Origin of the sequence: Pseudomonas sp. PS01270 (assembly GCF_029959775.1) — a bacterium.
Lineage (GTDB): Bacteria > Pseudomonadota > Gammaproteobacteria > Pseudomonadales > Pseudomonadaceae > Aquipseudomonas > Aquipseudomonas atacamensis.
Genome location: NZ_JASCPT010000002.1, coordinates 1 through 57,070, shown reverse-complemented (window position 1 = coordinate 57,070; position 57,070 = coordinate 1). Strand labels below are relative to the sequence as shown.

Sequence of the window (57,070 nt, the reverse complement as noted above, 5' to 3'; positions counted from 1 at the left end):
GCGCTTTATAAGCAGCTTCTATCAGTCTTAGAGAAACAGGGGTTTCATGCAGCCTATGCCGGCATTGCCCTACCCAACGCAGGAAGCATAGGTATTCATGAAGCGCTCGGGTTCACCCACATCGGCACTTACCCGGAGGTTGGGTTCAAGCGAGGCCAATGGCACAGCGTGGGTTATTGGCGTAAACCGCTTTGTGCTGTGATGCCCCCAATAGAGATCATCCCGTTCAATGAGATAAGGGGGAGCAGAGGGACAATAGTATGAGATGACTTGACTACTATTCGTCGCAATCAGTACCAGGCTGTTAGCTGAGAGCTATGCTTAGGAATGATTTAGGTTCGAGTCGGTTTACCGACCGGCGGGAGGAATGAATGAATTTGGCGGCGTTTACCTCGCTGCTTTCCGCAGGCGAGAACATAAACGGGTGCCCACTCACTGGCTCAGACGCAGTGGCACTCGCAAATCGGCATTTTCCTTCCCGTCCATACTGCCTTGTTGCTGATTGGGTAATCTTGGACCTAGAAGTTACTACACGTCAGCGAACAGCCATCACCGATAGAGGGCTTATCCCGGCCTTGGTTTACGCATTGACCGTTATTCAAGATAGCAAAGGTCGTTTTGCACCGGGTGATTGGGTTAGATCGACGCTGGAGGTTTCCTTCTCCCAAAACTGTTTATTTGAGACGAAAAACACGGTTTATGTGCTTATGAGAGCCGGCCGAAGGTTGCGCACAAATTTAGACATCGCACTGAGCTTGTGCTGAGACCACAGCTCATGTGCCAATTTTTCCTGGCTGCTTACTCAAGCTGTTCGTGTCAAACTATGTTGTGAACAATTGGACGCTGCATTTGGAGCACAGCCCATTTGGGTCAATCTATGTTGCTGTTGTTGTTATCCCGGATCATCCTACAGGCCCCGATTTACGCGAGGGTCTGTGTCAAACTATGTTGTTGGTAACCAGCTCTCCCACAATCGCAGCCTCGGCTGCGATTGTCGTATCCGCCGCCGAGGAATCCCATGGACCGCTTTCAGGAAATGCAGATCTTCGTTGTTGTCGCCCAGGAGCAAGGCTTTTCGGCGGCTTCGCGGCGTCTGGGCCTGTCGGCGGCGAGTGTCACCCGGGCGGTGGCGGCGCTGGAGCAGCATATCGGTACGCAGCTGCTGGTGCGCACCACGCGCACCGTGCATCTCACCGAAGCCGGGCAGCGTTATTTCGATGACTGCCGGCGGATTCTTGCTGAGGTGCAGGAGGCCGAGGATTCGGCGGCGGGCAGCCATGCCTTGCCGCGCGGGCAGTTGACGATTACTGCGCCGGTGCTGTTTGGCGATCTGTTCGTGACGCCAGTGATGGCCGATTACCTTTGTCGTTATCCGGATGTGTCGATCAACGCGTTGTTGCTGGACCGGGTCGTCAACATGGTCGAGGAGGGCATTGATGTCGCGGTACGCATCGGTGAGCTGCCGGACAGCAATCAGCATGCGATCCGAGTTGGGGAAGTGCGGCGGGTAATCTGCGCTTCGCCGGGGTTTCTGGCTGAACATGGCCGCCCGGAGCATCCGCAGGCATTGGCCGGGCTGCCGGTGGTGGCGACGTCGGCGATCGGTCAGCAACGCAACTGGCCGTTTCTCGACGGCGGTGAAGCACTCAGTGTGCGCACCGAACCGCGCCTGACCGTCACGGCCAATCAGTCGGCGATCACCGCTGCGCGCAAAGGCCTGGGCCTGACGCGAGTGCTGTCCTATCAAGTGGCGGACAAGGTCGCAGCGGGCGAGCTGGAAATCGTCCTCGCCGAGTTTGAATTGCCGCCGTTGCCGATTCATGTGGTGTATCAGGGCGGGCGCAAGGCACCGGCGCGGATCCGCAGTTTTGTCGACTTCGCCGTGAAGGCGCTGCGCGAGCATCCGGCCTTGAGCGCAGCGGCGTTATTGCACGAGATGAAATAATCGATTGCAGCGGCTGGTTATTCTGTTGTTCCGGCAACCCATAGATGATGACTCCATCGGCGCGCTCATTCCCGTAGCGACGTCACTTTTCAGCGGAGTCGACCATGCAAGCGATCAAACTCTACAACTTCCCCCGTTCCGGCCACGCCCACCGTGTCGAGTTGATGCTGTCGCTGCTGCAACTGCCGACCGAGCTGATCTTCGTCGATCTGGCCAAGGGTGAGCACAAGCAGCCGCAGTACCTGGCGATCAACAGCTTCGGCCAAGTGCCGGCGATTGATGACAATGGCGTGGTGTTGGCTGATTCCAACGCGATTCTGGTTTATCTGGCGCAGAAATATGGCAACGGACGCTGGCTGCCGGCCGACCCGGTGGGCGCAGCGCATGTGCAGCGCTGGTTGTCGGCAGCGGCGGGACCGATTGCATTTGGCCCGGCGGCGGCACGCCTGATCACGGTGTTTGGTGCGCAACTGAATGCCGAGGAAGTCATTGGCCGTGCGCACAACCTGCTCAAGGTCATGGAACTGGAGTTGGGCAAAACTGCATATCTGGCGGGCGAAGAGCCGACCATCGCTGACGTGTCTGCCTACAGCTACATCGCACATGCGCCGGAGGGCAATGTCTCGCTGGATGACTACGCCAACGTTCGCGCCTGGCTGACACGGATCGAAGCCTTGCCGGGTTTTGTCGCTATGCCGCGCACGGTGGCCGGGTTGCAGAAAACCGCGTGACCTCCACTCAAGCGTAGGACAGAGCCTTTTCAGCCAGCAGTTCCTGATACAGCTCTGTCCACTTGCGACCCATCTCATCGGCGGTGAACAGCTGCCGATAGCGCGCTTCCGCTTTGACCCCCATCTCGGCAGCACGCTCAGGGTTTTCCCAAAGCGTACGCATGGCTTCACGAAAGGCCTGTGGATTGCTCGGTGGCACCACCAGCCCGGTTTCGTTGTGGATATTGATGAAACTGGTGCCGGTGCCAATTTCGCTGGAGATCATCGGTTTGCCGTACATCGCGCCTTCGAGCAACGAAATCCCGAAAGCCTCGGAGCGCAGGTGCGAAGGGAAGACAATCGCGTAGCTCAATTGCAGCAGCGCCACTTTATCCTCGTCACTCAGACGGCCGAGAAAGTGAATATTGCGCAGGCCCAGCGCGGCGGCCTGTGCATGCAGTTCCTGCTCCAGCGGACCGGCACCGACGATCACCACGGGATAATCGATGTCTTTGAGCGCGTCGAGCAGGATGTGCAGGCCCTTGTAATAACGCATCACCCCGACGAACAGAAAAAACTTATCCCCAAGTTGTTGGCGCCAGCGGTTCATGCGTTCGGTATCGGGCTGTGGATAACCTGCTTTATTCAGGCCGTAGGGGATAACGCGGGTTTTGTCCTGAAACTGCTGCAGGACATCGCTGGTGTGCAGATAGTTTGGCGATGCAGCAACGATGCGGTCGGCGCTGGCGAGGAAGCGATTCATCAGTGGCCGATAGAGCTTGAGCAGATGCTTCTGGCGAATGATGTCCGAGTGATAGGTGACCACGCTCGGCTTGTTCACGGCGCTGGCGAAATGCACCAGATCCATGAATGGCCACGGGAAGTGATAGTTGATCACGTCGGCTTCGGCGGCCAGCTCACGGAACTGCTTGAACACGCTCCAGGAAAAACCGGTCGAGGCGAACTGAATATCCAGCTTCGCCCGATGTACTTCGTGCTGGCCCAGTTGCACCACAGGCGGCGTCGGATTGGTGCTGAGGGTCAGCACTTGCCCATCGATGCCATGCTGGGCGCCGCTTTCGCACAACTGAAAGATGACTTGTTCGATGCCGCCGACCGAATCGGGCAGGTACGTCTTGAAGAAATGAAGAACGCGCATTCAACCTCCCATGGCCTGGCGGTAGGCACCAGCCGTAGCCTGTGCACAACGCTTCCAGGAAAAAAGCCCTGCTTGCTGCAATCCCGCTTCGCGGCAGGCCTGCCAATGCAGCGAGTCGTCAAGCAGACGGCTCATTGCATCGCGCAGGCCCTCGGCATCGTCCGCTTCAATATAGTTGCCAGCCGCACCGGCCACTTCCGGCATCGCCGAAGAACGGGTGGTCACCACCGGCGTGCCACTGGCCATGGCTTCCAGCACCGGCAAGCCAAAGCCTTCATACAATGATGGAAATACCAGCGCCCGGGCGCCGGCCAACAGTTGCGCCAATTGCTCATCGGGCAGATAGCCGAGCAGGCACACGTGGCCGCTGGCCAATGCCTGGCGTAGTGGCTCGCTGAACTGCTCGCGCTGCCAGCCGGCCATGCCCGCAATCAACAAGGGAAAGCGCTGGCGCACAGCGTCTGGCAGCAGGGCGTGGGCCTGCAACGCCAGGCTCAGGTTCTTGCGTGGCTCGAGGGTGCCGACACAGAGGAAATATTCCCGTGCCTGGACGGCGTGAGCCTTGAGCACACTGTCGATTTCCTCAAGTGGCCGAGGACGGAAGCGTTCGGCCACACCCAACGGCGCCACCACGAATCGCTGTGCAGGGAGATTGAAGTAGGCCTGCGCTTCGTCAGCGATCGCCTGCGAATCGGTCAGAATGACCCGCGCCTGCTCCACGCCGGCGGCCAGACGACGTTCGATTTCCCTCAAACGTGCTGGTGGCTGGGTTTCTGGAAAATGCAGGTGCGTCAGATCATGCAGGGTGATCACGGTCGGGCCGTCGAAGGCCAGGGGCCACAGGCTCGGCTCGTGATAAAGATCGAGCCCTTGTGCACGCCCCTGATCAAAACGTTTCTGCTCCAGCCAGCGGCGTGCCTGATAAGCCCCGGGAATTTGCCGCAGCAATGGCGTCATGCGCGAGTAGCCGGGCATGGCTGCGGCCGGCAGGGCCGAACTCCAGCCCCATCCGTGAAACAGGCTTACGTCCACATCGGGTTCGCTGTGCAAGGCGTTGACCAGTTCGGCGACGTAGTGGCCAATGCCGGTGCGCGGTGCTTGCAGGATGCGGGCGTTAAGAGCAATGCGCATGCGGCCTCGCTTGCACGCGCGGGGCCTGCTGAACATGGGCAAGGCTGCGTGTCGCCAACTGCTCACTGGCCTCGCGCCAGCCGATCCAGCGCCAGCCAGCGACGTCGCGGGCGGCGGGAAACTGTCCGCTGCGCTGATAGGTTTCGATCAGATCGGCAAGGCTTTGTGGATCCAGCAGATCGAAATACGCCATGAACTCGCCACCGATTTCGCGGAATACCGCGATGTCGCTACCCATCGCTGGCAAACCGCGCTGCATGGCTTCCACCAGCGGCAGGCCGAAGCCTTCGACGAACGAGGGGAAGACCAGCGCACTGGCGTGCGCGTATGCATATTCAAGGCTGGTGTCGCTCAGGTCATTGAACATGAACAGGCGCCGATTCAGTTCCGGATGATTGCGGATTCGCTCGAGCAGCGCGTCGCATTTCCAGCCGATACGTCCGGCGATGCACAAGCGTGCCGTCGAGCCGGCAGCCCAGGCGCGTTCGAAGGCGTCGAGCAGGTACCCATGGTTCTTGCGCGGCTCAATAGTGCTGACCATCAGGAAAACCGCTTCGGACCCGAAGAACAGATCCTTGAGGCGTGGTTCGATCGTTGCCGCGCCGTGATGCAGGTCGAGCTCGGACCCCAGATAAAAATGATCGAACCAGCGCTTTTCAGTCTGCTCGGCACCGATTCTGCGTTGCAATTCACCACGCACCTGATCACGCACCGTGGCGGAAATTGCCATGTAGCCGTCGGCCGTGTGGGTAATCCAGTCGAACCACTCATTGAAAACTTCGACCAGACGCGTGTCGTAAAACTGCGGATGCGTCAGCGGAATCAGGTCGTAGATCACCGCGATCATGCCGACGCCGTCGCGTTTGAGCTGCTCGACATGGGCGAAAAAGTCCGAGTGCCAGGATGAATCCAGCAGCACCAGCTGATCGCCCGGGTGGTGTTGAAGCGGCGAGCAACGTTTAAGCAGCTGCCTGCGATTGATCCGTCTGACCAGCCGAATCGGCAGGCCGAGCACGGCAAACTGGGTCAACCGATAGCTGACATAAAGGAGCCGCCGCGCCAGTTTCGACGTGCATAGCGCATCGCGGCGCTGATGCCACTGCCAGAAACGATGGGCGAGGCGCTCCAAGCGTTCACCGAAGGTTTCCAGGCTGTTCCAGAACGGTGTATCGAGTGGCGCCAGTTGCAGCACGCGGTAGAGCTGGCGATTGATCACCACCACCGGCATGCACTCAACGCCGTCAGCGCTGGCGGGCAGCTGCTTGATGACGTTGCGCACCACGCGCTGGATCCCCGAATTGACCTTCGGATGTCTGAATACGTGAGTGCATTCGACCAGCAGCCGGGTCATGGTGTGTGCTCGACGTGGCCGACTTCGGTATGACGGCTGATTGTGGTCTGCGCATTCAGCCATGAGCAGCCGACGAAATCTTCGCGTCGATTGTTGATGACATGAAACACCAGACCGAAATCACGCCATTCGAAGTTTCGATCCAGATGCGAGTCCAGCCTCGACAGGCTCAGCGCTACGGAATAGTTGCCTTTTCCAAGGCCCATCACAAACGCGAAGCGATAGTTGATGCGCTCACCGGCGCGCAGATTTTCCAGCGCCTGGTTCTGGCGATGGGTATTGATCCCATACATGGGCTGGCCGAGACGATCCTTGATCATGAAACCGAGCACCAGCCTCTCGATGTCCTGACGTACCTCGACGTCCACTGCCAGGACCACTGGCTGGCCGACTTCGGCGGCCTCGATCAAGCGCTCGGATTCGTCGAGCAGGCGCACCCGCACAATGCCGGCTTCACCGGTACCCGACACGGTCTGCACGTGGCCGCCACTGAGCATTTCCTGGCGCACTATCTGGCCCTCGCGCTCGGCGAGCAGAGCGTTGTAATAATCCATTACGGCTTCAGGCCTGTCGTGCATGGCCAGACGGCCACCATCAAGCAAGATCGCGGTATCGCAGATCGACTGAATCGCCGAGCGGTCGTGGGACACGATCAGCAAGGTTGTGCCAGCCTCGCGAAAGCTGCGGATGCGCTCAAAGCTCTTGTGCTGGAAATACGCATCCCCGACAGACAATGCTTCGTCGACGATCAGAATATCGGGGCGGCGTGCGGTGGCGACGCTGAACGCCAGACGCATCTGCATCCCACTGGAATATGTACGCACCGGCTTATCGATCGCCTCGCCGATTTCCGCAAAGCTCTCGATTTGCGACATCAAGGCGTTGATTTCTTCAAGTTGCATGCCGAGCAATTGCCCGGCCATCACGGCGTTTTGCCTGCCGGTAAAGTCAGGATGAAAGCCCATCCCCAGTTCCAGCAATGCGGCGACCCGGCCGGTCAGCTCAATGGTGCCGCAGGTTTGTCGGGACGTGCCGGTAATCATCTTCAGCAGCGTACTCTTGCCTGCGCCATTGACTCCGACGATGCCCACGGCCTGGCCCGCAGGTATTTCGAAGGTCAGGTCCTTCAATACCCAGTGCCGGTTGTGCCGCAATCGGGAAAAGGGAATCAGCCATTCGGCCAGACGACTCCAGCGACTGGGGTATTGTTTGTAGGCTTTGCCCAGCCCGGTAACACGGATATGTCCCATCAGAGTTCATCCACCATTTCACCGACCCGCTGGCGGAACAGGCGCAGTCCGATTGCGCAGAAGACCGCGCCGATCATGAATGCCGGCAATAGTGAACTCCAGGCTGGCCACTGGCCGTAAAGGAAGACATTCTGATAGCTTGCAATCAGGTTTGTCAGAGGGTTGAATCGCAGCAGACTCTGCAGCCACTCCGGCAAGATGGTGATCGGGTAGACGATCGGCGTCAGCCAGAACCAGAACTGCAGACAGATGCCGAACAGTTGACCGACATCGCGAAAGAACACGTTCAAAACGCCGAGGACCATGCCCAGCCCGGCGCAGAACATCATTTGCAGAGCAATCAGCGGAATCAGTGCCAGTAAAGCCATTCCCGGCCAGCGCCCGGTGATCAGCAGAAACCCGAGAAACAGGCTGATGATGATCGCGAAGTTGATCCCGGCGTTTATCAACACAATCACCGGCAGGCAAATCCTCGGGAAGCTGATTTTCTTCAGCAGGTTGGCGTTGTCGAGAAACATGTTCTGGCTGCGCAGGGTGATTTCGGAAAACAGCCCCCAGGCCAACAGGCCGGCGCACAGGTAGATGCTGTAAGCCATGCCGTCAGCTACCCCGGGCAAACGGGCGCGCATGATGTGCGAAAAAATCACCGTGTAAACGATGATCATCGACAGCGGATTGAAGATCGGCCATAGCGCGCCGAACAGCGAGTTGCGATAACGCGCTTGAAACTCGCGCTGCACGCTGCCGAGGATGAACCCACGGTAGCTGTACAGCGAGCGGTACAGGGAAAGCAGCATTCAGACCGTCCTGCCGTATTGATCTTCGAAGCGAACGATATCGTCCTCGCCCAGATATTCGCCGCTTTGCACTTCAATGATGACCAGGTCGATCACTCCGGGGTTCTCCAGGCGATGCTTGTGGCCGGCAGCAATGAACGTTGATTCATTCTTGGCGACCAGGGTCGTGCCGGAACCGTTGTTGGTGACCTTGGCCATGCCTTCGACCACTACCCAGTGTTCGTTGCGATGATGATGCATCTGCAAAGACAGCTTGCCACCGGGTTTGACCACGATGCGCTTGATCTTGAAACGCGGGCCTTCCTCCAGAACGGTGTAGGTGCCCCAGGGACGGCTGACAGTACGATGCAGGCGATAGGCTTCGTGGGACTTGTCCTTGAGTTGCTTGGCCACGCGGCGTACATCCTGTGCACGGTCGGCATGGGCCACCAGCACCGCATCGGCGGTGTCGACGATGATCAGGTTATCCACACCGACGGTCGCCACCAGCCGGCCTTCGCTCTGCACGAAGTTGTTGTGGCTGTCGATGAAGATCGCTTCGCCGCTGGCGCGGTTGTTGTCGGCGTCGGCGGGAATCAGCGCGGCGACCGCGTTCCACGAACCGATGTCGCTCCAGTCGAAACCGGCAGGTACCACCACGACTTTTTCCGAGCGCTCCATCAGCGCGTAGTCGATGGAGATGTCGGTGATTTCGGCAAACAGGGCCGGTGACAACTCCTGTTGCAGGCAGCCGACCGTTTCGACCGGTGCGCTGACGGCCATGCAGGCGCGGGTCTGTTCCAGCAACTCGGGTGCGTGCAGTTGCAGTTCGGTAATGAGCGTCGCGGTGGTGAAGCAGAACATTCCCGAATTCCACAGGAAGTTGCCGCTCTCCAGGTAATGCGTGGCGGTCTGCAAGTCGGGTTTCTCGACGAAACGCTGCACCTTGGCCGCGCCTCTGGCGTCCAGCGGCGCACCGGTCTCGATGTAGCCGAAGCCGGTTTCCGGCGCGGTCGGAACTACGCCGAAGGTCACCAGATAACCGTCCTTCGCCAGATTCACTGCGTGCTCGACCGCACTCTTCAAGGCGTCCTGATTGACGATCAAATGATCCGCCGGCATCACCACCATGATTGCGTCGTCACCATGCAGCACCTGCAATGACAGTGCTGCCGCTGCGATCGCCGGTGCGGTGTTGCGCCCGCTCGGCTCCAGCAGAAAGTGCCCGCGATGGCGCGACACATGCGCCGCGCAGTAGTGATCCTTGCTCTGGAAGTAATACTCGCGGTTGGTCACGGTGACGATGTCGCCCCAGCCGTCCAGCAACGCCGCCGCACGCTGGTAGGTCTTGCCCAGCAGCGACTGGCCGTCGGGCAGGGTCATGAACGGCTTGGGGTGGCCCTCGCGGGACACCGGCCACAAACGGGTGCCGGCACCGCCGGACAGAATCACCGGAATCAGCATGGCCTACTCCTTGGCGACGCGTTTCATGTCCGCATCCATCATCATGCGGATCAGGGTATCCAGGTCGGTTTTCGGTTTCCAGCCCAGCACTCGCTGAGCCTTGGCCGGGTTGCCGAGCAGCACTTCGACTTCGGCCGGGCGGAAAAACGCCGGGTCGATCTTCACGTAATCGCGGTAGTTAAGGCCAACGTGATCGAAGGCAATGCGGCACATTTCGCGCACGGTGGTGGTGACGCCCGTGGCGACCACGAAGTCGTCGGGTTTGTCCTGCTGCAGCATCAGCCACATGGCTTCGACGTAATCGCCGGCAAAGCCCCAATCGCGTTTCGCGTCGATGTTGCCCAGCGCCAGGTCCTGCTGTTTGCCCTGCTTGATGCGCGCGGCGGCGTCAGTGACCTTACGGGTAACGAATTCGATGCCGCGCAGCGGTGATTCATGGTTGAAGAGGATGCCGCTGCTGGCGTGCAGGTTGAAGCTTTCGCGGTAGTTGACGGTAATCCAGTGGCCGTAGAGCTTGGCCACGCCGTAAGGGCTGCGCGGGTAGAACGGCGTGTTCTCGTCCTGTTGCTCAGCCTGGATCAGGCCGAACATTTCGCTGGTCGAGGCCTGATAAAAACGCGTGTGCGGACTGAACTGGCGGATCGCTTCGAGCAGGTGTGTCACGCCCAGCCCATCGACGATGCCGGTGGTCACCGGTTGATCCCACGAGGCGGCGACAAAACTCTGTGCGGCGAGGTTGTAGACCTCGTCCGGTGCCGATTTGATTACCGCACGCTGCACCGAGCAGGCGTCCGCCATGTCGCCGTCGAGGTAGACGATATCGGCTTCGATACCCGTCTCGCGCAGGCGCCAGCGTGAATCGCTGCTGCGCCGGGCGACGAGGCCGTGAACCTTGTAACCCTTGTCCAGCAGCAGTTTGGCCAGATAGGCGCCGTCCTGGCCCGTGATCCCGGTAATCAGTGCACTTTTTGTCATTGTTGTCGTACTCGCATCTCCCAGTCGGACAGGATCGCCCGCAGGGATTGTTGTGTGGTGGTGGCGGGCGCCCATCCTGTGGCGCTGGCCAGTTTTGCGTGACTGCCGCAGACACGGCGCTGGTCGGCGCGCCGCATGCGCGCCGGATCCGCCACCAGTTCTACGTCGACTTCGGCCAGATCGGCCAATTGCTCGATCAGGCTGCGAATGCTTTGCTCGCGGCCCGAGCAGATGTTGTAGACCTGCCCGGGTGTGCCGTTTTCCAGCAGGGCGAAATACGCTGCGATCACGTCGCCGACATCAAGAAAATCCCGCGTAACGTCGATATCGCCGACTTGCAATTGCGGCGCTTGCAGACCCTGTCTGATACGGCAGATCTGCCGGGCGGCGCTGGCGATGACGAAGCTGTCCTTCTGCGCGGTGCCGATGTGGTTGAACGGACGCGCTACCAGCACTGGCCAGCTTTCACTCAGGCCCCATTGCAAACTGAGGAACTCCGCTGAAAGTTTGCTCACCGCGTAAGGATTGCGCGGCAGCGGCGGTTGTTGCTCGGTGATTGGCAGATGCTCTTCGGCGACTTGCCCGTAAACGTCGCCGGAGCTGACGTACAGGAAAGTGCCGGAAAAGCCGCGAGCCTTGAGCGCCTGCAGCAGGTTGAGGGTGCCGAAAAGATTGATATCGAAGGTGCGGGCCGGGTCACGAAAGGCTTCCGGCACGAAGGTCTGGCCGGCCAGATGAATGACTGCATCCGGCAACTCAGGCCAAAGGTCGATGAGGCTGTCGGCGTTCGTAAGGTCGTAGGCCGATGCGGCAGGCAGCAGCTCCCACGACGAGCCCGGCGACGCCAGACGAGACTGAATGTGTTGTCCCACGAAGCCGCTGAGGCCCGTGACGAACAGACGTTTTTTCAAACAGCGACCCCTTGGTCATGACTCGCGCCGCTTTCCTTACACGCTTTGAGGAAAGCGCTGTCAGACCGGAGGAAATATCCGGTGAAACAGCAGGCGAAGCCGTTGTTGTAGTTGTTTGGTTGCCAATCTGTGCCAATTGCTCGGCAATTTCAACAGGGCAAACCGTGACTGGTCAGTTCTCATCAGCGTAGTCAGATTTATTCTCACCGGGCGGTTCCCGGAGCCACGACGGATGTGTTTAGAATGGCCCTCGTCACGATCGCCATGGAAGTTCTGGCTCATTGTGCGCAAAGGTGAAACCGACCACTAAAACAAGAACAAGACGTGACTTGAGACGAAGAACCGCCACCGAGCCGGTTCGACGCTTGGCCGTCACTAGTATGAAGCTGCCGGTAACGCGGTTTCATTGTGGAAAGCCATGAATTTCATTCTTTATTCGGACATCAACGAACACTCCATCAGGGAGAGTCTCGGCCATCCCGACGCCAGTTATTACTTCGTTCTGAAGGCCTACCGTTCGTTGCTCGAAACAGTCGGGCGAGTCCATGTAGTGGGTAATGTCGCAGAGGTCGATCCGCTGTTTCGGCAATTCCACGCGGCCGGCGAGGAGAGTGTGTTCCTCTCGTTCACCCGACCACAGAAAACGGCGATCGACCTTCAATGCCCGACCGTTTGTGTCGTGACCTGGGAGTACGACTCGATTCCCGATGAACAATGGGGCGATGATCCTGGCCAGGACTGGACGCGCATGTTGGCAAGGCATGGCCGCGTGATCACACTGTCCAGCCATACCGCCCGAGCGATTCGTCGCTCGATGGGAGAGGATTTCCCTGTGCTGGTATTGCCCGCCCCACTCGGAGAGGAGCTTGCGTCCATCGGTAAGCAGCACCTCAGCACACCGGTCAACACAGATACGACGTTGACACTCAAGGGGTGCATTTTCGATTCCCGCCAGATGAATCTGCATCCGGATAATCTGCTGCCCAAGCCGCTCACCGCCGAAGAACTGGCGGAAATCGAAGCTCAGTTGGAGGCTTCGCGACCACCACCGCTGACGTGGAAACGACGCTTCGTCATCGCAAAACATTACCTGCGCCTGTGGCTGCTCAATGCCGGCCATGATCAGACACCCCCGGTGCCGCGGGTGTGGTTTTTGCAGAATTGGTACTGGGAGGGGATCCGCGATTTGCTCCGGCATTCCTGGCATGACTGGCTTGCCAGGTATCTGCCCGGCATCGCCGGTCCTCAACCTTTGCCAGTGTCAGTGCAACCGCCACCGCGAGATATGCCGGACACCTCATTGCAGGTTCAAGCCGAGGTCAACGGTGTCGTCTACGTATCGGTGTTCCGCCCGGAGGACGGGCGTAAGAATTGGCTGCAGATCCTCACCGCTTTCTGCGCAGCTTTTCGTGACACGCCCGACGCCACACTGGTAATGAAATTTACCCAGAGCGACCTGGCGGCCGTCTATGCACACTTGATGACGCCACTGGCGCAACTGGCGCCTTTTTCCTGCCGGGTCGTGATGATTCACGGTTACATGGACGATGCGCAATATGCGCGGCTTTACCAGTCGGCGAGTTTTTACGTCAATGCTTCGCATTGTGAAGGTCTGTGCCTTCCGCTGATGGAATTCATGGCCTGCGGCAAGCCGGTGATCGCTCCCGACCACACGGCGATGCAGGACTATATCGATGAGTCCGTGGCGTTCGTGGTCGAATCCAGCGTTGAGGCGTGCACGTGGCCCCATGACCCGCGCATGCTGTTTCGTGCGCATCGTCACCGGCCAGACTGGGGCTCCTTGAAACAAGCCTACGAAGACAGTTACCGGATGGCCACGACACAGCCTCAGGATTATCAGCAAATGTCGTTGGCTGCCGCGCAGCGCATGGAGCATTTCAGTGCGATCGCGGTTCTGCAAAAGCGCGTCGTGGATTTTTTCGGGCTCGAACCACAGCCCGGTCACGTTGCGCAGGTCAGGGATAGCGCCCCATGCTGATCATCATCCATTCGGAAACCAACCAGCACACCATCAGCCGCAACCTGGGGCGCTCGGAGTACAGCTATTACTTCGTGCTCAAGGAGTATCGGCCAGTGCTCGAACGTCTGGGTCGGGTGATCGAGGTCATGGACCCGAACAGCGAAGTCGATGCGTTGTATGCAGAGTGCCAGTCACGTGGCGAGGCTTGCGTATTTCTGTCGTTCTCGCCACCGCATCGCACCCCGGTGCATCTGGCGTGTCCGACCCTGCCGGTCTTTGCCTGGGAGTTCAGCACGATTCCCGATGAGCCATTTGCTGGCGATCCGCTGAACGACTGGCGCACAGTACTTGCCGCCTGCGGTGCTGCGATCACGCACTCCAGTTACACGGTCGATGCCGTGCGCAAAGCAATGTCTGTCGAGTACCCGATAGTCGCCGTCCCAGCGCCGGTCTGGGATCGGTTCGCAGCGCGCGGCGTTCAATTGCAGGGGCAGCCAGCCGTCGATTCAGTACGGCTGAAAATCAAAGGCCTGGTAGTCGACAGTCGCGAGATCGCCTTGGATGCTTTCGCTCCTGTGCCGTTGCGCCGTGGGCGTGGAATCGATTTCCTCGCGCCGGTCACCGAGCAAGAGCTGGTGCTTGAAGGTGTGGTGTACACCTCGGTGTTCAACCCCCGGGACGGGCGCAAGAACTGGGAGGACATGATCAGTGCCTTCTGTGCCGCTATGCGTGAAAACGCTGATGCAGCCCTGGTGCTGAAACTCACCCATCACGATGCTGAAGAAGCCCTCACCGACATCCTCCATCACCTTTACAAGAATCAGCCTTATCGCTGCCGCATCGTGCTTATCTACGGCTATCTGGCAGACGCGGATTACGAACGTCTGGTGCAGGCGACCCGTTACGTCGTCAACACTTCCTACGGCGAAGGCCAGTGCCTGCCGCTGATGGAATTCATGTCGTGCGGCAAGCCGGCGGTGGCACCGTGCACCACGGCAATGATCGACTATATGAATGCCGATAACGCTTTTCTGATCGAGGCAACCGAGCAATTCACGGCCTGGCCTCACGACCCGCGTTCGGCCTATCGAACCTTGCGCTACGCAACGAGCTGGGCTTCGATCTGTGCCGCTTACACTGCCAGTTACGACGTCGCGAAAAACGATCTCCAGCGTTACGCCACCATGTCGGCACAGGCTGTCGTGAGTCTCGAGGCGTTTTGCAGTCAAGCGGTGGCCGAGCAGCGATTACGGGCGTTTCTGGCGAGCCTGCTGCAAGCCCGCGCCGAAATGGCGACGGAGGTTATCGGCGCATGATTCGCAGATTGCTTCATCGATTGTTTGCCCAAGCGCAATCTTCGCAACCGCCGCCAGCGGCTGAACCGATAGCGGAACCGGTGATTGAGCCGACGCCAGACGCTGAACCCGAGCCTTTATTTGTCTGGTCGCCCCGTGATGTCGGTTTGCGTGATGCCGTGCTGGACGGCTGGTTTCTCAATGACAGCGGCGAATTGCTCAAGGGCTTTGCCATTACGCCTGACGACACCTTGCTCGACGTCGGTTGCGGCGAGGGCGCCGCAACATTGTTTGCCGTACGCCAGGGCGCATCGGTGATTTTCACCGACAGTGAACACGACAAAGTGCGCGAGCTGGCACGGCAGGTCGAAGACCGCAGCACCCGGCCGAATCTGGGACTGGTCAGCAACACCTTACCGTTACCGTTGGCCGACGGCTGCGCCAGCCGTGTCGTGTGCATGGAGGTGCTGGAGCACGTCGACGAACCCGAAGCGTTCATGGCCGAACTGGCGCGTATGGGGCGCCCCGGTGCGTTGTACCTGCTGAGTGTGCCGGCTCCAGTGGGCGAACATCTGCAAAAAGGCATCGCTCCGCAGAGTTATTACCAGTCGCCCAACCACGTGCAGATCTTCACTCCAGAGCGCTTCGCCGCACTGGTCGAAGACGCCGGACTGATCATTGAGCATCGGCAGGCGACGGGGTTTTTCTGGGTGATGGGGATGATCTTTTTCTGGGCCAGCGAAAAAGCGGCCGGCAAGGATCCGGGTGGTGCGGTGCGTGATCGCATTCACGCGCCTTTTCCTCATCTGATGGGTGGATGGGCGAGGACCTGGGAAGAGATGCTCGACCGGCCCGACGGACTTGCGATCAAACAGGTGCTTGACCAGTTCATGCCCAAAAGTCAGGTGATCATTGCGCGTAAACCGCTGGATGCGGAGATGCCGGATGAGCAGTAAACGCATCATGGACATTGAGGTGCTGCGCGCCATTGCCGTGCTGGGGGTGCTGTTTCATCACTTGGCAGGCAATCTGTTCCGCGATCCGGTGCCTTTGCTTGAAGCCATTCATGCCTGGGCACAACCCTGGTGGGGCGTGGACCTGTTTTTTGCCATTTCCGGCTTCGTGATTGCGCGCAGTCTGATTCCTGCGCTGCGTGATTGCAGCAGCCGTCAGCAATACTGGGAGCAAATGCGCAATTTCTGGCTGCGCCGCGCTTTTCGCCTGCTGCCTTCGGCCTGGCTGTGGCTGGCCCTGGTGCTGCTGATGTGCATGTTCTTCAATCGCTCCGGGGCGTTCGGCACGCTGCAGGCCAATCTGCAGGCGACGCTCGCAGGAGTGTTGCAGTACGCCAATTTCCGCTTTGCCGATGCATTCTTCCGTTATGAATACGGCAGCAGTTTCGTCTACTGGAGTCTGGCTCTTGAGGAACAGTTCTACCTGTTGTTTCCACTGCTGATTCTGCTGTGCCGCAGACATTTGGTGTGGGTGTTGCTGGCGTTGGTTGCAGTGCAATTGCTGATGGTGCGCACGCCGCTGCTGATGGTCGTTCGAACCGATGCGCTGGCCCTTGGCGTGCTGTTGGCAATGTGGAGTACTCAACCAGGTTATCAGCGCTGGCATCCGCGGTCCCTGAGTCGGCGCGGGGGCGGAATTTCAGCACTGATTGTCGTTGGATTGCTGATGAGTTACCTGGCCACCGACGCATTTTCCGCAAGCCACTTTCGCATTGGCGCCATCGCTTTATTGAGTGCCTTGCTGGTATGGATCGCTTCTTATGACCAGGACTACTTATTATCGGCCGGGCGCTTGCAGCAATTGATGGGTTGGGTGGGAAGTCGTTCTTACGGCATCTACCTGATCCACATCCCAGTGTATTTCCTGGTACGTGAAGTTATTTTTCGCTTACAGGAAGCGGGCCTGCCGAGTCCGGCAGGTCATCCAGTGGTCACCTTGCTGTGGGCGTTCGGTCTGATTGCCCTGCTCAGCGAATTGAATTACCGCTTCATCGAAATGCCTATGCGCAACCGCGGTGCCGCGCTGGTGCAACGTCTTGGTACGTCCAGCACACCAACTGCGTCTTCTGAAGCCGCAGTCTGATCGACTCGCTCACGCCATGTTTTGTGTAACCTTGCAGCCCTGTGGTTTCAGGGATTTTTCAAGGTATGCGGTTTATTGCGGGTCTGATCTTTAGCGTCTTGCTGGCAGGTTGCGAGCAACACGTCGCGCCGGCCCTCGACCAGCAGCTCTACGTCTGGCAACGCCAATGGACACCTGCGCATGAACCGGCATTGCGCGACAGTCGCCATGATTTCTCCACTCTGCGCGTACTGGCATTGCAGGCCTTTCCCGGCGAGCGGTGGCGCAGGGCGCGGGTTGATCCAGCCTTGCTAAAAGCCGATGGCCGCCCTTTGATTGCAGTGATTCGCCTCGATGGCCAGCTGCAGTCGCTGGACCAGCAGCAGGTCACCGCGCAGATTCTGCAAGTCATCGCCGATTGGCAGGCGCAAGGCCTCACGTTGAGCGGCGTCGAGATCGATCACGACGCCGGTACAGCACGGCTGCCTGCGTATGCCCAATTGCTCAAAGATCTGCGCGCGACCTTGCCGCCATCGTTGCCTTTGAGCATCACCGCGCTACCGGCGTGGCTCGATAGCGCGCAGTTGCCGGCGCTGTTGCGAAGCGTCGACAGCAGCGTGTTGCAAGTCCACGCCGTGAGCGATCCGCGACTGGGCCTGTTCGATCCCGAGCAGGCGTTGAAATGGGCCAAGGCCTGGGCACGTATCAGCGACAAACCGTTCTATCTGGCGCTGCCGGCCTACGGCGTTGCGCTGTTGAGCGATGACGGTGGCGCGCCGGTAGTGGAAAGCGAAGTGCAACTGGAGCGCGGCGGGCAGCGCCGGGAGTTGCTCGCCGATCCGCTGCAACTCAGCCAATTGGCCAAGACTTTGCGCGAGGATCCGCTCGAGCATCTGGCCGGGCTGATCTGGTTTCGCCTGCCGCTGGCCAACGATCGTCGCGCCTGGAGCCTGAGTACTTTACGCGCGGTGGCTCGCGGAGATGTGCTGAACAGTCAGTTGCGCCTGTCATTCAAAGAGCAGGGCGGTCTCTATGACATCCAGCTCGAAAGCCACGGCAATCTCGACAGCCCGTGGCCCGCACAAATCACGCTAAAGGCGCAGGATTGTGCAGGTGCCGATGCGCTCGCCGGTTACTCGTTGCAACAAAGTGCCAATCTGCTTACCTTCACCCGCCTGCGTGACGGCCGCTTGCCGGCGGGCGGACAGCGCGCTGTCGGTTGGGCGCGTTGTGCACATATTGATCAAGGAGGTTCGCATGTTGACCCGTAACTGGCCCCGCCATCTGCTTTGCCTGAGCCTCAGCCTGCCGCTGGGTTCGGCGCTGGCCTGCGGCCCGGACTTCCCGATGCGCCTGCTCGACAACCGCGCGCAGACCTTGGCCGATTTGCCCGAAGGCAGTTTCAGCTTCGAAGTCAGTCGCCTCGGTAAAACCATTGCCGGGCTGAAAAATGTCACAGCGGCGACCCACAACCCCAACGACTATGCCGAAGACAACGCGGCTGAGCTGGCGCGCGAACAGGCTGAGCAGGTGGGCCTGAGCGTCGAGCAATACGCTGTGGTCAAGCGCCTGCGCGGGCTTAGCGATGCAAGTCAGGCCGAGGAGCAGGGCGCCAGTCTGCCGGCGGAAATCCGTTTGTACGTTGCCGGCGCGGTGGCTTTTGCCACCGGTGATCATCAATTGGCCACGGAGTATTTCAACAAGGTGCTGGCGCTGCCGGCAGACCAGCGTCCGTTGCGCAGCACCTGGGCGGCGTATTCCCTCGGGCGCATCGCCTTCGCCATGAGCAACGAGGCGCACGATCGCATCGAAGCGCTGGAAGAAGCGCGCAATGCCTTCCGCCAGGCCCGGCAACTGAGCATCGACGGCTTCAGCGATCCGTTGGAACTGGGCGTTGCCAGCCTCGGTGAAGAGGCGCGGGCGTTGCGCAGCGCGGGCGACTGGAGCGGCGCCATCGAACTGTACGAAGCACAGAACCTGCACGGTTCGGCCGTCGGTTACACCTCGCTCAAGCAACTGATGAACGAACTGGCCGAATTGCCGGAATCTCAGTTGGCCAAACTGCTCCAGCAGCCAGCAGTGCAGCAACTGGTCACGGCGTCGCTGGTCAGCCGTCAGGGCTGGTCTTTCGGTGAGCAGCCGCCGAATGAAAAGAAACTCGTCACACTCTTGCAAAACAGCACCCGTGGCAGCCTCGACAATGCCGATCGACTGGCGGCGATGAGTTATCAACAGGGCGACTACGCGTCTGCCAAGGCCTTTCTGGTAAACGCCGGCGACGGCGGGCTGGCCTGGTGGCTGCGGGCAAAACTGGCAGTGCGTGACGGCGACACGACTGCCGCTGCCGCCGCCTACGCCAAAGCCGCCCAGGCCTTTCCGCAGAATGAAGACTGGGGCTATCGCCGCACGCCGGACTGGGCGTTTGAAACGGTGCAGCCAAAATGCCGGGTCGACGGCGAAAGCGCGATCCTGGCGCTGCAACGCGGCGAATACCTGCAAGCGTTCGTGCAGCTGTATCGCAGCAACAGCCTTTACTGGTTCGATGCCGCCACCGTTGCCGAGCGGGTGCTGACGGTCGATGAGCTCAAGCGGTACGTCGATGAGAACGTGCCGGCGCCGCCGCCATTGACGCAGCAGGAGCGCGATAACTATGTGCCGCTGTCGGTGGCCGCCAATTTGCGCAATCTGCTCGGTCGGCGCTTGCTGCGTGAGGGCCGTTACGAGGCAGCGGTCGGTTATTTCGCCAGTGACGATCTGCAGCACAAGGCCCGGCTCTATGGCGAGCAACGGCTCAAGGCCGAGTCGGCGTGGTGGCCGAGCAAACGCGCCAGTGCGTTGTACAACGCCGCATGGACGGCCCGGGAGTGGGGCATGGACATCCTCGGTTATGAGATGGCCCCTGATTACGCCACCTTCGGCGGCAATTACACGCTGGAGAGCACGAAGCTGGATGTCGGCCCGCTGATTTCAGCGGCGGAAGTGCAGCGCCAGCAGGCCAGCGCCGCGCAACCGGATCAGCGTTATCACTATCGTTTTGTCGCCACGGCACTGGCCAGTCGCGCCGCCGATAATTTGCCGCACACCAGTCAGGCGTTTGCTGCGGTGTTGTGCAATGCCGCCGGCTGGAACAGCAGCCTTGAAGACCAGAGTGCGCTATATCAGCGCTACGTCAAGGAAGGTCCTTATGTGCCGTGGGCGCAAGACTTCGGCAATCAATGCCCGTACCCGGACTTCGAAAATGCCGACAAGCGTTACGTCACCCAGGTGACCGACGCCGTGCGTGAAACACTGCGGCCGTACAAGTGGCCGGTGCAGATCGGCGCGGTGCTGCTGGTCGCTGTTGCTGCGTTAATGCTGATTACCCGTCGTCAGCGCAAGGTGCGCAAAGGCTAGGCCTGTTGAATAAAGCCCAGGCGTACGGCGAAGCCAATCAACAGGCTGCCGAACAGCCATTGCTGAATGCGCTGGGCGGTCGGACTGTGTTGCAGCCAACGGCCTAGGGCCGCGCCGGTCATGGCGACAACACTGTCGAACAGCAGGCCGACGCTGACCAGCACCAGGCCGAGCACGGCGAACTGCGTCAGCACCGGCACGCCGTCGCTGACGATAAACTGTGGCAACAGCACCGAGCAGAACAGCAACGCCTTGGGATTGAGCAGGTTGGTCAGCAAACCGCGACGGATCGCACCGCGCCACTGGCCGTGGGCAGGTACCTGCTCTTGGGCTTGCAGGCTCGGCACCAGCGAGCTGCGAAAACACTGGATGCCGATCCACAGCAGATAGGCCGCGCCAGCGATGCGCACCACGTCAAAGGTCCACGGCGCCGTTTTGAACAGCGCCGCCAGCCCCAATGCCGCCAGTGCCACGTGGCAGGCGCGGGCGATGGCCAAACCCAACGCCGTGGCCAGCGCCGCAGCTCGACCTTGCCGCGCACCGGTTTGCAACAGCAGGATCATGTCTGGTCCCGGCAGTAGCAGAACCACAGCCAGCGTCAGAACGAACAGCCACAGACTTGCCACATCACACCCCCTTTCGTTGTTGATTTGCTCGGGCCAGTCTAGAGCGAGAGGGCAGGGCAGGTGCTTGCGTAGTCGGCTTCAATTGTTCGCAGCTTTGGCATAACCTGCTGGTTTTCAACCGTCAGACTATCGGGATCTGCCAAAGATGAAACTCGACGCCTATGACCGCAAGATTCTCGCCGCGCTGCAACGCAACGGGCGCTTGAGCAATGTCGAGCTCGCGGAAGAAATCGGCCTGTCGGCTTCGCCGTGTTTGCGCCGGGTGCGCATACTGGAAGAGGCGGGGGTGATCCGAGGCTACCAGGCCAATCTGGATCGCGATGAAGTCGGACTGGGGCTGACGGTGTTTGTCGGGGTCAAGGTCGAGCGGCACAACGAAGAACGCGCCGAGGCTTTTTATGCCGCTGTTACTGCGCTGCCTGAGGTGGTCTCAGCGTTTCTGGTGTCCGGCGAATCGGACTTTTTGTTGCAGGTAGTGGTGCCTGACTTGCGCGCTTATGACCGCTTTGTCAGCGCGCACCTGCTGAAACTGCCGGGGGTGAGCGATATTCGCAGCAACTTTGCCATTCACACGGTGAAAGCGCCGGGGGCGCTGCCGTTGGGGCATCTGCCGCTGTAGACCGGGTGGCACCATTCGCGAGCAGGCTCGCTTCCACATGGGGAACGCATTCCAAAGTGGGAGCGAGCCTGCTCGCGAAGACGGCGGCAAGGTTTGGAACCTACATCTGCGTCGCCATCCCCTCGACATTCATCGCTGCCTGACGCAGAGCTTCCGAACGCGTCGGGTGCGGATGGCAGGTAAGGGCAATGTCCTCGGCCGAGGCGCTGAACTCCATCGCCACACAGAACTCGCCGATCATCTCGCTCACGCTCGGCCCGACCAGGTGCACGCCGAGCACTTCGTCCGTGCGCTCGTCGGCGAGGACTTTGGCAAAGCCTTCTGTCTCGTGATTGATCTTCGCCCGGCTGTTGGCGGTGAAGGGAAACTTGCCGACCTTGTAGGCACGGCCCTCGGCCTTGAGCTGTTCTTCGGTCTGGCCGACGCTGGCCAGCTCCGGCTGGGTGTAGATGACGTTGGGGATCAGCGCGTAATTGACCTCACCGGCCTTGCCGTGGATCTGCTCGACGCAGGCCATGGCTTCGTCTTCAGCCTTGTGCGCGAGCATCGGGCCGGACGTGACGTCGCCGATCACCCAGACCCCAGCCGCTTCGGTGCGATGTTGCTTGTTGGCGAGCATGCCGCGTTTGTCGGTACTCAGGCCGACGTTCTCCAGCCCCAGGCCCTGGGTGTACGGCCGGCGGCCGATGGCCACCAGCACATAGTCGGCTTCGATCAGCTCAGCCGTACCACCAGCGGCAGGCTCGACGCTCAGCTGCACTCCTGTAGCGGAACTGGTGGCGCTAGTGACTTTGGAACTCAATTTGAAGGCGATGCCTTGCTTGCTCAGCGCGCGCTGCAAGGTCTTGCCGGCCTCGCCATCGACGCCGGGGCAGATGCGATCAAGGTATTCGACCACGGTGACCTGCGCGCCGAGTCGGCGCCATACCGAACCCAGCTCCAGGCCGATCACCCCGGCACCAATCACTACCAGATGTTTAGGCACTTCACTCAACGACAGCGCGCCGGTGGAATCGAGGATGCGCTGGTTGTCGATCTCGACGCCGGGCAGGGGAGTGGGTTCGGAGCCGGTGGCAATGATGATGTCCTTGGCGCTGAGCTCGGTCTTGTTGCCCTGATCGTCGGTCACGGAGACTTTGCCCGGGCCGTCGATGTGACCCCAACCCTTGATCCAGTCGACTTTGTTCTTGCGAAACAGAAACTCGATGCCCTTGGTCAGGCCGGCGACGCTTTCGTCCTTCTGTTTCATCATCTGCGCAAGGTTCAGCTTCGGTTCGACCTCGATGCCGAGATTGGCGAACTCCGTGCCCACCGCAGCGGCGTACAGCTCCGACGCGTGCAGCAAGGCTTTGGACGGCATGCAACCGACGTTCAGACAGGTGCCGCCGAGGGTTGCACGTCCTTCGACGCAAGCGGCCTTGAGCCCGAGCTGGCCCGCGCGGATCGCCGCGTTATAACCGCCGGGGCCACCGCCCAGAATTACCACGTCATAGTTGCTCATGCGCTTGCTCCAGATTGCTCGATGGGGATAGCCAAGATTAGTCGCGATAAAAATTATGCGCGTAATATGAGCTTCGCCGGACATTTCGGTCAAGGCTTCAGGCAAGCGACAGCTGCGGCATCCTTGAATAAGCGTAATTGTGTACGAATATTTCACAGTTTGCGTTATATCGTAACGCTATGAACGCTGAGCCTACATTTTCGGGGTGTTATGCAAGTCGATCTTGAGTTGGACGCCACGCCAGTCAACGGGCTGCCGCGCTTTCAGCAGGCAGCCGCGCAGTCACGCAAATTGCGTCGGTTGGCGTATGGACTCGGCGCAGTGGCTGTGTCGGGCTGGGTGCTGGCGTTTTTCGTCGGCCTGTTTGCGCCGCAGTCCCTGTGGTTGCCGTTGTTGGTCAATCAGGGCGCAGCGTTGCTGGTGCTGGTCGCCGGTCTGCAATCGGCGTGGTGGGTGACGCACTGGCGCGCGCGGGTGATGCATCCGCCCGCTTCGCAATCGACCGTTGTGGAGGAGGGCGCTGCAGCCGAGGGCTGGTACGAAAGGCTGCTGGAGCGATTGAGTCAGCAGAGCCGCCATCTGCTTGGACAAGTCGGTGCGCCGACGTTGTGGCTCGGCGGCTGGGCGTTGCTGGTTCTGCTTGGTATTGAGCAGGTGTGGAATCTCACGTTGCCTGCGGCGGCCTTGGGGCTGTCGGCGAGCATCGGTGCGGCATTGGCGTTGTTGCTGGCGTTTGCCCTGCTGGTGCTGGAGCGGCAACTGACGCAGGAGCCGCCGGAGCAATGGCCGGAAGCGGCTGCGCTGGCGCAACTGACCCGGGTGGTGATCATCACCCTGTTGATCGGTGCGCTGTGTCTGTTGTTTGCCAGCGAAGACGCAGTCTGGCCGGTACGCGTGGCGGTGCTCAGCGCAGTCCTGCCAATGTTGGTTGCCGGCGAACTGCTGTTGCGCGCGTTACTGTCTGTCTTCAGCCCGCGGCGTGAACAACTGGAACCGACCCTGCTGGCGCGCAGTTTTATCGCCGATATGCTGCGTTGGCCGCCGCAGCCGTGGCTGGCGCTGCAGCATGAAATGCACAACCGTTTCGGCATCGATTTGCGCCAGATCTGGGCCTTCAGTTACATGCGCCGGGCGTTGTTGCCGGTGTTGGCAGTGGTCGCCCTTAGCGGTTGGCTGCTGACAGGGGTACATGAAATTCCCCTGCAAGGTCGCGGCATCTACGAGCGCTTCGGTAAACCGGTACAGGTGTTCGGCCCGGGTTTGCATGCCGGTTTGCCCTGGCCATTGGGGCGTGTGATTTCCGTAGAAAACGGCGTGGTCCATGAACTGGCGACCAGTGTCGGCGACAAGCCAATCGCCGTGCAGTCCGATTCCGCTGAAGGCCCGGCGCCGCTGACCGCCAACCGTTTGTGGGACGCCAGCCACGTTAATGACAAGTCCCAGGTCATCGCCAGCAGCCGCGGCGCGCAACAGGGCCTGCAAATCGTCAACATGGACGTGCGCTTCGTTTATCGCATCGGTTTGAACGACGAAGCGGCACTTGCTGCGACCTACAACAGTGCCGATGTACCTACGCTGATTCGCAGCACCGCCAGCCGCATCCTGGTTCACGATTTTGCCTCGCGCACCCTCGACGGTCTGCTCGGCGACGACAGGGCAGGGCTGGCCGAGGAAATCGGTCGCGCAGTACAAAGTGATCTGAACAGATTGAACAGTGGTGTGGAAATCCTCGCCACAGTCGTCGAAGCGATTCATCCACCGGCCGGCGCGGCGAATGCCTACCACAGTGTGCAAGCGGCGCAGATCGGCGCGCAGGCGTTGATCGCTCGCGAACGCGGCGCGGCTGCGCAGGCCACTAACGAGGCGCAGTTGCAGGCGAGTACGGCGCGGGATCAGGCAATGGCAAACGCGCGGGAGATCAACGCCGCTGCGCAAACCGCCGACCTGAAATTCAGCGCCGAACAGAAAGCCTTCGTCAGTGCTGGCCAGGCTTTCGTGCTGGAGCAATATCTCAGCCAGCTCAGTCAGGGCATGAGTAAAGCCAAGTTGCTGATACTCGATCATCGACTCGGCGGCAGCGCAAATGCGCCAACCATCGATCTGCGTACTTTCACACTGCCGACTGATCCGTCGCCCGCCCGTACCACCGCTCAACCAGGAGCCACCCATTGAGCCAGTCGCCTGTTCATGACGTTCACGACCACAGCGGCCACGACCATGGCCACGGCGGGCATCACCATCATCATGGTCATCACCACCATCACGGCGAGGTGCCAGAAGTCGGACCATTTCCGTGGCGGCGTATGAGCTGGGCTGCGTTGCTGGTGGCGTTTGCCATTGCCGCCGCGAGTCTGGTGCAAGTGCGCTCCGGTGATGCCACGGTCATCACCCGTTTCGGTAATCCGTCGCGGGTCTTGCTTGATCCCGGGTTGAATTGGCGCTGGCCGGCTCCGTTCGAAGCGGCGATCCCGGTGGACCTGCGCCTGCGTACCACCTCAAGTGGTTTGCAGGACGTCGGCACCAAGGACGGTTTGCGCATCATCGTTCAGGCCTACGTGGCGTGGCAGGTGCAGGGTGATCCCGAACACGTGCAGCGTTTCATGCGTGCCGTGCAGAATCAGCCGGACGAAGCAGCGCGGCAGATTCGCACTTTTGTCGGCTCAGCACTGGAGACCACGGCCAGCAGTTTCGATCTGGCCAATCTGGTCAACACTGATGCCAAACAAGTGCGCATCGGCGATTTTGAAACGCAGTTGCGTCAGCAGATCGACCAACAGTTGCTCGCTACATACGGCGTGCGCGTGGTGCAGATGGGTATCGAGCGTTTGACTTTGCCATCGGTCACGCTCAGCGCCACGGTCGACCGCATGCGCGCCGAGCGTGAAACCATTGCTACCGAACGCACGGCTGTTGGCAAACGCGAAGCGGCGCAAATCCGTTCTGCCGCCGAACGCGATGCGCGGATCGTCCAGGCCGATGCGACGGTGAAAGCCGCCGATATCGAAGCGCAATCCCGGGTCGAGGCTGCGCAGATTTATGGGCGCGCCTACGCCAGCTCGCCACAGCTCTATAACCTGCTGCGCTCCCTTGACACCCTCGGCACCATCGTCACGCCGGACACCAAATTGATTCTGCGCACCGATGCCGCACCTTTCCGCGTATTGGTCGACGGCCCACCGACGCTCGACAACAAAGCTGGATCGCAGCCATGAGCGAAGAAGTTCCACGTGGAACACATGCATTGAACAGTCCGTGGATTCAGGCGGGACGTCTGGCTTTTATTGCGCTGTATGCGATCACGGTGCTGGCGGCGCTGGCATGGGCATTCTCCAATGTCCGGCAGATTGATCCGCAAAACCGCGCAGTAGTACTGCACTTCGGTGCGCTGGATCGCGTTCAGAATGCCGGACTGTTATGGGCATGGCCGCAACCTTTTGAACAGGTGATTCTGCTGCCAGCGGCGGATCGGGTGATCGAGCGCCGGGTGGAAAATCTGTTGCGCAGTGACGAAGCGCTGAAGGCAGACCGGGTGGCGTCCTTCGCCACGCCATTGAGCGATGCACTCGCCGGATCTGGTTATTTATTGACCGGTGACGCCGGCGTAGTGCAACTGGACGTGCGGGTGTTTTACCAAGTCTCCGATCCCTACGAATTCGTGTTGCAAGGCGAGCATGTGCTGCCAGCACTCGATCGGCTGGTGACGCGCAGCGCCGTGGCCCTGACCGCCGCGCGAGATCTCGACACCATTCTGGTCGCTCGCCCGGAATTGATCGGCGCCGACAATCAGGCGGCCGAGCGTCGTGAACGATTGCGCGGTGATCTGGTGCAAGGCATCAACGCGCGTCTCGCTGAACTGAAGGCGAGCGGGCAGGGCATCGGTATCGAGGTGTCGCGGGTGGATTTGCAATCAAGTCTGCCGGAGCCGGCGGTCAGTGCCTTCAATGCGGTGCTGACCGCCAGTCAGCAGGCTGACAAAGCAGTGGCTAACGCGCGCACCGATGCCGAGAAACTTACCCAGTCCGCCAACGAACAGGCTGACCGCACACTCCAGGTGGCTCACGCGCAGGCGGGCGAGCGTCTTGCAAAAGCCTCGGCCGATACCGCAACCGTTTCGAGTCTGGCCACGTCTGCCGACCCGCAAATGCTCTTGCGTCTGTATCGCGAACGCCTGCCGAAGATCCTCGGTCAGGCCGGGTCGGTCACCACCGTCAACCCGAAAGACGATTCCCGGTTGATCATTCAAGGAGCCAGTCAATGACGGCGACCACCGCTGCTCCAAGCCTGTTGTCCTCCGCCGAACAACGTCGCGCCGCGCGCCAATTGACCCTGGCGATGCTTGCGCTCGGGCTGCTGGGTCTGGGGCTGGTCTGGCGCTGGATACTCCCGGAGCAAATCGGTGTCAGCCAACTGCTGCTGGGTTTCGCTTCTTTGCTCGTAGCGGTTCCGGTGATGCGTTCGGCGTGGTACAGCCTGCGTTACCCAAGCCTGCACGGCATCACCGATCAGTTGATCGCGCTGGCCATGCTCGGTGCCTGGGCGACTGGTGATCTGCTCACTGCGGCGTTGTTGCCGATCATCATGATCTTCGGCCATGTGCTCGAGGAGCGCAGCGTGATCGGCTCCCAGGAAGCGATTAATGCGCTTGGCCAGTTGACCCGCAGCCATGGGCGCAAGCTGCAAGTAGATGGTTCGATCATCGAAGTGGACAACGGCGCGCTCAGCGCTGGCGATGTTGTCGAGGTGCGGGCCGGTGATCGGGTGCCGGCGGACGGTCGGGTATTGTCCGGCCAAGCGAGTCTCGATACGGCGTCGATTACCGGTGAGTCGGTACCGGTGGAAGCTGGCGTCGGCATGCTGGTGTTCGGCGGCGCGATCAACCTGGATGGATTGCTGCGCGTCGAAGTCACCCGCACCGGCGACGAATCCACCTTGGGTAAAGTCATCGCCCTGATGCAAAACGCCGAGCGCTCGAAACCGCCGATCACGCGATTGCTCGAACGCTATGCCGGCAGTTACATGGTGCTGGTCTTGTTGCTGGCGGCGGTGACCTGGTTCGTCACCCATGATGCGCAAGCGATGCTCGCGGTGTTGGTGGCGGCGTGTCCATGTGCGCTGGTGCTGTCGGCGCCGGCCACGGCGATTGCCGGTGTCGCCGTCGCCGCGCGTCACGGGATTCTGATTCGCAGCTCGGCGTTCCTCGAAGAACTCGCCGATCTGACCTCGCTGGTGGTCGACAAGACCGGCACGCTGACGTACGGCACCTTGCGTTTGCAGTCGATCGACAGCCTGAATGCGGAAACCGCCGAAGTGCAGACACTGGCCGCCAGTCTCGGCGCGGCGAGCAGTCATCCGGTGAGCCGGGCACTCGCCGGGATGACCGATCAGGAGGCCTATTGGCCTCTGGCCAACATCCATGAGCGCCAAGGCCTGGGCGTAGTGGCGACGACAGAAAAGGGCGAGGCCGCGCTCGGTCGTCCAGAGTTGTTCACGCAACTGGGTATCACAACCACCCTTGTTCCTGAGCACGATGGCCCGATCGCCGGGTTGGCCCTGAACGGCGAATTCCTCGCCTGGCTGCTGCTAGCAGACAGCATCAAACCGGAAGCGCGCTTCGCCTTGAACGAGTTACGCGAATTGGGGCTGGGACGCCAACTCCTGTTGACCGGTGATCGTCAGAGCGTCGCGCGAAACCTGGCGCAGGACGTCGGGCTGAACGAAGTCCAGGCGCAAGCGCTACCGGAGGACAAACTCAATCGCGTGCTCAAGGAAATCGATCACGGCTTTCGTCCGATGGTGGTAGGCGACGGCATCAACGATTCGCTCGCGCTCAAGGCCGGCGTGGTCGGCGTGGCGATGGGCGCTGGCGGGGCCGACATTGCTCTGGCGTCAGCCGACATCGTGTTGATCGGCAGCGATCTGCGTCGCCTCGGTACTTGCGTGCGCCTGAGTCGTCAGTGCCGGCGTACTTTGCAAGTCAACGTGATTATCGGCCTCGGCTGGACGCTGGCTATCGTGGTCTTCGCGGCGTTCGGCTGGCTTGGTGCGGCCGGGGCTATGATCGCGGCGCTGCTGCATAACCTGAGCACCCTGTTGGTGTTGGGCAACGCCGGACGTTTGCTGCGCTTTCAGGAGCCATTGCTCAGGCTCGACGCTCAGAATAAATGAAAGAAAATTCATCGAACCGCCAAGTGCGCAGACAGTCATCTATCGTAAGGCGCGTCGCCTGTGGCGTTCAGCCGAAGTGCCGATCACGATAGACAAGGCCGATCGAATCGATAGCCTGCTATTTTTCCAGGTTGGTCTACCCTCAGATCAGACGTCTGAAACAAGGGGGGATTTTCCATGCTCGCGCAACTTCCACCGGCCTTACAGAATCTGCAGTTACCGCTTCGCCTGCGACTCTGGGACGGCCACGAGTTCAATCTGGGCCCGACGCCCAGCGTAACCATCGTCGTCAAGGACCCGCAGATGGTTACTCAATTCACCCACCCAAGCCTGGATGCGCTGGGTGCGGCGTTCGTCGAAGGCAAGCTGGAACTGGAGGGCTCGATCAGCGAGGTCATTCGGGTTTGCGACGAGTTGAGCAATGCGCTGCTCGACGAAGACGAAGGCAGTCAGCCGGTGCGTGCGCATCACGACAAGGACACTGACGCCAAGGCCATTTCCTACCACTACGACCTGTCGAATGCGTTCTACCAGCTCTGGCTGGACAGCGACATGGCGTATTCCTGTGCCTATTTCGAAACCGGTAGCGAAACCCTCGAACAGGCGCAGCAAGCCAAATTCCGCCATCTGTGCCGCAAGCTACGCTTGCAGCCGGGCGAATATTTGCTGGATGTCGGCTGTGGTTGGGGCGGTCTGGCGCGGTATGCCGCGCGAGAGTTCGGGGTCAAAGTGTTCGGTATTACCTTGAGCAAGGAACAGTTGGCCCTGGCGCAGGAGCGGGTCAAGGCCGAAGGTCTGGAAGATCAGGTCGAACTGCAATTGCTCGACTACCGCGATCTGCCGCAGGACGGCCGCTTCGACAAGGTTGTCAGCGTCGGCATGTTCGAACACGTTGGCCATGCCAATCTCGCCGAGTACTGCGCAACTCTGTTCGGTGCGGTGAAGGAGGGTGGATTGGTAATGAATCATGGCATCACCGCCAAGCACACTGATGGCCGCCCGGTTGGACGAGGCGCTGGCGACTTCATAGAAAAATATGTGTTCCCCAACGGCGAGCTACCGCATCTGGCGATGATCTCTACCGAGATCAGTGACGCGGGGCTGGAGATCGTCGATGTCGAAAGCTTGCGCCTGCACTACGCGCGCACGCTCGATCACTGGAGTGAGCGACTGGAGGATAACCTCGAAGCTGCGGCGAAACTGGTGCCTGAGCAAGCACTGCGTATCTGGCGTCTGTATCTGGCCGGTTGCGCGTATGCCTTTGCGCGTGGCTGGATCAATCTGCATCAGATCCTCGCCGTGAAAGCGCATCCGGATGGCAGCCACGAACTGCCCTGGACCCGCGACGACATCTACCACCCCTGAAACGGAGCGCTCAGAGTATCGGTGAAATCAGCCGGGCGATCCGCATGCCGACCTGTTGCAGGCGGTGGATCTCCCGGCTTTCTTCTTTGGCCACTTCATCGGCCAGGGCGAAATCGTCATTGAGCATGTGTTCCACGGCGGCGGCGAACTCGCTGTCGACGGTCAGCAACATCACTTCGAAATTCAGGCGGAACGAGCGATTGTCCAGATTGGCGCTGCCGATGGCGCTGATTTCGCTGTCGATCAGCACGACTTTCTGATGCAGAAAACCCGGACGATAGCGGAACACCCGCACGCCGGCACGCACCGCCTCGAAGGCATACAGGCTGGAGGCGGCATAGACGATGCGATGATCAGGCCGCGACGGCAACAGCAGGCGCACATCAACACCGCGCAACACTGCCAGCCTTAGGGCGGCAAATACCGCTTCGTCCGGGACAAAGTAAGGGCTGGTGATCCATACGCGTTGCGTTGCTGCGTGAATGGCTTCGACGAAAAACAGCGAGCAGGTTTCGTAGGCATCCGCTGGGCCGCTGGCGAGCAATTGGCAAAGCACGCCATCCTCCGGATACGCATCTGGAAGGATCAACGGCGGCAGAGTACGAGCAGCCCAGAACCAATCTTCGGCGAACGATTCCTGCATGCAGGCCACCACCGGCCCGCGGACTTTGACGTGGGTGTCACGCCACGGCGCCAATGGTGGCTTCTCACCCATGTATTCATCGCCGACGTTATGCCCGCCGACAAAGCCGACTATGCCATCAACCACAACGATTTTGCGGTGGTTGCGGAAGTTGACCTGAAAGCGGTTGAGCCAGCCGCTGCGCGTGGCAAAGGCTTTGACCTCGACGCCGGCATCACGCAGCGCCTGCACGTAATGATGGGGCAGGGCATGGCTGCCGATGCGGTCGTAGAGCAAATGAATTGATACGCCTTCGGCGGCTTTCTGCAAAAGCAGATCACGCAAGCGCTGGCCGAGCCGATCATCGTGGATGATGAAGAACTGGATCAGTACGGCTTCCTTCGCTTGTGCGATCGCCTGGAAAATCGCATCGAAGGTCGCGGTGCCGTTCACCAGCAGTTGCACCTCGTTGTTCGCCAGGCACGGCATGCGCCCCAGTTTCGGCATTGCGCGCAGTGAGGCGTAGGCACTCGACGCGCGAGCGGCGAGGGCTTCTTCCACCCACGGGCGCCAGTTCAATTCGGAAATGGCCAGGCGCATCTGCTCGTTGGCCTGGCGCCGCGCCTTGATGTAGCCATCGAAGGTGCTGCGACCAAATACCAGATACGGAATAAGCGTGAGGTAGGGAATGAAGATCAGCGACAATGCCCAGGCGATCGAGCCTTGCGCAGTGCGCACGGTAAGCACCGCATGGATCGCAGCGATCGAACCGAGTGTGTGCAACAGGGCGATCAGATAACCGAAAATGTGCGGTCCGAAAAAATCCATGGGGCAGCCTTGCTCCGTGAGATGCAATGCTTAACAGACCATGTTCTGCGGCGAATGTCTCTATTTAATCGGCGCATGAACCGACACAATCGGCCGGCGTCTAACGGCCACAACTGATCAGGAGTTACTCGATGAACGTTCGTCTGCTGGGTTTGGCGCTGGGCCTGGGTTTGGCATTACCGGTGGTTGCGCAGGCGCAAATGCTGCAGCCGGGGTTGTGGGAAATGTCTTCGAGCAATCTGAAGGTCGATGATCAGGCCATGGATGTGCAATCGATCCTTGGCCAGATTCAAGGCCAGATCACCCCGCAGCAGCGCGCGGCGCTGGAGAAGAACGGCATCAACATCGGCGGCAAAGGCATCCGCGCCTGCCTGACGCCGCAGCAGGTGGCAACCAACGATATCCCGCTGGCCGATCCGCAATCGGGCTGCAAGCAGCAGATCACCGAGCGCACCGGCAACCAGTGGAAATTCCGCTTCAGCTGCCCGAAAGCCCAAGGCACCGGTGTGGCGACATTCCTCAGTGACCGCGAATTCACCACCGTTGCCAATGGCACCTTCAACGCCATCGGCATCAACCAGAAGGGCAGTCTGGAAACCCGTGCGGTGTGGCTGGGTCAGGATTGCGGCACGGTAAAACCCCGCGCTTAAACCCTCTGCGACGCCCACAGTTGGAAGCCATTCCAACTGTGGGAGCGAGCCTGCTCGCGAATAGATCGCAAGTGCACCTCAGGTCATGGCTGACTCAACGCCTTGTACAACGTATTGAGGTTGTATTCGAACAGCCCGGTAAAGGTGCTCGCCGGTCCACTCGCCGCCAGCGCATCCGAGTACAGCGTGCCGCCAATGTGCGCGCCGCTTTCATCCGCGATCTGCTTAAGCAGGCGCGCGTCCTTGATGTTTTCCATGAACACCGCTTTGACCTTGGCCTGGCGAATCTGCGTGATCAGCGCAGCGACTTCGGCGGCGGAGGGTTCGCGTTCGGTGGATAAACCCTGTGGCGCGATAAAGTCGATGCCATAAGCCTGACCCAGATAGCCAAAGGCATCGTGGCTGGTGACGATCTTGCGATTGCCCGGCGGCAGCGCGCCAAGTTTGTTTTTGGCTTCGGCGAGCAGGGCATAGATCTGCTTGAGGTAGGTCTGGCTGTTGCGCTCGTAGTCAGCCTTGTTGCCCGGGTCGGCGGCGATCAGCGCCTTGGTAATGTTGGCGACGTACAACTCGGCGTTCGCCAGATTGTGCCAGGCGTGCGGATCCGCAACGGTCTCGCCGTCTTCATCGAGCGAACGTGGAATCACCCCGCGACTGGCACTGATCACCGTTGCCTTGCTGTCGGTGCTGGTCACCAGGCGATCCAGCCAAGGTTCGAAACCGAGGCCGTTCTTGATGATCACTTTGGCTTTGAGCAGCGCCTTGGCGTCATCCGGGGTCGGCTCGTAGGTGTGCGCATCGGCATCCGGGCCGACCATGTTGGTAATCTGAACGTGCTCGCCGCCGACCTGATGAACCATGTCGGCAAGGATGCTGAAGCTGGTAACCACCGGCAGTTTTTCGGCGGCTGACAATGACATCGACAGCATCAGGCTGAACAGCACGAGTAGAGCGCGCATCGGGAAACACCTCATTGGGATGTGAGCAAAGGCGGGCGGCGCAGCAAACCGTGAACCGGTCCGAACACCACCGACAGCAGATAGCCGACCCCCGCGACCAGCACGATGGCCGGTCCGCTGGGCAGCGAGTAGTAGAACGACAGCAGCAAGCCGAGCCACACAGACACGCAGCCCATGACGGCGGCGACGGCAATCAGTATTGGCAGACGGCGACTCCAGAATCTCGACGCGGCAGCCGGAAGCATCATCAGCCCGACTACCATCAGTGCGCCGATGGCCTGAAAGCCGATCACCAGATTCAGCACGACCAGAGTCAGGAACACCCCATGAGCCAGTGGCCCGAGGCGACTGACCGTGCGCAAGAACAATGGGTCCAGTGTGTCCAGCAGCAGAGGTTTGTAGATCGCCGCCATCGCCATGAGGCTGACCGCCGAGACCCACAGCATGCCGGTCAGTGTCGGCCCGTCTACGGCCAACGCTGAGCCGAACAGCAAGTGCAGAAGGTCGAGGCGCTTGCCGGCGATGCCAAGGATCAAAACGCCGCTGGCCAGTGAGATCGGATAGATCGCGGCGAGGCTGGCATCTTCTCGCAACCCCGTTCGCCGGGTGATCCAGGCCGCGAGTCCGGCCATGCTCAGCCCGGCTCCCAAGCCACCGAGGGTGAGTGCGGGAAGACTCAAACCGGCAAACCAGAATCCCAGCGCTGCACCAGGGAGAATGCCGTGGGCGACGGCGTCACCGATCAAACTCATGCGCCTGAGTATCAGAAAAACACCCAAGGGCGCCGTACTGCATGCCAGCACCAGGCCGCCGAGCAAGGCGCGGCGCATGAACACGAATTCGCTGAACGGCTGCCAGAAATGGCTGACGGTGGCGAGCATCAGGCGACCTGCATGTGCGGTGTTGGCTGGATCAGTTCTCGGCTGGTTCCGTACACGCAGTGGCCGTTTTTGATCAGCAGGGTATGCGGAATGTGTTGGCGGACAGCCGCCAGGTCATGGCAGACCACAAGCAGTGTCCGGCCCTCGGCGTGCCAGTGGTGAATGTGCTGCCAGAGCAATTGCTGGCCGAGTTCGTCGAGTGCGGCGTGCGGTTCGTCCAGCAACAGCACCGGGGCATCAGCAAGGCTCAGTCGCGCGAGCAGGGCACGTTGTAGCTCGCCGCCGGACAGGGCCATCAACGGACGCTGTTCGAGTCCATTCAAATGCCAGTCTTCCAATGCGTTTTTCAGTCGCTGCGTGCGCAGCTGTGTCGAGAGTCTAAGGCCCCAGAAACCTGCGGCGATGAGCTCTTCGAGGCTTATTGGAAACTGCCGATCCAAATGTTGCTGTTGCGGCAGAAAGGAAATGCCGCTTTGGCGTGGAACAGCCATTTCCACCTTGCCGGCCAAGGGCTTCTGCAAACCGGCGATGACTTTCAGCAGACTGCTTTTGCCGCAGCCGTTGGCGCCGATGATTGCGGTCAGACTGGCGCTTTCGAACTCAAGACTCAGAGGCGTCGTCAGCGGTTGGCCGGGTGCGCCCCAAGCCAGCGATTGGCAGCGGATCATTTTTGCTCCCGTCGCCAGCTGATTTCGGCGACGGCGTCATGGGCATGCAGGCTTTCGGCGTGGATCACGCGGATGTGGAATTGGTTGATGCCGGGTGTGCGTTGCAGTGCCAGGTTGAGACGGCGGGCGGCGTCTTCGCAGAACATCAGGTTTTGCCCATTGGCGAGTGCGAAGGCTTGCTCGTCGGGGCGCTTTACTGCGGTCTGCACGGCGGTGCCGAGGGCTGCTTCGGCGTCATTGATGATCGCGGTCAGCGATAGCTCGTCGATGAAATTGTCGAGATGCAGGTGCAGTTGCGCATAGCTGCGCTGGCTGTGCGGTGTCGCTACGATCCCTTTGGTTGAGCCAAGCCATGCCAAAACATCGGCATGTTGCAGAGATTTGTTGGCGAAATCGTCGACGAATTGCTGTTGGATCAGCTGCCTTGCCAAGGCTGCGGAGCATGGGCACGTCGAGGAATAGGGCAGTTCAATTTCTAGTTCCACGTGGAACATTTGCTGTTTCAGGCTCGCTGAAATGGACGCCGGATAGGATTTCCAGCCGGCCAAGGGGCTGACCAACGCGGGTCGTTTCAGCAACAAGTCAGTGTGAATATTCAGATATGCGCAGGCGGATAGACCTTGATGGCTTGTCAGAAAACACTTGAGTACCTGGTGCAGCAAAGCGGGAGAAAGGCTTCGCTGTTCGAGGGTTTCGAGTGCCAGATACAAGCGCGACATGTGAATACCACGTGCTTCACCATCGTCCAGACTCACACCAGCGTCGACTCTGGCGCTGAGGCGTTGGCCTTCAAGCAAAACGGGCAGAGCAATCCCACGCATGCCTACCCAGTCGAGGGGCAGTGCCAAGCGTGCAGATTGGGCGGCGATATCCGGGAGAGTAAGAGCATTCATGGTTGAGACCGTCGTGTTGATCTCTTTTAACGTTACATTATAACAATCCATTCAGCGACGCTTTTTTCATGAAAAGGTTTTCACTAGCAGCCCGTCATCCGGCTGCAAGTGAACCTTGCGCTGCTACCGCCCGAGCTGGAGAAGCGGTTGATGGTTGTCCAGCCGACACGGCGGGTGTAGCCAACCCAAGCCTCGCCATCGGAGGCGATGCCGGTAAAAAAGGTCAATTGGCCGAAGCGGCTGTTGGTTTGCGCCCAATAGCGATGGCCGTCCTTCTCGAATCCGCGCAGGTAAAGCGTGGTGCCTACCGTATTGACGCTATAGGCATTGCCGTCGACGTCTACACACGCCAGCAGATTAGCGCTGCGTGTGCAGTGCGCCGGCCCTGGCATGTGCGCCTGTGCTTGGCTGGCCAGCGACATAGCAAAGCTCAAAAGCAGGCATTTCAACCCCTTGTTCATTGCGAGTTTCCACGATCGGTGGTGCAGCAATTTGCGAAATCTCCTCTGCCGGACTGGCAAACTCTAGTTGTTATACTATAACATAATTCGCAACCAGCCTGAGCTGCCGATCACAATCGTATGCCTTCTTTGACCCGGTTAAATGAAGCGCAACACGCCAAGCGCTCCTCAAAGCGCAAATCGGCTGCCATTTATAAGGATTATCCAATGTCAGCCAAATTGCCCGTCACCGTACTTTCAGGATTTCTCGGCGCGGGAAAAAGTACACTTTTGAATTACGTACTACGTAACCGAGACGGCTTGCGCGTTGCGGTGATCGTCAACGATATGAGCGAGATCAACATCGATGGCAGTGAAGTCCAGCGCGATGTCAGCCTGAACCGCGCTGAGGAAAAACTCATCGAAATGAGCAATGGCTGTATCTGCTGTACGTTACGTGAAGATTTACTGGAAGAAGTCAGCAAACTCGCTCGCGAGGATCGTTTCGATTACCTGCTGATCGAATCCACCGGCATTTCCGAACCGCTTCCGGTCGCTGAAACCTTCACCTTCCGCGATGAACAGGGACAAAGCCTCGCCGACATTGCTCGCCTCGACACCATGGTCACCGTGGTCGACGGTGTGAATTTCCTGCTCGATTACCAGGCAGCCGAAAGTCTTGCCTCTCGCGGCGAAATCCTGGGTGAAGAAGACGAGCGCTCCATCACCGATCTGTTGATCGAGCAGATCGAGTTCGCCGACGTCCTGCTGATCAGCAAAATCGACCTGATCAGTCAGCACGAGCGTGAAGAACTCACCGCCATCCTCAAGCGCCTCAATGCCCAGGCTGAAATCATTCCAATGGTGATGGGCGAAATCCCACTGGAGAAAATCCTCAACACCGGTCGTTTCGATTTCGATCAGGCCGCACAAGCGCCCGGATGGCTACAGGAATTGCGCGGTAAGCACGTCCCGGAAACACAGGAATACGGCATCGCCTCGACGGCCTACCGCGCGCGCCGGCCATTTCACCCGCAACGCTTCTTCAGCTTCATCGATCGGCCTTGGCTGAACGGCAAGCTGCTGCGCTCCAAAGGCTTCTTCTGGCTGGCCAGCAAACCCACCGATGCCGGTAGCTGGTCGCAGGCTGGTGGCTTGATGCGGCATGGATTCGCCGGTCGCTGGTGGCGTTTTGTGCCAAAGAATCAATGGCCGCAGGATCAGGAAAGCGTCCAGGCGATCATGGGAAACTGGATTCCAAGCGTAGGAGATTGCCGCCAGGAGCTGGTTTTCATCGGTCAGAACATAGATTTCCTACAGCTCTCCGCCGAACTCGATGCCTGTCTGCTGACCGACGAAGAAATGGCAACGGGTGTAGAAGGCTGGCGCTTGCTGCCTGATCCATTCGGTCCTTGGCACGAAGAGGCCGCCTGATGCTCGCACTCCAAGATCAGCCGCTTCTTACCCGTCATCACCAAGGGCTGACACCGGAAACGTTGACGCGAATCCTGGAAGACCAGACCAATCTGGCCGTCTGGCAACGTCAGCTGCCCGTGCACATTGCCGATTTTGCGCAATTGGTGCTGTCACTCAACGAGCCCTTGGCCGAGTCGCTGTGTCTGGAATTGCCCGACGAAGATGCCGAACCGGATCTCGCCGGTCTGGCTGCAGGGCTGCGTGATCTGCAAGGTTTCGAAGGTTTCATGAGCGATCTCAAATGGCTGATCAGTGCCTTCGCCTGCCTGCTCGGGGCGCGGCGTATCGGCGTGCGTTTGCGTGTGCTGGACAAGGCCATGTGTCCGCGTTTCCACGTCGATCACGTGCCGGTGCGCTTGATCACTACTTACGCTGGCATTGGCAGCCAATGGCTTGAGGAGGGCGCGATGGATCGCCTGCAACTTGGCCAGGCCGATGCCGAACCGCAAGGTGCAGCGTCGATTCGCCAGCTCAACAGCGGCGACGTCGCGTTGCTCAAAGGCGAAAAATGGCACGGCAATGAAGGCTTCGGCCTGATCCATCGTTCGCCGCAACCGGCACCCGGTGAACGCCGTCTGCTGCTGACCCTCGACTGGCTCGGCTGAAATTCAGGGCTTGCGCCAGGCGCCCTGGCTCTGGCCTTCGCAATACGGCTTGAGATACGCCGCATCAGTGGCCACGCCGTAATAGTGGATATCCTGGCGATAGGGCATATTGGCGACTTGCGCGTTGCTGCACACGCCGAAAGCGCCGCTCGGGCACTGGTCGACGTATCGCACCTCGACCTTCTGCCCGGCCAGCGTCGGTTGGCAGAAGCCGTCATTGAACAATTTCTGCGGAATCGTCCGGTTCTGCTGACAGACTTTGACGTCGAGCCGTTCGCCCTGTGTGTGCACCACGCAGGCCTGAGCCCACGCTTCACTCGACAGCAGCGCCAACAGCAACGACCATCCCGACCAGCGCATCTTCGATCTCCTCAATAACTGTCCGCAGAAAGTACCCGCCATGTTGCAGAACATTCCGATCCACGTCATCGCCGGCCCGTTGGGCGCCGGCAAGACCAGCCTGATTCGCCAGTTGCTGGCGCAACGGCCTGCGGATGAACGCTGGGCGGTGCTGATCAACGAGTTCGGCCAGATTGGTCTGGACGCCGCGTTGCTCTCTCGCGACGACGATGGTATCGCACTGGGTGAGGTGGCCGGGGGCTGCCTGTGTTGCGTCAATGGCGCGCCATTTCAGATCGGCCTCGGCCGCCTGCTGCGCAAGGCCAGGCCGGATCGACTGTTTATCGAGCCATCCGGGCTGGGCCATCCGGCGCAGTTGCTCAAGCAATTGAACGAGGCGCCGTGGCTGGGCGTGCTGGCGGTTCAGCCCTGTGTGCTGGTTCTGGACGCTCAGGCATTGCACGCGGATAGGGCCTTGCCGGACGCCCAGAAGCAAGCATTGACCAGCGCGGGTTTGCTGCTGTTGAACAAGGCGGAAGATCTCGATGAAGCGGTTCGAGAGAAAATCGCCAGTCGGTTGCCGCCCGTCAGACTGATCTGGACGCAGCAAGCGCAACTGCCTCTGAGCGAGCTGCCGGGGCTGGCAGTAAAAGCGAACGAAGGCGCAGGGCATCTGCCGCTGCCCACTGGATTGGCACAGCTGCCAGCGGTCTGGAGCGATCCGGCCGAACCGATTTGCCTGAGTCAGGCGCAGGAGGGTGGATGGAGCATCGGTTGGCGCTGGCATCCGCGGCAGGTATTTGATCAAGCACGCATCGCCGATTGGCTGAGAGCGCTCGACTGGAAGCGGGCCAAACTGCTTATCCACAGCACGGATGGCTGGGTCTCGGCCAATGCGCTGGAGAATGCCGAGCTGAGTTGGCAACCCAGCGAATGGCGAAAAGACTCAAGAATCGAGCTGATCTTCGCTGAACCGCAGAATATCGAACAGCTGCAAGCCGGTTTGGCGGAATGCCGGATTCAGTGAGTCAGCTCAAGGCTTCCACTTGGTATGTTCTTGGCGCCACTGGCTCAGCTCGATGACTTCGGCGCGAGGCTTGTGCACTTCGACCACCGGCGGCGTGTCGTCGAACGGCGCCGGGTAGGGCGCCAGTTCAATCTGCGCACTGTGCGCGCCGAACTGGGTGACGGTGCCGTTGTGGCGGCTTTCGCCGGTCACGGTGAACTCGAAGTTGTAGACCCGCGCCAGTCGCCGGCGACCGTTGGCATCCCTGATCAGACCGATTTTTTTCAGCGCGACGTTACCGTCCAGCAGTTCAACGCCAACATTGGTGCAATGCTGCTTGACCCGCTCCAGCGCGCGCTCGCGCAAGCCGTGGTTGTGCCATAGCCAGGCACCAGCGGCGGCGAACAGCATCAGCACAAAGATGTTTTCCAGGGTCAGCATCGACATCGAACTCCAAATGATGGCGTCAGCTTAACTGTCTCGCCGGTCTGTCGTACAGGCTGTGTTTCGTCGCATACTGCGCGGCTTGAATTTCAATCGTTTTACGGAATGACCCGAATGAAACGTACGCCTCATCTGCTCGCCATCCAGTCCCACGTGGTGTTTGGCCACGCCGGCAACAGCGCTGCGGTTTTTCCGATGCAGCGCGTCGGGGTCAACGTCTGGCCGCTCAACACCGTGCAGTTCTCCAACCACACCCAGTATGGTCAGTGGGCCGGTGAAGTGCTGGCGCCGCAGCAGATTCCCGAGCTGATCGAAGGCATCGCCGCAATTGGCGAGTTGGGCAATTGCGACGCGGTGCTGTCCGGCTATCTCGGCAGCGCCGCGCAGGGACGGGCGATTCTCAGCGGTGTGGCGCGGATCAAAGCGGTCAATCCAAAGATGCTGTATCTGTGTGATCCGGTGATGGGCCATCCGGAGAAAGGCTGCAGCGTGCCCACCGAGGTCAGCGACTTCCTCCTGGATGAGGCCGCGGCCGTGGCGGACATCATGTGCCCGAATCAACTGGAGCTGGACAGTTTTTCCGGGCGCAAGCCGCAGTCGCTGTTCGATTGCCTGGCGATGGCACGGGCGCTGCTGGCGCGCGGGCCGAAAGCGGTACTGGTCAAGCATCTGGATTATCCGGGCAAACCGGCGGATGGCTTCGAAATGTTATTGGTGACGGCTGAGGGCAGTTGGCATTTGCGCCGTCCGTTGCTGGCGTTTCCGCGTCAGCCAGTGGGCGTCGGCGATCTGACCTCTGGTCTGTTCCTGGCCCGGGTGTTGCTGGGCGACAGCCTGCTGGCAGCGTTCGAATTCACCGCAGCGGCAGTGCATGAGGTGTTGCTGGAAACCCAGGCGTGCGCCAGTTACGAGCTGCAACTGGTGCGGGCGCAGGATCGCATTGCGCATCCGCGGGTGAAGTTCGAGGCTACCGCGATCAGTCTGTAAGACCGCGTTGCCCCCATTCGCGAGCAAGCTCGCTCCCACATTTGGTTTGTGTACGCCACAGAGCCTGTGTGGGAGCGAGCTTGCTCGCGAAAGCGTTGTTCAGAGCGCTAAAAATCTCAGGCGTCGCCCTTGATCTCCTGATAACGCTTCTCCAGCTCCTGGCGAATCTGCCGGCGCTGCTGCGCCTGCATGAAGCGGCGTTTGTCTTCGCTGTTCTGCGGTTGCAACGGCGGTACGGCGGCCGGTTTGCGCTGATCATCCACCGCGACCATGGTGAAGAAGCAGCTGTTGGTGTGGCGCACCGAGCGTTCGCGGATGTTTTCGGTGACCACTTTGATGCCAACTTCCATCGACGTGTTGCCGGTGTAGTTGACCGAGGCGAGGAACGTCACCAGTTCGCCGACATGAATCGGCTCGCGGAAAATCACCTGATCCACCGACAGGGTCACCACGTAGCGCCCGGCATAACGGCTGGCGCAGGCGTAAGCCACTTCGTCGAGGTATTTGAGCAGGGTGCCGCCGTGGACATTGCCAGAGAAGTTGGCCATGTCGGGGGTCATCAGTACCGTCATCGACAGCTGGGCGTTTCCGGGTTCCATAACGTTCTCACGGATCAAGGCTGATTGCAGGAAGCGCCTCTGCGGGCACCTGGTGGCTTTTCAAAAAGCACCGTTATCGGGACGCCGCGCGGCGGGCCGCCGTCACGCCGGTAGCGATCTGTTTCCATATATTGCACCGGCTTCCAGAGCGAAGTCGCGGTGTTAACCTGCAAAAGCCCTGCCCAAGGGCAATTCCTACATTAAAAGCGGATTTTTACCCTGCTCGCGCAGAACGTTCTGACGTCTGTCCGCGCGCCTCGTCATCAAGGAGCCCACGCCATGCATGCCATCAGTTTCATTCAGGATCTGGCAGTGATCATGCTGGTCGCGGGCGTGGTAACCGTACTGTTTCATCGTTTCAAACAACCGGTGGTGCTCGGCTACATCGTCGCCGGCTTCATCATCGGCCCGCATACGCCGCCGTTCGGCCTGATTCACGACGAAGAAACCATCAAGACCCTGGCCGAACTCGGGGTGATCTTCCTGATGTTCTGCCTTGGCCTGGAGTTCAGCCTGCGCAAGCTGTTCAAGGTCGGCGCCACGGCGTTCATTGCCGCGTTTCTCGAAATCATCCTGATGATCTGGATCGGCTACGAAATCGGCCGCTGGTTCGACTGGAACACCATGGATTCGTTGTTCCTCGGCGCGATTCTGGCGATCTCCTCCACCACCATCATCGTCAAAGCGCTGAATGATCTGAAGATGAAGAACGAGCGCTTCGCGCAGTTGATCTTCGGTGTGCTGATTGTCGAGGACATCCTTGGCATCGGCATCATTGCGCTGCTGTCGAGCATCGCCGTCAGCGGCACGGTGAGCTCGGGCGAAGTCTTCTCCACGGTCGGCAAGCTGTCGCTGTTCATGATCGTTGCGCTGGTCATCGGCATCCTGCTGGTGCCGCGTCTGCTGGCTTATGTAGCGAAATTCGAAAGCAACGAGATGCTGCTGATCACCGTGCTCGGCCTGTGTTTCGGCTTCTGTCTGCTGGTGGTCAAGCTCGAATACAGCATGGTGCTCGGCGCTTTCCTGATCGGCGCGATCATGGCCGAGTCTCGGCAATTGCTGAAAATCGAACGGCTGGTCGAGCCGGTTCGCGACCTGTTCAGTGCGATCTTTTTTGTCGCCATCGGGCTGATGCTCGACCCGCTGATTCTCATCGAATATGCCTGGCCGATCGCGGTGATCACCGTGGCCGTGGTGCTGGGCAAGATGTTGTCCTGCGGCCTCGGTGCGTTTATCGCCGGCAATGACGGACGGACCTCACTGCGGGTCGGCATGGGTCTGTCACAGATCGGCGAATTTTCCTTCATCATCGCCGCGCTGGGCATGACCTTGCAGGTGACAAGCAACTTCCTCTACCCGGTCGCCGTAGCCGTGTCGGTGATCACCACACTGCTGACGCCGTACCTGATTCGCGCGGCGGATCCGTTGTCGATCAAGCTCTCGGCAGTCGTGCCCAAGCGTCTCGGGCGTGTGCTCGGCATGTATGGCGAATGGTTGCGCAGCATCCAGCCGCAAGGTGAGGGCGCGCTACTGGCGTCGATGATCCGGCGGATCCTGTTGCAGGTCGGGGTCAATCTGGCGCTGGTGATTGCGATCTTCTTTGCCGGCGCATACTTCGCCGAGCGCATGTCGTTGTGGCTGCAGGACTGGATCAGCGATCCGAGCTGGCAGAAGGCACTGATCTGGGGCGGAGCGTTGTTGGTCTCGCTACCATTTCTGATCGCGGCTTATCGCAAGCTCAAGGCGCTGTCGATGCTGCTGGCGGAGATGGGCGTCAAGCCGGAGATGGCCGGGCGTCACACGCAGCGAGTGCGCCGGGTGATCGCCGAAGTGATCCCGATTCTCTCGCTGCTGGTGATTTTCCTGCTGTTGGCAGCCTTGTCGGCCAGTATCCTGCCGACCAACAAGCTGCTGGTGCTGATCGCCGTCGTCGCGGCCGCCGTAGCGGCGCTGCTGTGGCGCTGGTTCATCCGCGTGCATACGCGGATGCAGGTGGCGCTGCTGGAAACCCTCGACAACCACAAGGAGTCGTCGGGGCATTGACCAGCCGGGGCGTGTGGCGGATCAGCTTTCCAGCCAGACGTCCCGCGCCCAGTGCCACACCGATTCCCAGGTTTCTTCGGCAATCAGTTCTTCTTCGGCCTGCCACAGCACCACGGTGCCGTCTTCTTCGACACAGTAGTAGTCATCGCCGTCCTGACAGATCGGGATCAAGCTGCGATCAACACCCACATCCCATGCATTGGCTGCCACGTCCGGCAGGTAGGTGTGCGATTGCGGATCAGTGACGGTCACCGGCTCGAGGCTGCCATAGACCACATCGCTGACGGTCAGCAAAAATTCTTTGAAGACGAATGGAATGTCGATGAACAGTTGTTCTTCGATTTCCACCAGCAGGTCTTCGTCAGGCAACTCCAAAGGAACCGGTACGGGTTCGTTGGCTTCGCGCAGTTGTTCGATGATTTCTTCCACGTCCGGGATCCTCTTGCTGAATGGCGCGGTTTATATGGGCCGGTTTATACAGTAGCTCGCCATAGATGCAACCGTGAAATGAAAAACCCCGGCCGAGGCCGGGGTTCTGTTACCGCAAGTGAAGCGCAGCAGGAATCAGCCGTTCTGGCGGATACCGGCGACCAGCCAAGGCTGGTTGTCGCCCTGCGGACGTTCCATGTTCCAGCTTTCGCTGAACACTTCGCCCTGGTCGAAACGCGAGGTTTTCGACACTCCGGTGAAGGTCAGGGTGGCGATGGTCTTGTCGGCACGATCGTCGACGCCGTCCAGCTGCACCTGAAGGTTGTCGATGTAGGTCGACTGGAAGCCGTCGCCCAGATCCGCACGCTCACGCTTGAGGAACTCAAGCATTTGCGGGGTCACGAACTCGGCGATCTTGTCCATTTCGTTGGCGTCCCAGTGCTGCTGCAGCGACTGGAAGTGGCTGCGCGCAGCTTCAAGGAAGCGCTCTTCGTTGAACCAGGCCGGTGCGTTGATCACCGGACGGGCGGCAGCCGGAGCAGCCGAACCACCGAAGATCGAACCCATGGCGGCAGGCTTCTGCTCGAACACTTCACGCTGCATCGGCGCGCCGGCCGGAGCGAATTGCTCCTGCTGCTTGCGACGACGGGCGGCGATGAAGCGGAAGATCACGAACGCGATCAGGGCCATGATCAGGATGTCGAAGATCTGCATGCCCTGGAAGCCGTCGCCCATGAACATCGATGCGAGCAGGCCACCGGCGGCAATACCCGCCAATGGGCCGAGCCAGCGCGACGCACCGCCGGCCTTGGCCGCGGCGCCAGCAGCACCGGCAGCGCCAGCGGTCGCTGCTGCGCCGCCCACGCCTGGAGAAGAAGGAGCCATCTGGCTGGTCTGGTGCGTCGGCGCAGCGCCGGCGCTTTTGCCACCACCAAAGCGCTTGGCGTTGGCGTCGAGGCTCATCGTCAGGCCGATGCACAACGCCATGGCGATGCTAAGAAAACGTTTCATAAAGGGTATTCCCGTTTTGTGGAGACACGCGCGCCATGTTGCACAGCTGAAGTGTTACTGGCTAGCGAGAGAGTGTTTCGGGCTTTTGCCTGACAGGTTGCGTTCAGCTTGGCGAGGCAATCAGCCGATGTACTTTTGTCTGTAGGAAAAGGCGATAGGTTCAGAGGGATTGATGCACTTGCGCCGCATAACCTGTGGGAGCGAGCAGGCTCGCTCCCACATGGCTTCAGTGCCGGTGGTTAGATCGCTTCCAGCTTGGCATAGCCGAGCATCAGCCACTTGCTGCCTTCGCTGAAGTTCACCTGCACCCGGGCCTGGGCGCCGGAGCCTTCGAAGTTGAGGATCACGCCCTCGCCGAAGATCGAGTGACGTACCGCCTGACCGAGCACAAAACCGGTTTCCGGAATCTCGCTGCCGCTGAACAGGCTGCTGCCGCTCATCGACTGGTTGCCGCCGAACGGTCGGCTGACGCTGTTGGACAGGCGCACTTCCTGAATCAGGCCTTTGGGCACTTCGCGGACGAAACGCGACACCTTGTTGTAGGTTTCGCTGCCATACAGGCGCCGGGTTTCCGCGTAGGTCATGACCAGATTCTGCATCGCCCGGGTGATACCGACGTAAGCCAGACGCCGTTCTTCCTCGAGACGCCCCGGTTCTTCCAGGCTCATTTTGTGCGGGAACAGGCCTTCTTCCATGCCCACGAGGAACACGTAAGGGAATTCCAGGCCTTTGGCGCTGTGCAGGGTCATCAGCTGCACGCTGTCTTCGTGCTCGTCGGCCTGAGTGTCGCCGGCCTCCAGCGATGCGTGGCCGAGGAACGCCGCCAGTGGCGTCAGTTCTTCGTCCTCTTCGGTGTTCTCGAAGTTGCGCGCGGCGCTGACCAGTTCCTCAAGGTTTTCTACCCGGGCCTGGCCTTTCTCACCTTTTTCCGCTTCGTGATAAGCGATCAGGCCGGACTGCTCGATGACGGTTTGCGTCATCAGGTGCAGCGGCATCTCGGCGCACTTGGCAGCGAGGTTCTCGATCAGTTCGATGAACGCACCGAGCGCGCTCGCTGCACGGCCGGTCAGGCCTTTGTTGGCCACCAGTAGGCGCATCGCTTCCCACATCGACACGTCGCTGTGTCGCGCATGCTCGCGAATCGCTTCGACGGTTTTCTCGCCGATGCCCCGGGCCGGCACGTTGATCACTCGCTCCAGCGCCGCGTCGTTGCCGCGACCCTCAAGCAAACGCAGGTACGCCATGGCGTTCTTGATTTCCGCGCGTTCGAAGAAGCGCTGACCGCCATAGATGCGGTACGGGATGCGCTCGCGCAGCAGGGCTTCTTCAAGCACCCGCGACTGGGCGTTGGAGCGGTACAGAATGGCGATATCGCTACGGGCCAGACCGGTTTTCAGCGCGCTTTCGATGGTTTCCACCACGTAACGGGCTTCGTCGTGCTCGTTGAACGCGGCGTACAGATTGATCGCTTCGCCGTCGCCACCGTCGGTCCACAGCTCTTTACCGAGACGCCCGGTGTTGTTGGCGATCAAAGCGTTGGCGGCTTTGAGGATGCCGGCGGTGGAGCGGTAATTCTGTTCCAGACGAATCGTCTCGGAGTCCGGGAAGTCGGAAGAGTACTGATGGATGTTCTCGATCTTCGCCCCGCGCCAGCCGTAAATCGACTGGTCGTCGTCGCCGACCACCATCAGGCTGTCGCCGCCCTTGCCGAGCAGGCGCAACCAGGCGTACTGCACGGCGTTGGTGTCCTGGAACTCGTCGACCAGAATGTGCCGGAAGCGCTTTTGGTAGTGCGCCAGCAGGCCGGGGTGATCGCGCCACAGATCGAGGGCGCGCAGCAGCAGTTCGGAGAAATCGATCACGCCAGCCCGCAGGCACGCCGCCTCGTAGGCTTCGTAGATGCCGCGCATGGTGGCGAGGAACAGGTCGCCGCTGGCCTGAATGTGTTGCGGCCGCAGACCTTCATCTTTCTGGCCGTTGATGAACCACTGCGCCTGACGCGCCGGCCAGCGTTGCTCGTCCAGGCCCAGTTCGCGGATCACCCGCTTGACCAGACGCTGCTGGTCATCGCTGTCAAGAATCTGGAAGGTCTGGCTCAGGCCCGCCTCCTGCCAGTGCGCCCGCAGCAAACGGTGCGCGAGGCCGTGGAAGGTGCCGACCCACATGCCGGCCGGGTTGATGCCCAGCAACTGCTCGATGCGATGGCGCATCTCGGCAGCGGCCTTGTTGGTGAAGGTCACCGACAGGATGGAGTGAGGCGAGGCGTTTTCGACCTGGATCAACCAGGCGATACGGTGCACCAGCACTCGGGTTTTACCGGAACCGGCGCCGGCCAGGACCAACTGACGGCCAACGGGGGCTGCTACGGCCTGGCGTTGGGCATCGTTGAGGGAGTTCAGCAGAAGGGAGAGATCATCGCGCATCGGGGCATTCTAGGGTGCGCCGCAGGCCCGGGCAAACCGTGCGTTGCATTAGCCGATGAAAGTGCTGCCGATGACGACCGGTCGGTCACTGGCTGCAGGCTTCGGCCCGTCTCGCCTGAGCGGTTGCAGTGGTGCGCAAGCGACGGAAAATTTCCCTGCAATTGTGATCCGCAGCAGTTTGGCATCGGGATCGGCTTGTGTATGCTCCGTCCACGTTTCGGGCGCACGCCCTCCTTATAAGAACAAGAACGTTGCCCATGATCCTCAGCGCCGAACTGTCGGGGCCCTCCGTGGACCCCCGGGTGATCCGCAAGCACTATGCCGTCGAAATGGCGGTGGAGCGCACGCGTCTGCTGTATCAGGGCTCGCTGTTGCCCACGCTGTTCATGTTGATCAATGGTCTGGTCTGCGCCGCTTTGCTCTGGAGCCCGCAGCGCTACTTCGTGGTCAGCGTCTGGCTGGTGTGGCTGCTGTCGCTGGTCGCGCTGCGGGTGATTCAGGTAGCCGCGTTCGATTCGGCGATTCCCGATCGTCAGGCCCAGCCGATCTGGTTCCGCATGTTCCTGCTCGGTTCGACCATGACCGGCCTGACGCTGGCCGGAGCCGGCATCGCTCTGGTACCCGCTGACAACTTCATGCAGCAAGCCTGGGTGTTCGGCCTGATCGGCGCGGCAACGCTGTCGGCCAGCGTCGCCTACGCGGTGAGCCTGCCGGCGTTCCTCTCGTTTACCTTGCCGTGCCTGCTGCCAGCGATCGGCTACCTGTTCTGGGGCGGCGACGATCAGGCCCGGGGCTGGGGCTGGCTGGGTCTGATCCTGCTCGGTTCGCTGAGCGTGGTGGCATGGCAGGTCAATCGATTGATCGACCGTGGATTGCTGCGGCGCTTCCAGAATCAGCACCTGATCGAGCATTTGCAGCAAGCGCAGACGCGCAGCGAACAACTCAATCAGGAGCTGGGCAAAGAGATCGAACAGCGCCGCTGTGCCGAGGCGCAGTTGCGTGAAGCGCAGGTCGATCTCGAAGATCGCGTGGCCCAGCGCAGCCGCGAACTGGATGCCGCCAATCAGGCCCTGAGCAAAAGCGAAGCGCGCCTGGCGCTGGCGCTCAAGGCCAGTGAGCTCGGATTGTGGGACTGGAACCTGCAGACCGACGAGGTCCATCACACGCAGATTCAGGAACTGTTCGGCCTCGCCCCGGAATACGTCACCGCGCTGCTGCGCGACCTCAAGCCACGACTGCATCCTGAAGATGTGCCGTCACTCAAGTTCGCCCTGGTCGAGCATCTGAAGGGGCGCACCGAGGATTATCAGGTCGAATATCGCCTGCGCCATGGCGACGGCCACTGGGTGTGGATCGAGGACCGTGGCCGCGCCGTAGAGCGCAGCGCCAACGGCCGGGTGATCCGCATGGTCGGCACTCGCCGCGATATCAGCGCCAGCAAAAGCCTTGAAGAGCAGCAGCGGCTGGCGGCGACGGTGTTTGAAGCGGCCAGCGAAGGCATCGTGATTCTCGACCCGAACTACGCGCTGATTGCGATCAACCAGGCGTTCAGCCGGGTCACCGGTTACGAGATCGACGACATGCTCGGGCGCAACGTCGTCGAGTTGCCCTGCAGCCGCGATGCCCGTCGTCACTACGTGGCGATCCGTCATGCGCTGGAGCAGCACGGCAGTTGGCAGGGCGAGCTCGTGGAAACCCGCAAGAACGGCGAGCTGTATCCGCAGTGGCTGCAACTCAATGCCGTGCGTGATAGCCGTGGCAATGTCAGCCACATCGTCGGCTTCTTCGCCGATCTCTCGGCGCGGCGGGCCTCGGAAGAACGCCTGCGCTATCTGACCCATTACGACGAGCTCACCGGCCTGGCCAACCGTTCGCTGTTCCGCGAGCGCCTGCACGAAGCCCATCAGCGGGTGCGCCAGGGCGGGCGCCGCAGTCTGGCGTTGCTGCACATCAATCTCGATCGCTTCAAATTGCTCAATGACAGCCTCGGCCACGAAGTCGCCGATCAGCTGCTGCAAAAAATGGCGCGGCGGCTGGTCAATGCCTTGCCGGAAGCCGACACCATTGCGCGCCTGTCCGGTGACGAATTTGCCGTGCTGTTCGATGCCTACGGCAATCTGTCGAGCCTGGCACGGGTAGCGACGCGGTTGTCGGCCAAGCTGCGTTTGCCGCTGAGCGTTGACGGGCATGAACTGGTGGTCAGCGCTTCGATGGGCATCAGCCTGTTGCCGGACAACGCGCGTGAGATCTCGGCGCTGGTCAGCCAGTCGAACATGGCCATGCAACATGCCAAACATCTGGGCGGCAACAATTTCCAGTTCTTCACCGACAGCCTGCAAGCCAGCACACTCGAACGTTTGCAGCTGGAAAACCACCTGCGCAGGGCCATTGAAGAACAGCAACTGACGGTGTTCTACCAACCGAAACTGTGCCTGCAAACCGGCCGCATGAATGCCGCTGAAGCACTGGTGCGCTGGGATCATCCGAGCATGGGCCAGGTGCCGCCGGCGGATTTCATTGGCCTGGCCGAAGAGACCGGTCTGATCGGGCCGATCGGCGAGTTCGTTTTGCGCCAGGCGTGCTGGCAAGCGTGCGAATGGCAGCGCCAGGGCCTGGCGCCGATCCGCGTGTCGGTGAACCTGTCGGTGCATCAGCTGCGTCAGGGCAAGCTGGTCAGTCTGGTCCGGCAGGTGCTGGAAGAAACCGGGCTGGCGCCGCATTATCTCGAGCTGGAGCTGACCGAAAGTCATTTGCTCGACAGCGTCGAACACATCATTGCGACGTTCCAGCAACTGCGCGATCTGGGAGTGAAACTGGCGATCGATGATTTCGGTACCGGGTATTCGTCGTTGAGTTACCTCAAGCGCATTCCGGTGGATTACGTGAAGATCGATCAGGCGTTCATTCGCGGCTTGAGCGAGGGCAGTGCGGACGCGGCGATCACTCGCGCGATCATCGCCATGGCCCACGGGCTGGCCCTGAAAGTCGTGGCCGAGGGCGTCGAACGTGAGGATCAGCTGGCATTTCTGCGCGCCGAACACTGCGACGAGGTGCAGGGTTATCTGATCAGCCGGCCGGTAGACGCTGCTTGTCTGGCCGGCCTTTTGCGTGATCAGAAAAACCCGCAGTAAGGGCTACATGCTCCTCAGCGTGCCTGCCGCCGGGACATCGAGTTACGCATTGAGCAGGCAAAATGCCCATTCATGTAGTATAACTACAAGCTTGCTACATCCTTGCCCACAAGAAGAGTCCAGCCCCTTGAATCTGCTGCAACACATCGCCCAGTCACGTCACCTGTTACGCAAGTCGGAGCTCAAGGTCGCCGACCACGTGCTGCTTGACCCTGCGGCAGTGATGCACAGTTCCATGGCCGACCTGGCTCACAGCGTCGGCATCAGCGAGCCGACCATCGTGCGTTTCTGCCGCGCCATCGGTTGTTCCGGCTTTCAGGATCTCAAACTGAAACTGGCGCAAAGCCTGGCCGCCGGCGCCAGCTTCGGCCAGTTCGCGATCCACGAAGACGACTCCGTCGCCGACTACAGCCTGAAGATTTTCGACACCACGCTGCACACCCTGATGGAAGTGCGCGAGAAGCTCGACCCGGTCGAGTTGCAGCGCGCGGTGACGCTGATGTCCCAGGCGCAGCGTGTCGAGTTCTACGGCTTCGGTGCTTCCGGTGCGGTGGCCGCGGATGCACAGCACAAGTTCTTCCGTTTGCTGCTGACCGCGGCGGCGTACTCCGACCCGCACATGCAGGCCATGTCAGCCGTTACTTTGAAACCGACTGATGTGGCGATCTGTATTTCCCAGTCGGGGCGCTCCAAGGATTTGCTGATCACCGCTAACCTCGTTCGCGAAAGCGGGGCGTCGTTGATCACCCTGTGTCCGAGCCAGACGCCGTTGGCCGAACTGTCGACCGTCAATCTGGCGATCGATGTGCACGAAGACACCGAGATCTATACGCCGCTGACCTCGCGAATCGCCCACCTGGTGGTGATCGACGTGCTGGCGATGGGCGTGGCCATGGCGCGCGGGCCGAGCCTGGTCAATCACCTCAAGAGCGTCAAGCGCAGTCTGCGCAGTTTGCGTTTGTCTCCAAAAGCCGTGAAAGCCCTGGATGACTGAGCAAGGTCGTTCCGACCTTGTTCGCGAGCAGGCTCGCTCCCACAGGGGATCTCCTGAGAACATAAATTCTGGGTCATAACGGGATAAGATGTGGGAGCGAGCCTGCTCGCGAAAGCGCCCTCCAAAAAACCACATTCCTGCGCACATTTCATCACATTGTCATCCCCGCGCAGCCAAATCGTCATCCCCCATGCCTATCGTGAAACTCCCGTACTCGCCTTGGGAGAATCGAAATGGCTCAGCCCTACGAAGAACGCAACAGCGCCGCGAAAACCCGTCGTCAGCAGGAAGATCAGCGCCGCATGGAATTCCGCCGCGCAATCGAGGATCGCTTCGAACTTCGCCAGCTTCAGGCCGAGATCGGCGATTTTCCCGAAATCACGCACTGGCAGGCGACCCCCGCAGCTTCCCGTCGAAGCGCTCAACCAACGCAATAATCTGCGCCCGCTCGCTGCGGATAAACGCCAGGAAGGCGTGCGCCACCGGTGACAGCCGCTTGGCTTTGGCCTGCACCAGACACCAGCTGCGCAGCAGCGGCAACTCTTCGACCGGCAGCTCGACCAGGCCGCCGGTCGCCAGCTCCAGGTTCAGGGCGTGGCGCGTCAGCAGCGCCAGGCCCAGACCCGCCACCACGCATTCGCGCTGGGCTTCGGCCGAGGCTACCTCCTGGGTCTGGGTGAAGTGCACGCGCTTTTCCTTGAAATATTCTTCGCAGGCCAGACGTGTGCCCGAGCCCGGCTCGCGGATCAGCAGCGTATACGGCTCCAGATCCTGCAAGCGCAACGGGCCCATGTGCGCCAGCGGATGATCCGGGCGCGCGACGGCGACAATCGGATTGTTGAGAAACGGCAGAAATTCCAGGCCCATGTCCTGCGGCACCATCGACATGATCACCAGATCATCGCGATTGTCCGAGAGGCGGCGAATGACCTGGCCACGGTTGACCACAGTCAGCTGCAAATTGACTTCCGGATGCTGGCGCTTGAACGCGGCGAACAAATGCGGCACGAAATATTTGGCGCTCGATTCCACTGCCAGTTTCAGCTGACCCTGCAGCGAACCCTGCATGTCCGACAGTTGCATATCGAGGTTTTCCAGCCGCCCGAAAATGTCGCGACTGGCACGTTGGAGCGCTTCCGCCGCCTCGGTCATGTAGAGTTTTTTGCCGACATAGTCGAACAGCGGCTGACCGATCAGCTCTTCAAGCTGACGAATCTGTAGGCTCACGGCCGGTTGTGTGAGGGACATTTCCTCAGCAGCGCGGCTGTAGGAACGTAAATCACACACCTCATTGAAGATCTGCAACTGACGCAATGTCATACGCATCAATGACTTACGCATTTTATTCAGGCTCTCACGGCACACGGATGTTGCGACTATAAGTGTTTACTTATGCCTGACCCAATTTTTATTCATTTTTGTTAATCCCTCAGCAGCGCTAGTGTGGACCTGCGACTGAATTGAAACATTTGGTCACGCGTCGACCTGGCTCCAGCAGGTCGTGGTGCCACCGGCTCAAGGGAATTTCCAAGTGATAAAAAAGATCCTGATCGCCAACCGTGGTGAGATTGCCGTACGCATCGTACGAGCCTGCGCCGAAATGGGCATTCGCTCGGTTGCAATTTTCTCCGATGCCGATCGCCATGCCTTGCATGTGAAGCGTGCGGACGAGGCCCACAGCGTGGGTGCCGAGCCACTGGCCGGCTATCTGAACCCGCGCAAGCTGGTGAACCTGGCGGTGGAAACCGGCTGCGATGCGCTGCACCCCGGCTACGGCTTCCTTTCGGAAAACGCCGAGCTGGCGGAAATCTGCGCTGAGCGCGGCATCAAATTCATCGGCCCGTCGGCGGAAGTCATCCGGCGCATGGGCGACAAGACCGAAGCGCGCCGCAGCATGATCAAGGCCGGCGTACCGGTGACGCCTGGTACCGAGGGCAACGTCTCCGGCATCGAAGAAGCCTTGGTCGAAGGCGACCGCATCGGTTACCCGGTAATGCTCAAGGCCACCTCCGGTGGTGGCGGTCGCGGTATCCGTCGCTGCAACAGCCGCGAAGAACTCGAACAGAACTTCCCCCGGGTCATCTCCGAAGCCACCAAGGCGTTCGGTTCGGCGGAAGTGTTCCTGGAAAAATGCATCGTCAATCCCAAGCACATCGAGGCGCAGATCCTTGGCGACAGCTTCGGCAACGTCGTGCATCTGTTCGAGCGTGACTGCTCGATCCAGCGCCGCAATCAGAAGCTGATCGAGATCGCGCCGAGCCCGCAACTGACCCCGGAACAGCGCGCCTACATCGGCGACCTGTCGGTCCGTGCGGCCAAGGCAGTGGGTTACGAGAATGCCGGCACCGTGGAGTTCCTGCTCGCCGAGGGCGAGGTGTACTTCATGGAAATGAACACGCGGGTGCAAGTGGAACACACCATCACCGAAGAAATCACCGGCATCGACATCGTCCGCGAACAGATTCGCATCGCCTCCGGCCTGCCGCTGTCGGTGAAGCAGGAAGACATTCAGCACCGAGGCTTTGCGTTGCAGTTCCGTATCAACGCCGAAGACCCGAAGAACAACTTCCTGCCGAGCTTCGGCAAAATTACCCGTTACTACGCCCCCGGCGGCCCGGGCGTGCGCACCGACACGGCAATCTACACCGGCTACACCATTCCGCCGTTCTACGACTCGATGTGCCTGAAGCTGGTGGTCTGGGCGCTGACCTGGGAAGAGGCGATGGACCGTGGTCTGCGGGCGCTGGACGACATGCGTCTGCAAGGCGTGAAGACCACCGCCGCCTACTACCAGGAAATCCTGCGCAACCCGGAATTCCGTAGCGGCCAGTTCAACACCAGCTTCGTTGAAAGCCACCCGGAACTGACCAACTACTCGATCAAGCGCAAACCCGAAGAGCTGGCCCTGGCCATCGCCGCCGCCATCGCCGCCCACGCAGGCCTGTGAGGAATACAAGAATGAGCAAGAAAATCTTCGTAACAGACACCATCCTGCGCGACGCTCACCAATCGCTGCTCGCCACCCGCATGCGCACCGAAGACATGCTGCCGATCTGCGACAAGCTCGACAAGGTCGGCTACTGGTCGCTGGAATGCTGGGGCGGCGCGACGTTCGACGCCTGTGTGCGCTTTCTCAAGGAAGACCCGTGGGAGCGCCTGCGCCAACTGCGTGCGGCGTTGCCCAACACCCGTCTGCAAATGCTCCTGCGCGGGCAGAATCTGCTCGGCTATCGCCATTACAGCGACGACGTGGTCAAAGCTTTCGTCGCCAAGGCAGCGGTGAACGGCATCGATGTGTTCCGCATTTTCGATGCGATGAACGATGTGCGCAACCTGCGCGTGGCCATTGAAGCGGTGAAGGCTGCCGGCAAACACGCACAGGGCACCATCGCCTATACCACCAGTCCGGTGCACACCATCGAGGCCTTCGTCACCCAGGCCAAGCAAATGGAGTCCATGGGCTGCGACTCGGTAGCGATCAAGGACATGGCCGGTCTGCTGACCCCGTATGCCACCGGTGAACTGGTGCGCGCGTTGAAAGCCGAGCAGTCGTTGCCGGTGTTCATCCACTCCCACGACACCGCTGGCCTGGCCGCCATGTGCCAGCTCAAGGCGATCGAAAACGGCGCCGATCACATCGACACCGCAATCTCCAGCTTCGCCTCGGGCACCAGCCATCCGGGCACCGAGTCGATGGTTGCCGCGCTCAAGGGCACCGAGTACGACACCGGCCTGAATCTGGAACTGCTCCAGGAAATCGGCCTGTACTTCTATGCCGTGCGCAAGAAGTACCACCAGTTCGAAAGCGAATTCACCGCCGTCGACACCCGTGTGCAGGTCAACCAGGTGCCGGGCGGGATGATTTCCAACCTCGCCAACCAGTTGAAAGAGCAGGGCGCTCTGAACCGCATGAGCGAAGTGCTCGCAGAAATCCCGCGCGTGCGTGAAGACCTTGGCTTCCCGCCGCTGGTGACTCCAACCTCGCAGATCGTCGGCACCCAGGCATTTTTCAACGTACTGGCCGGCGAGCGCTACAAGACCATCACCAACGAAGTGAAGCTGTACCTGCAGGGCGGTTACGGCAAGGCGCCGGGCGTGGTTAACGAGAAGCTGCGCCGTCAGGCGATCGGCAGCGAAGACGTCATCGACGTGCGCCCGGCCGACCTGCTCAAGCCGGAAATGACCAAGTTGCGTGCCGATATCGGCGCACTGGCCAAATCCGAAGAAGACGTACTGACCTTCGCCATGTTCCCGGACATCGGCCGCAAGTTCCTCGAAGAGCGTGCCGCCGGCACCCTCACGCCGGAAGTGCTGTTGCCAATCCCGGAAGCGGGCGCCGTTGCTTCGGCGGGCGGCGAAGGCGTGCCGACCGAGTTCGTCATCGACGTCCACGGCGAAACCTATCGCGTCGACATCACCGGTGTCGGCGTCAAGGCTGAAGGCAAGCGCCACTTCTATCTGTCCATCGACGGCATGCCGGAAGAAGTGGTGTTCGAGCCGCTCAACGAATTCGTTGGCGGCGGCAGCAGCAAACGCAAACAGGCCTCGGCACCAGGCCATGTCAGCACCACCATGCCCGGCAACATCGTCGATGTGCTGGTCAAGGAGGGCGACAGCGTCAAGGCTGGCCAGGCGGTACTGATCACCGAAGCGATGAAGATGGAAACCGAAGTCCAGGCCGCCATTGCCGGCAAGGTTGCCGCGATTCATGTGGCCAAGGGCGACCGGGTCAACCCGGGCGAAATCCTCATCGAGATCGAAGGCTGAGATAACAGTCGCGATCCAACGCTTTAAACCTCGGGGGAGCATGTGCTCCCCTTTTTTTTGCCTGTGATTTTCGACCTTGTCAGGTCATTGCCAAGGATCACATGTGGGAGCGAGCCTGCTCGCGAATGCGCCAGGTCAGCCAATAGCATCTTTGTATGATCCAGCGCTTTCGCGAGCAGGCT

At 60.4% G+C, this 57,070-nt stretch carries 49 protein-coding genes (1 of these 49 cut by a window edge); 26 read left to right on the top strand and 23 right to left on the bottom strand.

Annotation, left to right across the window (positions count from 1 at the left end):
* The 3 genes from QMX86_RS01010 to QMX86_RS01000 all read left to right on the top strand — a co-directional run.
* A protein-coding gene (locus QMX86_RS01010) for an arsinothricin resistance N-acetyltransferase ArsN1 family B (RefSeq protein WP_151550863.1) crosses the window boundary here: on the top strand, positions 1–264 show its final stretch. It extends 297 nt beyond the left edge of the window; 264 of the gene's 561 nt are visible here — the last part of the coding sequence; its start codon lies off the left edge, out of view; it ends in the stop codon at positions 262–264.
* A 754-nt stretch (positions 265–1,018) separates the two neighbouring features.
* Positions 1,019–1,945 (top strand): LysR family transcriptional regulator, encoded by a 927-nt coding sequence (locus QMX86_RS01005; RefSeq protein ID WP_041476539.1) that lies wholly within the window; start codon positions 1,019–1,021, stop codon positions 1,943–1,945.
* 104 nt (positions 1,946–2,049) lie between these two features.
* Positions 2,050–2,676 carry a glutathione S-transferase gene (locus tag QMX86_RS01000; protein WP_282381485.1) on the top strand — a complete coding sequence of 209 codons (627 nt, stop codon included), beginning with the start codon at positions 2,050–2,052 and terminating at the stop codon, positions 2,674–2,676.
* A 7-nt stretch (positions 2,677–2,683) separates the two neighbouring features.
* Here QMX86_RS01000 and QMX86_RS00995 read toward each other — a convergent pair whose 3' ends face one another.
* Genes QMX86_RS00995 through QMX86_RS00960 form a run of 8 tightly spaced genes read right to left on the bottom strand, consistent with a single transcriptional unit; the run spans position 2,684 to position 11,672 of the window.
* Positions 2,684–3,814: a glycosyltransferase family 4 protein gene (locus tag QMX86_RS00995; protein ID WP_280036297.1), complete on the bottom strand. Its 1,131-nt coding sequence runs from the start codon at positions 3,812–3,814 to the stop codon at positions 2,684–2,686.
* Complete coding sequence (locus QMX86_RS00990; RefSeq protein ID WP_282381467.1) at positions 3,815–4,945, bottom strand: glycosyltransferase family 1 protein; 1,131 nt, start codon at positions 4,943–4,945, stop codon at positions 3,815–3,817.
* Positions 4,929–6,296, bottom strand: coding sequence for a glycosyltransferase family 1 protein (locus QMX86_RS00985; RefSeq protein ID WP_282381462.1), 1,368 nt, complete (start codon positions 6,294–6,296; stop codon positions 4,929–4,931). Before QMX86_RS00985 ends, QMX86_RS00990 begins: the two co-directional genes overlap by 17 nt.
* Complete coding sequence (locus QMX86_RS00980) at positions 6,293–7,546, bottom strand: ABC transporter ATP-binding protein (RefSeq protein WP_273527424.1); 1,254 nt, start codon at positions 7,544–7,546, stop codon at positions 6,293–6,295. The genes QMX86_RS00985 and QMX86_RS00980 overlap by 4 nt, the downstream gene beginning before the upstream one ends.
* Positions 7,546–8,343, bottom strand: a complete 798-nt coding sequence (locus tag QMX86_RS00975) for an ABC transporter permease (RefSeq protein ID WP_282381453.1) — start codon at positions 8,341–8,343, stop codon at positions 7,546–7,548. The genes QMX86_RS00980 and QMX86_RS00975 overlap by 1 nt, the downstream gene beginning before the upstream one ends.
* Positions 8,344–9,786, bottom strand: coding sequence for a mannose-1-phosphate guanylyltransferase/mannose-6-phosphate isomerase (locus tag QMX86_RS00970; RefSeq protein ID WP_073470835.1), 1,443 nt, complete (start codon positions 9,784–9,786; stop codon positions 8,344–8,346). It abuts the gene before it with no gap.
* A 3-nt stretch (positions 9,787–9,789) separates the two neighbouring features.
* The gene (gene gmd / locus QMX86_RS00965) at positions 9,790–10,761 is read right to left on the bottom strand and encodes a GDP-mannose 4,6-dehydratase (protein WP_016772418.1); all 972 of its coding nucleotides are present in this window, start codon (positions 10,759–10,761) and stop codon (positions 9,790–9,792) included.
* A complete protein-coding gene (locus QMX86_RS00960) occupies positions 10,758–11,672 on the bottom strand; it encodes a GDP-mannose 4,6-dehydratase (protein WP_282381446.1) in 915 nt (304 codons plus the stop codon). The genes gmd and QMX86_RS00960 overlap by 4 nt, the downstream gene beginning before the upstream one ends.
* A 418-nt stretch (positions 11,673–12,090) precedes the next feature.
* On the opposite strand from QMX86_RS00960, the gene QMX86_RS00955 reads away from it, so the two are divergent.
* The 6 genes from QMX86_RS00955 (at position 12,091) to QMX86_RS00930 (ending at position 20,417) form a co-directional block, all read left to right on the top strand.
* Entirely contained in the window at positions 12,091–13,671 is a 1,581-nt protein-coding gene (locus QMX86_RS00955; protein ID WP_282381443.1) for a glycosyltransferase, read from the top strand.
* Positions 13,665–14,969, top strand: coding sequence for a glycosyltransferase (locus tag QMX86_RS00950; RefSeq protein WP_073470839.1), 1,305 nt, complete (start codon positions 13,665–13,667; stop codon positions 14,967–14,969). The genes QMX86_RS00955 and QMX86_RS00950 overlap by 7 nt, the downstream gene beginning before the upstream one ends.
* Positions 14,966–15,904 carry a methyltransferase domain-containing protein gene (locus QMX86_RS00945; protein ID WP_282381439.1) on the top strand — a complete coding sequence of 313 codons (939 nt, stop codon included), beginning with the start codon at positions 14,966–14,968 and terminating at the stop codon, positions 15,902–15,904. The genes QMX86_RS00950 and QMX86_RS00945 overlap by 4 nt, the downstream gene beginning before the upstream one ends.
* Positions 15,894–17,045, top strand: a complete 1,152-nt coding sequence (locus QMX86_RS00940; protein ID WP_282381796.1) for an acyltransferase — start codon at positions 15,894–15,896, stop codon at positions 17,043–17,045. The genes QMX86_RS00945 and QMX86_RS00940 overlap by 11 nt, the downstream gene beginning before the upstream one ends.
* Positions 17,046–17,110: 65 nt before the next feature.
* A complete protein-coding gene (locus QMX86_RS00935; RefSeq protein WP_282381436.1) occupies positions 17,111–18,295 on the top strand; it encodes a DUF3142 domain-containing protein in 1,185 nt (394 codons plus the stop codon).
* On the top strand, positions 18,282–20,417 hold the full coding sequence (locus tag QMX86_RS00930; RefSeq protein WP_282381433.1) for a hypothetical protein: 2,136 nt from the start codon (positions 18,282–18,284) through the stop codon (positions 20,415–20,417). The genes QMX86_RS00935 and QMX86_RS00930 overlap by 14 nt, the downstream gene beginning before the upstream one ends.
* Here the strand turns inward: QMX86_RS00930 and QMX86_RS00925 are convergent.
* Positions 20,414–21,043: a LysE family translocator gene (locus QMX86_RS00925; RefSeq protein WP_282381431.1), complete on the bottom strand. Its 630-nt coding sequence runs from the start codon at positions 21,041–21,043 to the stop codon at positions 20,414–20,416. The genes QMX86_RS00930 and QMX86_RS00925 overlap by 4 nt on opposite strands.
* A gap of 145 nt (positions 21,044–21,188) precedes the next feature.
* Between QMX86_RS00925 and QMX86_RS00920 the strand changes: the two genes are divergently transcribed.
* Complete coding sequence (locus tag QMX86_RS00920; protein WP_073470845.1) at positions 21,189–21,662, top strand: Lrp/AsnC family transcriptional regulator; 474 nt, start codon at positions 21,189–21,191, stop codon at positions 21,660–21,662.
* 100 nt (positions 21,663–21,762) lie between these two features.
* Here QMX86_RS00920 and lpdA read toward each other — a convergent pair whose 3' ends face one another.
* Entirely contained in the window at positions 21,763–23,163 is a 1,401-nt protein-coding gene (lpdA, locus tag QMX86_RS00915) for a dihydrolipoyl dehydrogenase (protein WP_282385450.1), read from the bottom strand.
* A 210-nt stretch (positions 23,164–23,373) separates the two neighbouring features.
* On the opposite strand from lpdA, the gene QMX86_RS00910 reads away from it, so the two are divergent.
* The 5 genes from QMX86_RS00910 (at position 23,374) to cfaB (ending at position 30,693) form a co-directional block, all read left to right on the top strand.
* On the top strand, positions 23,374–25,335 hold the full coding sequence (locus tag QMX86_RS00910) for a protease modulator HflK (protein WP_282385452.1): 1,962 nt from the start codon (positions 23,374–23,376) through the stop codon (positions 25,333–25,335).
* Positions 25,332–26,375 (top strand): protease modulator HflC, encoded by a 1,044-nt coding sequence (locus QMX86_RS00905; protein ID WP_282385454.1) that lies wholly within the window; start codon positions 25,332–25,334, stop codon positions 26,373–26,375. Before QMX86_RS00910 ends, QMX86_RS00905 begins: the two co-directional genes overlap by 4 nt.
* Entirely contained in the window at positions 26,372–27,421 is a 1,050-nt protein-coding gene (locus QMX86_RS00900) for a protease modulator HflK (protein ID WP_282385457.1), read from the top strand. The genes QMX86_RS00905 and QMX86_RS00900 overlap by 4 nt, the downstream gene beginning before the upstream one ends.
* Complete coding sequence (locus tag QMX86_RS00895) at positions 27,418–29,328, top strand: cation-translocating P-type ATPase (RefSeq protein ID WP_282385459.1); 1,911 nt, start codon at positions 27,418–27,420, stop codon at positions 29,326–29,328. Before QMX86_RS00900 ends, QMX86_RS00895 begins: the two co-directional genes overlap by 4 nt.
* A 177-nt stretch (positions 29,329–29,505) precedes the next feature.
* The gene (gene cfaB / locus QMX86_RS00890; RefSeq protein WP_130928378.1) at positions 29,506–30,693 is read left to right on the top strand and encodes a C17 cyclopropane fatty acid synthase CfaB; all 1,188 of its coding nucleotides are present in this window, start codon (positions 29,506–29,508) and stop codon (positions 30,691–30,693) included.
* A 10-nt stretch (positions 30,694–30,703) separates the two neighbouring features.
* Here the strand turns inward: cfaB and cls are convergent, their stop codons facing one another.
* Positions 30,704–32,143: a cardiolipin synthase gene (gene cls, locus QMX86_RS00885; protein WP_282385462.1), complete on the bottom strand. Its 1,440-nt coding sequence runs from the start codon at positions 32,141–32,143 to the stop codon at positions 30,704–30,706.
* Between the two features lie 131 nt (positions 32,144–32,274).
* Here cls and QMX86_RS00880 point away from each other — a divergent pair, with 131 nt between their 5' ends.
* Positions 32,275–32,793, top strand: coding sequence for a DUF3617 domain-containing protein (locus tag QMX86_RS00880; RefSeq protein ID WP_016772436.1), 519 nt, complete (start codon positions 32,275–32,277; stop codon positions 32,791–32,793).
* Between the two features lie 83 nt (positions 32,794–32,876).
* Here the strand turns inward: QMX86_RS00880 and QMX86_RS00875 are convergent, their stop codons facing one another.
* The 5 genes from QMX86_RS00875 to QMX86_RS00855 all read right to left on the bottom strand — a co-directional run bounded on the left by QMX86_RS00875 (position 32,877) and on the right by QMX86_RS00855 (position 36,655).
* Positions 32,877–33,752 carry a metal ABC transporter substrate-binding protein gene (locus QMX86_RS00875; RefSeq protein WP_122751257.1) on the bottom strand — a complete coding sequence of 292 codons (876 nt, stop codon included), beginning with the start codon at positions 33,750–33,752 and terminating at the stop codon, positions 32,877–32,879.
* An 11-nt stretch (positions 33,753–33,763) separates the two neighbouring features.
* Positions 33,764–34,633 carry a metal ABC transporter permease gene (locus QMX86_RS00870; RefSeq protein WP_282385465.1) on the bottom strand — a complete coding sequence of 290 codons (870 nt, stop codon included), beginning with the start codon at positions 34,631–34,633 and terminating at the stop codon, positions 33,764–33,766.
* Positions 34,633–35,301, bottom strand: a complete 669-nt coding sequence (locus QMX86_RS00865) for an ATP-binding cassette domain-containing protein (protein WP_282385467.1) — start codon at positions 35,299–35,301, stop codon at positions 34,633–34,635. The genes QMX86_RS00870 and QMX86_RS00865 overlap by 1 nt, the downstream gene beginning before the upstream one ends.
* The gene (gene folE2 / locus QMX86_RS00860) at positions 35,298–36,194 is read right to left on the bottom strand and encodes a GTP cyclohydrolase FolE2 (RefSeq protein ID WP_282385469.1); all 897 of its coding nucleotides are present in this window, start codon (positions 36,192–36,194) and stop codon (positions 35,298–35,300) included. Before folE2 ends, QMX86_RS00865 begins: the two co-directional genes overlap by 4 nt.
* An 83-nt stretch (positions 36,195–36,277) precedes the next feature.
* Entirely contained in the window at positions 36,278–36,655 is a 378-nt protein-coding gene (locus tag QMX86_RS00855) for a glutamine synthetase (RefSeq protein WP_073470857.1), read from the bottom strand.
* A 207-nt stretch (positions 36,656–36,862) separates the two neighbouring features.
* On the opposite strand from QMX86_RS00855, the gene zigA reads away from it, so the two are divergent.
* Positions 36,863–38,068, top strand: coding sequence for a zinc metallochaperone GTPase ZigA (gene zigA / locus QMX86_RS00850; RefSeq protein WP_282385471.1), 1,206 nt, complete (start codon positions 36,863–36,865; stop codon positions 38,066–38,068).
* Positions 38,068–38,715, top strand: coding sequence for a DUF1826 domain-containing protein (locus QMX86_RS00845; protein ID WP_282385473.1), 648 nt, complete (start codon positions 38,068–38,070; stop codon positions 38,713–38,715). The genes zigA and QMX86_RS00845 overlap by 1 nt, the downstream gene beginning before the upstream one ends.
* 3 nt (positions 38,716–38,718) lie before the next feature.
* Here the strand turns inward: QMX86_RS00845 and QMX86_RS00840 are convergent, their stop codons facing one another.
* Positions 38,719–39,075, bottom strand: a complete 357-nt coding sequence (locus QMX86_RS00840; protein WP_039757255.1) for a hypothetical protein — start codon at positions 39,073–39,075, stop codon at positions 38,719–38,721.
* Between the two features lie 40 nt (positions 39,076–39,115).
* Here QMX86_RS00840 and QMX86_RS00835 point away from each other — a divergent pair, with 40 nt between their 5' ends.
* On the top strand, positions 39,116–40,081 hold the full coding sequence (locus tag QMX86_RS00835; protein ID WP_282385475.1) for a CobW family GTP-binding protein: 966 nt from the start codon (positions 39,116–39,118) through the stop codon (positions 40,079–40,081).
* 6 nt (positions 40,082–40,087) lie between these two features.
* Here the strand turns inward: QMX86_RS00835 and QMX86_RS00830 are convergent, their stop codons facing one another.
* Entirely contained in the window at positions 40,088–40,501 is a 414-nt protein-coding gene (locus tag QMX86_RS00830; RefSeq protein WP_038861179.1) for a DUF3301 domain-containing protein, read from the bottom strand.
* Positions 40,502–40,618: 117 nt separating this feature from the next.
* Between QMX86_RS00830 and pdxY the strand changes: the two genes are divergently transcribed.
* Positions 40,619–41,491, top strand: a complete 873-nt coding sequence (gene pdxY, locus QMX86_RS00825) for a pyridoxal kinase PdxY (protein WP_042608042.1) — start codon at positions 40,619–40,621, stop codon at positions 41,489–41,491.
* A gap of 116 nt (positions 41,492–41,607) precedes the next feature.
* Here the strand turns inward: pdxY and QMX86_RS00820 are convergent, their stop codons facing one another.
* Positions 41,608–42,090, bottom strand: a complete 483-nt coding sequence (locus QMX86_RS00820; RefSeq protein ID WP_016772447.1) for an acyl-CoA thioesterase — start codon at positions 42,088–42,090, stop codon at positions 41,608–41,610.
* A 279-nt stretch (positions 42,091–42,369) separates the two neighbouring features.
* Between QMX86_RS00820 and QMX86_RS00815 the strand changes: the two genes are divergently transcribed.
* Positions 42,370–44,133, top strand: coding sequence for a cation:proton antiporter (locus QMX86_RS00815; protein ID WP_056790983.1), 1,764 nt, complete (start codon positions 42,370–42,372; stop codon positions 44,131–44,133).
* A 21-nt stretch (positions 44,134–44,154) separates the two neighbouring features.
* Here QMX86_RS00815 and QMX86_RS00810 read toward each other — a convergent pair whose 3' ends face one another.
* The 3 genes from QMX86_RS00810 to uvrD all read right to left on the bottom strand — a co-directional run bounded on the left by QMX86_RS00810 (position 44,155) and on the right by uvrD (position 47,996).
* Positions 44,155–44,562 carry an SMI1/KNR4 family protein gene (locus QMX86_RS00810; RefSeq protein WP_038359443.1) on the bottom strand — a complete coding sequence of 136 codons (408 nt, stop codon included), beginning with the start codon at positions 44,560–44,562 and terminating at the stop codon, positions 44,155–44,157.
* 135 nt (positions 44,563–44,697) lie between these two features.
* The gene (locus QMX86_RS00805) at positions 44,698–45,573 is read right to left on the bottom strand and encodes a Tim44 domain-containing protein (RefSeq protein ID WP_016772449.1); all 876 of its coding nucleotides are present in this window, start codon (positions 45,571–45,573) and stop codon (positions 44,698–44,700) included.
* Positions 45,574–45,812: 239 nt separating this feature from the next.
* Positions 45,813–47,996: a DNA helicase II gene (gene uvrD / locus QMX86_RS00800; RefSeq protein ID WP_016772450.1), complete on the bottom strand. Its 2,184-nt coding sequence runs from the start codon at positions 47,994–47,996 to the stop codon at positions 45,813–45,815.
* Positions 47,997–48,253: 257 nt separating this feature from the next.
* Here uvrD and QMX86_RS00795 point away from each other — a divergent pair, with 257 nt between their 5' ends.
* The 3 genes from QMX86_RS00795 to QMX86_RS00785 all read left to right on the top strand — a co-directional run bounded on the left by QMX86_RS00795 (position 48,254) and on the right by QMX86_RS00785 (position 52,558).
* Entirely contained in the window at positions 48,254–51,127 is a 2,874-nt protein-coding gene (locus QMX86_RS00795; protein WP_282386038.1) for a GGDEF domain-containing phosphodiesterase, read from the top strand.
* A 127-nt stretch (positions 51,128–51,254) separates the two neighbouring features.
* Positions 51,255–52,121, top strand: a complete 867-nt coding sequence (gene hexR / locus QMX86_RS00790; protein WP_007962240.1) for a transcriptional regulator HexR — start codon at positions 51,255–51,257, stop codon at positions 52,119–52,121.
* Between the two features lie 233 nt (positions 52,122–52,354).
* Complete coding sequence (locus QMX86_RS00785; RefSeq protein WP_083386923.1) at positions 52,355–52,558, top strand: hypothetical protein; 204 nt, start codon at positions 52,355–52,357, stop codon at positions 52,556–52,558.
* On the opposite strand, the gene QMX86_RS00780 is transcribed toward QMX86_RS00785, so the two are convergent.
* The gene (locus tag QMX86_RS00780) at positions 52,500–53,462 is read right to left on the bottom strand and encodes a LysR family transcriptional regulator (protein WP_071171371.1); all 963 of its coding nucleotides are present in this window, start codon (positions 53,460–53,462) and stop codon (positions 52,500–52,502) included. The two genes, QMX86_RS00785 and QMX86_RS00780, sit on opposite strands and share 59 nt — an antisense overlap.
* A 190-nt stretch (positions 53,463–53,652) precedes the next feature.
* Between QMX86_RS00780 and QMX86_RS00775 the strand changes: the two genes are divergently transcribed.
* Positions 53,653–55,068, top strand: a complete 1,416-nt coding sequence (locus QMX86_RS00775) for an acetyl-CoA carboxylase biotin carboxylase subunit (protein ID WP_024014853.1) — start codon at positions 53,653–53,655, stop codon at positions 55,066–55,068.
* Between the two features lie 11 nt (positions 55,069–55,079).
* Positions 55,080–56,888 (top strand): sodium-extruding oxaloacetate decarboxylase subunit alpha, encoded by a 1,809-nt coding sequence (gene oadA / locus QMX86_RS00770; protein ID WP_282386042.1) that lies wholly within the window; start codon positions 55,080–55,082, stop codon positions 56,886–56,888.
* The last annotated feature ends 182 nt before the right edge of the window (positions 56,889–57,070 follow it).

What these genes read in the sequence shown, in the direction of transcription:
- QMX86_RS00865 (WP_282385467.1), bottom strand. Translation starts at nt 35,301, where the DNA reads ATGATCCGCTGCCAATCGCTGGCTTGGGGCGCACCCGGCCAACCGCTG.
- QMX86_RS00985 (WP_282381462.1), bottom strand. Translation starts at nt 6,296, where the DNA reads ATGACCCGGCTGCTGGTCGAATGCACTCACGTATTCAGACATCCGAAG.
- QMX86_RS00990 (WP_282381467.1), bottom strand. Translation starts at nt 4,945, where the DNA reads ATGCGCATTGCTCTTAACGCCCGCATCCTGCAAGCACCGCGCACCGGC.
- QMX86_RS01005 (WP_041476539.1), top strand. Translation starts at nt 1,019, where the DNA reads ATGGACCGCTTTCAGGAAATGCAGATCTTCGTTGTTGTCGCCCAGGAG.
- QMX86_RS00940 (WP_282381796.1), top strand. Translation starts at nt 15,894, where the DNA reads ATGAGCAGTAAACGCATCATGGACATTGAGGTGCTGCGCGCCATTGCC.
- QMX86_RS00950 (WP_073470839.1), top strand. Translation starts at nt 13,665, where the DNA reads ATGCTGATCATCATCCATTCGGAAACCAACCAGCACACCATCAGCCGC.
- QMX86_RS00930 (WP_282381433.1), top strand. Translation starts at nt 18,282, where the DNA reads ATGTTGACCCGTAACTGGCCCCGCCATCTGCTTTGCCTGAGCCTCAGC.
- oadA (WP_282386042.1), top strand. Translation starts at nt 55,080, where the DNA reads ATGAGCAAGAAAATCTTCGTAACAGACACCATCCTGCGCGACGCTCAC.
- QMX86_RS00935 (WP_282381436.1), top strand. Translation starts at nt 17,111, where the DNA reads ATGCGGTTTATTGCGGGTCTGATCTTTAGCGTCTTGCTGGCAGGTTGC.
- cls (WP_282385462.1), bottom strand. Translation starts at nt 32,143, where the DNA reads ATGGATTTTTTCGGACCGCACATTTTCGGTTATCTGATCGCCCTGTTG.
- QMX86_RS00870 (WP_282385465.1), bottom strand. Translation starts at nt 34,633, where the DNA reads ATGCTCGCCACCGTCAGCCATTTCTGGCAGCCGTTCAGCGAATTCGTG.
- QMX86_RS00835 (WP_282385475.1), top strand. Translation starts at nt 39,116, where the DNA reads ATGTTGCAGAACATTCCGATCCACGTCATCGCCGGCCCGTTGGGCGCC.
- QMX86_RS00840 (WP_039757255.1), bottom strand. Translation starts at nt 39,075, where the DNA reads ATGCGCTGGTCGGGATGGTCGTTGCTGTTGGCGCTGCTGTCGAGTGAA.
- QMX86_RS00785 (WP_083386923.1), top strand. Translation starts at nt 52,355, where the DNA reads ATGGCTCAGCCCTACGAAGAACGCAACAGCGCCGCGAAAACCCGTCGT.
- QMX86_RS01000 (WP_282381485.1), top strand. Translation starts at nt 2,050, where the DNA reads ATGCAAGCGATCAAACTCTACAACTTCCCCCGTTCCGGCCACGCCCAC.
- QMX86_RS00945 (WP_282381439.1), top strand. Translation starts at nt 14,966, where the DNA reads ATGATTCGCAGATTGCTTCATCGATTGTTTGCCCAAGCGCAATCTTCG.
- QMX86_RS00855 (WP_073470857.1), bottom strand. Translation starts at nt 36,655, where the DNA reads ATGAACAAGGGGTTGAAATGCCTGCTTTTGAGCTTTGCTATGTCGCTG.
- QMX86_RS00830 (WP_038861179.1), bottom strand. Translation starts at nt 40,501, where the DNA reads ATGCTGACCCTGGAAAACATCTTTGTGCTGATGCTGTTCGCCGCCGCT.
- QMX86_RS00995 (WP_280036297.1), bottom strand. Translation starts at nt 3,814, where the DNA reads ATGCGCGTTCTTCATTTCTTCAAGACGTACCTGCCCGATTCGGTCGGC.
- QMX86_RS00975 (WP_282381453.1), bottom strand. Translation starts at nt 8,343, where the DNA reads ATGCTGCTTTCCCTGTACCGCTCGCTGTACAGCTACCGTGGGTTCATC.
- QMX86_RS00970 (WP_073470835.1), bottom strand. Translation starts at nt 9,786, where the DNA reads ATGCTGATTCCGGTGATTCTGTCCGGCGGTGCCGGCACCCGTTTGTGG.
- QMX86_RS00820 (WP_016772447.1), bottom strand. Translation starts at nt 42,090, where the DNA reads ATGGAACCCGGAAACGCCCAGCTGTCGATGACGGTACTGATGACCCCC.
- QMX86_RS00795 (WP_282386038.1), top strand. Translation starts at nt 48,254, where the DNA reads ATGATCCTCAGCGCCGAACTGTCGGGGCCCTCCGTGGACCCCCGGGTG.
- QMX86_RS00780 (WP_071171371.1), bottom strand. Translation starts at nt 53,462, where the DNA reads ATGCGTAAGTCATTGATGCGTATGACATTGCGTCAGTTGCAGATCTTC.
- QMX86_RS00805 (WP_016772449.1), bottom strand. Translation starts at nt 45,573, where the DNA reads ATGAAACGTTTTCTTAGCATCGCCATGGCGTTGTGCATCGGCCTGACG.
- QMX86_RS00895 (WP_282385459.1), top strand. Translation starts at nt 27,418, where the DNA reads ATGACGGCGACCACCGCTGCTCCAAGCCTGTTGTCCTCCGCCGAACAA.
- QMX86_RS00920 (WP_073470845.1), top strand. Translation starts at nt 21,189, where the DNA reads ATGAAACTCGACGCCTATGACCGCAAGATTCTCGCCGCGCTGCAACGC.
- uvrD (WP_016772450.1), bottom strand. Translation starts at nt 47,996, where the DNA reads ATGCGCGATGATCTCTCCCTTCTGCTGAACTCCCTCAACGATGCCCAA.
- QMX86_RS00845 (WP_282385473.1), top strand. Translation starts at nt 38,068, where the DNA reads ATGCTCGCACTCCAAGATCAGCCGCTTCTTACCCGTCATCACCAAGGG.
- pdxY (WP_042608042.1), top strand. Translation starts at nt 40,619, where the DNA reads ATGAAACGTACGCCTCATCTGCTCGCCATCCAGTCCCACGTGGTGTTT.
- QMX86_RS00955 (WP_282381443.1), top strand. Translation starts at nt 12,091, where the DNA reads ATGAATTTCATTCTTTATTCGGACATCAACGAACACTCCATCAGGGAG.
- cfaB (WP_130928378.1), top strand. Translation starts at nt 29,506, where the DNA reads ATGCTCGCGCAACTTCCACCGGCCTTACAGAATCTGCAGTTACCGCTT.
- QMX86_RS00875 (WP_122751257.1), bottom strand. Translation starts at nt 33,752, where the DNA reads ATGCGCGCTCTACTCGTGCTGTTCAGCCTGATGCTGTCGATGTCATTG.
- gmd (WP_016772418.1), bottom strand. Translation starts at nt 10,761, where the DNA reads ATGACAAAAAGTGCACTGATTACCGGGATCACGGGCCAGGACGGCGCC.
- lpdA (WP_282385450.1), bottom strand. Translation starts at nt 23,163, where the DNA reads ATGAGCAACTATGACGTGGTAATTCTGGGCGGTGGCCCCGGCGGTTAT.
- QMX86_RS00815 (WP_056790983.1), top strand. Translation starts at nt 42,370, where the DNA reads ATGCATGCCATCAGTTTCATTCAGGATCTGGCAGTGATCATGCTGGTC.
- QMX86_RS00980 (WP_273527424.1), bottom strand. Translation starts at nt 7,546, where the DNA reads ATGGGACATATCCGTGTTACCGGGCTGGGCAAAGCCTACAAACAATAC.
- QMX86_RS00910 (WP_282385452.1), top strand. Translation starts at nt 23,374, where the DNA reads ATGCAAGTCGATCTTGAGTTGGACGCCACGCCAGTCAACGGGCTGCCG.
- folE2 (WP_282385469.1), bottom strand. Translation starts at nt 36,194, where the DNA reads ATGAATGCTCTTACTCTCCCGGATATCGCCGCCCAATCTGCACGCTTG.
- zigA (WP_282385471.1), top strand. Translation starts at nt 36,863, where the DNA reads ATGTCAGCCAAATTGCCCGTCACCGTACTTTCAGGATTTCTCGGCGCG.
- QMX86_RS00880 (WP_016772436.1), top strand. Translation starts at nt 32,275, where the DNA reads ATGAACGTTCGTCTGCTGGGTTTGGCGCTGGGCCTGGGTTTGGCATTA.
- QMX86_RS00900 (WP_282385457.1), top strand. Translation starts at nt 26,372, where the DNA reads ATGAGCGAAGAAGTTCCACGTGGAACACATGCATTGAACAGTCCGTGG.